The organism is Streptomyces yangpuensis (assembly GCF_001005295.1).
In the GTDB taxonomy this organism is placed as follows: domain Bacteria; phylum Actinomycetota; class Actinomycetes; order Streptomycetales; family Streptomycetaceae; genus Streptomyces; species Streptomyces yangpuensis.
Map to the genome: position 1 here is coordinate 1,217,771 of NZ_LBMK01000003.1, position 55,657 is coordinate 1,273,427.

At 73.3% G+C, this 55,657-nt stretch carries 52 protein-coding genes (2 of these 52 cut by a window edge); 29 read left to right on the plus strand and 23 right to left on the minus strand.

The features are described 5' to 3' along the window. Both AAT21_RS20755 and AAT21_RS20760 read left to right on the plus strand, forming a co-directional pair. Window positions 1–1,054, plus strand: partial view of a L,D-transpeptidase gene (locus AAT21_RS20755; RefSeq protein WP_235438973.1) — the 3' portion only. Its footprint begins 344 nt before the window's first position; the window shows 1,054 of its 1,398 coding nt (coding positions 345–1,398); the start codon falls outside the window, past its left edge; it ends in the stop codon at window positions 1,052–1,054. 99 nt (window positions 1,055–1,153) lie between these two features. Next, a complete protein-coding gene (locus AAT21_RS20760) occupies window positions 1,154–1,846 on the plus strand; it encodes an HAD family hydrolase (protein ID WP_046778266.1) in 693 nt (230 codons plus the stop codon). Here AAT21_RS20760 and AAT21_RS20765 read toward each other — a convergent pair. Then, the gene (locus AAT21_RS20765; RefSeq protein ID WP_046778267.1) at window positions 1,818–2,387 is read right to left on the minus strand and encodes a hypothetical protein; all 570 of its coding nucleotides are present in this window, start codon (window positions 2,385–2,387) and stop codon (window positions 1,818–1,820) included. The genes AAT21_RS20760 and AAT21_RS20765 overlap by 29 nt on opposite strands. A gap of 54 nt (window positions 2,388–2,441) precedes the next feature. On the opposite strand from AAT21_RS20765, the gene AAT21_RS20770 reads away from it, so the two are divergent. The 3 genes from AAT21_RS20770 (at window position 2,442) to AAT21_RS20780 (ending at window position 5,675) form a co-directional block, all read left to right on the plus strand. Next, the gene (locus tag AAT21_RS20770; protein WP_107081326.1) at window positions 2,442–3,284 is read left to right on the plus strand and encodes a class I SAM-dependent methyltransferase; all 843 of its coding nucleotides are present in this window, start codon (window positions 2,442–2,444) and stop codon (window positions 3,282–3,284) included. A gap of 97 nt (window positions 3,285–3,381) precedes the next feature. After that, on the plus strand, window positions 3,382–4,182 hold the full coding sequence (locus tag AAT21_RS20775; RefSeq protein ID WP_046778268.1) for a 3-hydroxybutyrate dehydrogenase: 801 nt from the start codon (window positions 3,382–3,384) through the stop codon (window positions 4,180–4,182). A 146-nt stretch (window positions 4,183–4,328) separates the two neighbouring features. Next, entirely contained in the window at window positions 4,329–5,675 is a 1,347-nt protein-coding gene (locus tag AAT21_RS20780) for a serine hydrolase domain-containing protein (RefSeq protein ID WP_167350604.1), read from the plus strand. A gap of 132 nt (window positions 5,676–5,807) precedes the next feature. Here AAT21_RS20780 and AAT21_RS20785 read toward each other — a convergent pair whose 3' ends face one another. Then, window positions 5,808–6,188: a VOC family protein gene (locus AAT21_RS20785; RefSeq protein WP_046778269.1), complete on the minus strand. Its 381-nt coding sequence runs from the start codon at window positions 6,186–6,188 to the stop codon at window positions 5,808–5,810. Between the two features lie 74 nt (window positions 6,189–6,262). Then, window positions 6,263–6,916 (minus strand): DUF4389 domain-containing protein, encoded by a 654-nt coding sequence (locus tag AAT21_RS20790; protein ID WP_046778561.1) that lies wholly within the window; start codon window positions 6,914–6,916, stop codon window positions 6,263–6,265. Between the two features lie 232 nt (window positions 6,917–7,148). Between AAT21_RS20790 and AAT21_RS34600 the strand changes: the two genes are divergently transcribed. Next, window positions 7,149–8,006 carry a 2OG-Fe(II) oxygenase gene (locus tag AAT21_RS34600; RefSeq protein WP_157879754.1) on the plus strand — a complete coding sequence of 286 codons (858 nt, stop codon included), beginning with the start codon at window positions 7,149–7,151 and terminating at the stop codon, window positions 8,004–8,006. A 170-nt stretch (window positions 8,007–8,176) separates the two neighbouring features. Further along, window positions 8,177–10,609 carry a SpoIIE family protein phosphatase gene (locus tag AAT21_RS20800; RefSeq protein WP_046778270.1) on the plus strand — a complete coding sequence of 811 codons (2,433 nt, stop codon included), beginning with the start codon at window positions 8,177–8,179 and terminating at the stop codon, window positions 10,607–10,609. Window positions 10,610–10,909: 300 nt separating this feature from the next. Here AAT21_RS20800 and AAT21_RS20805 read toward each other — a convergent pair whose 3' ends face one another. After that, entirely contained in the window at window positions 10,910–11,362 is a 453-nt protein-coding gene (locus AAT21_RS20805; RefSeq protein ID WP_046778271.1) for a VOC family protein, read from the minus strand. 133 nt (window positions 11,363–11,495) lie between these two features. Between AAT21_RS20805 and AAT21_RS20810 the strand changes: the two genes are divergently transcribed. Continuing rightward, window positions 11,496–11,834, plus strand: coding sequence for a hypothetical protein (locus tag AAT21_RS20810; protein WP_046778272.1), 339 nt, complete (start codon window positions 11,496–11,498; stop codon window positions 11,832–11,834). Window positions 11,835–12,064: 230 nt separating this feature from the next. On the opposite strand, the gene AAT21_RS20815 is transcribed toward AAT21_RS20810, so the two are convergent. Further along, window positions 12,065–12,967, minus strand: coding sequence for an NAD-dependent protein deacetylase (locus AAT21_RS20815; RefSeq protein ID WP_046778273.1), 903 nt, complete (start codon window positions 12,965–12,967; stop codon window positions 12,065–12,067). 168 nt (window positions 12,968–13,135) lie between these two features. On the opposite strand from AAT21_RS20815, the gene AAT21_RS20820 reads away from it, so the two are divergent. Further along, complete coding sequence (locus AAT21_RS20820) at window positions 13,136–14,743, plus strand: phospholipase D-like domain-containing protein (RefSeq protein ID WP_046778274.1); 1,608 nt, start codon at window positions 13,136–13,138, stop codon at window positions 14,741–14,743. Between the two features lie 114 nt (window positions 14,744–14,857). Here the strand turns inward: AAT21_RS20820 and AAT21_RS20825 are convergent, their stop codons facing one another. Then, a complete protein-coding gene (locus tag AAT21_RS20825; RefSeq protein ID WP_046778275.1) occupies window positions 14,858–15,217 on the minus strand; it encodes an ArsR/SmtB family transcription factor in 360 nt (119 codons plus the stop codon). Between the two features lie 200 nt (window positions 15,218–15,417). After that, window positions 15,418–15,789 carry a hypothetical protein gene (locus AAT21_RS20830; protein WP_046778276.1) on the minus strand — a complete coding sequence of 124 codons (372 nt, stop codon included), beginning with the start codon at window positions 15,787–15,789 and terminating at the stop codon, window positions 15,418–15,420. A gap of 415 nt (window positions 15,790–16,204) precedes the next feature. On the opposite strand from AAT21_RS20830, the gene AAT21_RS20835 reads away from it, so the two are divergent. Both AAT21_RS20835 and AAT21_RS37680 read left to right on the plus strand, forming a co-directional pair. Next, window positions 16,205–18,070, plus strand: a complete 1,866-nt coding sequence (locus tag AAT21_RS20835) for a hypothetical protein (RefSeq protein ID WP_046778277.1) — start codon at window positions 16,205–16,207, stop codon at window positions 18,068–18,070. Window positions 18,071–18,412: 342 nt separating this feature from the next. Beyond that, window positions 18,413–18,622 (plus strand): hypothetical protein, encoded by a 210-nt coding sequence (locus tag AAT21_RS37680; RefSeq protein ID WP_157879755.1) that lies wholly within the window; start codon window positions 18,413–18,415, stop codon window positions 18,620–18,622. A 115-nt stretch (window positions 18,623–18,737) separates the two neighbouring features. Here AAT21_RS37680 and AAT21_RS20845 read toward each other — a convergent pair whose 3' ends face one another. The 3 genes from AAT21_RS20845 to AAT21_RS20855 form a co-directional block, all read right to left on the minus strand. Continuing rightward, window positions 18,738–19,178, minus strand: a complete 441-nt coding sequence (locus AAT21_RS20845; protein WP_046778279.1) for an STAS domain-containing protein — start codon at window positions 19,176–19,178, stop codon at window positions 18,738–18,740. Window positions 19,179–19,359: 181 nt separating this feature from the next. Beyond that, the gene (locus tag AAT21_RS20850) at window positions 19,360–21,165 is read right to left on the minus strand and encodes an RICIN domain-containing protein (protein WP_157879756.1); all 1,806 of its coding nucleotides are present in this window, start codon (window positions 21,163–21,165) and stop codon (window positions 19,360–19,362) included. Window positions 21,166–21,351: 186 nt separating this feature from the next. Further along, entirely contained in the window at window positions 21,352–22,179 is an 828-nt protein-coding gene (locus AAT21_RS20855) for a hypothetical protein (RefSeq protein WP_046778281.1), read from the minus strand. A 300-nt stretch (window positions 22,180–22,479) separates the two neighbouring features. Here AAT21_RS20855 and AAT21_RS20860 point away from each other — a divergent pair, with 300 nt between their 5' ends. The 9 genes from AAT21_RS20860 (at window position 22,480) to AAT21_RS20900 (ending at window position 38,313) form a co-directional block, all read left to right on the plus strand. Beyond that, window positions 22,480–23,358, plus strand: coding sequence for a heavy metal-binding domain-containing protein (locus tag AAT21_RS20860; protein WP_079025831.1), 879 nt, complete (start codon window positions 22,480–22,482; stop codon window positions 23,356–23,358). A gap of 1 nt (window position 23,359) precedes the next feature. Continuing rightward, a complete protein-coding gene (locus AAT21_RS20865; RefSeq protein ID WP_235438975.1) occupies window positions 23,360–24,241 on the plus strand; it encodes a heavy metal-binding domain-containing protein in 882 nt (293 codons plus the stop codon). Further along, window positions 24,234–24,668, plus strand: a complete 435-nt coding sequence (locus tag AAT21_RS20870) for a hypothetical protein (RefSeq protein WP_052757904.1) — start codon at window positions 24,234–24,236, stop codon at window positions 24,666–24,668. Before AAT21_RS20865 ends, AAT21_RS20870 begins: the two co-directional genes overlap by 8 nt. Window positions 24,669–25,059: 391 nt before the next feature. Continuing rightward, window positions 25,060–26,451 (plus strand): MFS transporter, encoded by a 1,392-nt coding sequence (locus tag AAT21_RS20875; RefSeq protein WP_079025832.1) that lies wholly within the window; start codon window positions 25,060–25,062, stop codon window positions 26,449–26,451. Between the two features lie 58 nt (window positions 26,452–26,509). After that, window positions 26,510–27,835 (plus strand): condensation domain-containing protein, encoded by a 1,326-nt coding sequence (locus AAT21_RS20880; RefSeq protein ID WP_046778283.1) that lies wholly within the window; start codon window positions 26,510–26,512, stop codon window positions 27,833–27,835. Between the two features lie 385 nt (window positions 27,836–28,220). After that, window positions 28,221–31,463: a non-ribosomal peptide synthetase gene (locus AAT21_RS20885; RefSeq protein ID WP_046778284.1), complete on the plus strand. Its 3,243-nt coding sequence runs from the start codon at window positions 28,221–28,223 to the stop codon at window positions 31,461–31,463. Continuing rightward, on the plus strand, window positions 31,463–33,385 hold the full coding sequence (locus tag AAT21_RS20890) for a non-ribosomal peptide synthetase (protein ID WP_046778285.1): 1,923 nt from the start codon (window positions 31,463–31,465) through the stop codon (window positions 33,383–33,385). The genes AAT21_RS20885 and AAT21_RS20890 overlap by 1 nt, the downstream gene beginning before the upstream one ends. A 1-nt stretch (window position 33,386) precedes the next feature. Beyond that, the gene (locus tag AAT21_RS20895) at window positions 33,387–35,315 is read left to right on the plus strand and encodes a non-ribosomal peptide synthetase (protein WP_235438977.1); all 1,929 of its coding nucleotides are present in this window, start codon (window positions 33,387–33,389) and stop codon (window positions 35,313–35,315) included. Continuing rightward, a complete protein-coding gene (locus tag AAT21_RS20900; protein WP_046778286.1) occupies window positions 35,305–38,313 on the plus strand; it encodes a condensation domain-containing protein in 3,009 nt (1,002 codons plus the stop codon). The genes AAT21_RS20895 and AAT21_RS20900 overlap by 11 nt, the downstream gene beginning before the upstream one ends. Window positions 38,314–38,370: 57 nt before the next feature. Here the strand turns inward: AAT21_RS20900 and AAT21_RS20905 are convergent, their stop codons facing one another. Then, window positions 38,371–38,613, minus strand: a complete 243-nt coding sequence (locus tag AAT21_RS20905) for a DUF6332 family protein (protein WP_046778287.1) — start codon at window positions 38,611–38,613, stop codon at window positions 38,371–38,373. A 189-nt stretch (window positions 38,614–38,802) separates the two neighbouring features. Here AAT21_RS20905 and AAT21_RS20910 point away from each other — a divergent pair, with 189 nt between their 5' ends. Then, window positions 38,803–40,122, plus strand: a complete 1,320-nt coding sequence (locus AAT21_RS20910) for an NAD(P)/FAD-dependent oxidoreductase (protein WP_046778288.1) — start codon at window positions 38,803–38,805, stop codon at window positions 40,120–40,122. Here the strand turns inward: AAT21_RS20910 and AAT21_RS20915 are convergent. Beyond that, complete coding sequence (locus tag AAT21_RS20915) at window positions 40,106–41,587, minus strand: serine/threonine-protein kinase (RefSeq protein ID WP_079025833.1); 1,482 nt, start codon at window positions 41,585–41,587, stop codon at window positions 40,106–40,108. The two genes, AAT21_RS20910 and AAT21_RS20915, sit on opposite strands and share 17 nt — an antisense overlap. A 584-nt stretch (window positions 41,588–42,171) precedes the next feature. On the opposite strand from AAT21_RS20915, the gene AAT21_RS20920 reads away from it, so the two are divergent. Further along, a complete protein-coding gene (locus AAT21_RS20920; RefSeq protein ID WP_200904427.1) occupies window positions 42,172–43,401 on the plus strand; it encodes a 4-hydroxybenzoate 3-monooxygenase in 1,230 nt (409 codons plus the stop codon). 161 nt (window positions 43,402–43,562) lie between these two features. After that, a complete protein-coding gene (locus AAT21_RS20925) occupies window positions 43,563–45,389 on the plus strand; it encodes a methyltransferase (protein WP_046778290.1) in 1,827 nt (608 codons plus the stop codon). A 78-nt stretch (window positions 45,390–45,467) separates the two neighbouring features. Here the strand turns inward: AAT21_RS20925 and AAT21_RS20930 are convergent, their stop codons facing one another. Beyond that, on the minus strand, window positions 45,468–45,875 hold the full coding sequence (locus tag AAT21_RS20930; RefSeq protein ID WP_046778291.1) for a RidA family protein: 408 nt from the start codon (window positions 45,873–45,875) through the stop codon (window positions 45,468–45,470). Between the two features lie 96 nt (window positions 45,876–45,971). On the opposite strand from AAT21_RS20930, the gene AAT21_RS20935 reads away from it, so the two are divergent. The 3 genes from AAT21_RS20935 to AAT21_RS36955 all read left to right on the plus strand — a co-directional run bounded on the left by AAT21_RS20935 (window position 45,972) and on the right by AAT21_RS36955 (window position 47,165). Continuing rightward, on the plus strand, window positions 45,972–46,382 hold the full coding sequence (locus AAT21_RS20935) for a winged helix-turn-helix transcriptional regulator (protein ID WP_046778292.1): 411 nt from the start codon (window positions 45,972–45,974) through the stop codon (window positions 46,380–46,382). Window positions 46,383–46,523: 141 nt separating this feature from the next. Next, the gene (locus AAT21_RS20940; protein WP_052757905.1) at window positions 46,524–46,721 is read left to right on the plus strand and encodes a three-helix bundle dimerization domain-containing protein; all 198 of its coding nucleotides are present in this window, start codon (window positions 46,524–46,526) and stop codon (window positions 46,719–46,721) included. A gap of 6 nt (window positions 46,722–46,727) precedes the next feature. Next, window positions 46,728–47,165 carry a hypothetical protein gene (locus tag AAT21_RS36955; protein ID WP_046778293.1) on the plus strand — a complete coding sequence of 146 codons (438 nt, stop codon included), beginning with the start codon at window positions 46,728–46,730 and terminating at the stop codon, window positions 47,163–47,165. A 17-nt stretch (window positions 47,166–47,182) separates the two neighbouring features. Here the strand turns inward: AAT21_RS36955 and AAT21_RS20950 are convergent, their stop codons facing one another. Both AAT21_RS20950 and AAT21_RS20955 read right to left on the minus strand, forming a co-directional pair. Next, the gene (locus AAT21_RS20950) at window positions 47,183–47,470 is read right to left on the minus strand and encodes a hypothetical protein (protein WP_046778294.1); all 288 of its coding nucleotides are present in this window, start codon (window positions 47,468–47,470) and stop codon (window positions 47,183–47,185) included. Between the two features lie 215 nt (window positions 47,471–47,685). Continuing rightward, on the minus strand, window positions 47,686–47,895 hold the full coding sequence (locus AAT21_RS20955) for a hypothetical protein (protein ID WP_046778295.1): 210 nt from the start codon (window positions 47,893–47,895) through the stop codon (window positions 47,686–47,688). A gap of 207 nt (window positions 47,896–48,102) precedes the next feature. Between AAT21_RS20955 and cspE the strand changes: the two genes are divergently transcribed. Beyond that, window positions 48,103–48,306: a transcription antiterminator/RNA stability regulator CspE gene (cspE, locus tag AAT21_RS20960; protein ID WP_046778569.1), complete on the plus strand. Its 204-nt coding sequence runs from the start codon at window positions 48,103–48,105 to the stop codon at window positions 48,304–48,306. Window positions 48,307–48,371: 65 nt separating this feature from the next. On the opposite strand, the gene AAT21_RS20965 is transcribed toward cspE, so the two are convergent. The 5 genes from AAT21_RS20965 to AAT21_RS20985 form a co-directional block, all read right to left on the minus strand. Then, the gene (locus tag AAT21_RS20965) at window positions 48,372–49,274 is read right to left on the minus strand and encodes a CorA family divalent cation transporter (RefSeq protein ID WP_235438980.1); all 903 of its coding nucleotides are present in this window, start codon (window positions 49,272–49,274) and stop codon (window positions 48,372–48,374) included. 46 nt (window positions 49,275–49,320) lie between these two features. Continuing rightward, entirely contained in the window at window positions 49,321–49,884 is a 564-nt protein-coding gene (locus AAT21_RS20970) for a hypothetical protein (RefSeq protein WP_046778296.1), read from the minus strand. A gap of 345 nt (window positions 49,885–50,229) precedes the next feature. Continuing rightward, entirely contained in the window at window positions 50,230–50,565 is a 336-nt protein-coding gene (locus AAT21_RS20975; RefSeq protein ID WP_046778297.1) for a hypothetical protein, read from the minus strand. A 117-nt stretch (window positions 50,566–50,682) separates the two neighbouring features. Next, on the minus strand, window positions 50,683–50,919 hold the full coding sequence (locus tag AAT21_RS20980; protein WP_046778298.1) for a helix-turn-helix domain-containing protein: 237 nt from the start codon (window positions 50,917–50,919) through the stop codon (window positions 50,683–50,685). Continuing rightward, window positions 50,919–51,404 (minus strand): DUF2975 domain-containing protein, encoded by a 486-nt coding sequence (locus AAT21_RS20985; protein WP_046778299.1) that lies wholly within the window; start codon window positions 51,402–51,404, stop codon window positions 50,919–50,921. The genes AAT21_RS20980 and AAT21_RS20985 overlap by 1 nt, the downstream gene beginning before the upstream one ends. A gap of 183 nt (window positions 51,405–51,587) precedes the next feature. Between AAT21_RS20985 and AAT21_RS20990 the strand changes: the two genes are divergently transcribed. After that, window positions 51,588–52,673, plus strand: coding sequence for a DUF4185 domain-containing protein (locus AAT21_RS20990; protein WP_079025834.1), 1,086 nt, complete (start codon window positions 51,588–51,590; stop codon window positions 52,671–52,673). A 119-nt stretch (window positions 52,674–52,792) separates the two neighbouring features. Here AAT21_RS20990 and AAT21_RS39230 read toward each other — a convergent pair whose 3' ends face one another. Continuing rightward, a complete protein-coding gene (locus tag AAT21_RS39230; RefSeq protein ID WP_052757907.1) occupies window positions 52,793–53,695 on the minus strand; it encodes an RICIN domain-containing protein in 903 nt (300 codons plus the stop codon). A gap of 276 nt (window positions 53,696–53,971) precedes the next feature. Between AAT21_RS39230 and AAT21_RS21000 the strand changes: the two genes are divergently transcribed. Then, window positions 53,972–54,496, plus strand: a complete 525-nt coding sequence (locus AAT21_RS21000; protein WP_052757908.1) for an RICIN domain-containing protein — start codon at window positions 53,972–53,974, stop codon at window positions 54,494–54,496. 322 nt (window positions 54,497–54,818) lie between these two features. On the opposite strand, the gene AAT21_RS21005 is transcribed toward AAT21_RS21000, so the two are convergent. Both AAT21_RS21005 and AAT21_RS21010 read right to left on the minus strand, forming a co-directional pair. Further along, entirely contained in the window at window positions 54,819–55,445 is a 627-nt protein-coding gene (locus AAT21_RS21005; protein WP_200904428.1) for a ferredoxin, read from the minus strand. 68 nt (window positions 55,446–55,513) lie between these two features. Continuing rightward, on the minus strand, window positions 55,514–55,657 hold the 3' portion of the coding sequence (locus AAT21_RS21010; protein ID WP_046778574.1) for a TetR/AcrR family transcriptional regulator. Its footprint extends 447 nt past the window's final position; only the last 144 of its 591 coding nucleotides appear in the window; its start codon lies beyond the right edge, outside the window; the stop codon is at window positions 55,514–55,516.

Sequence of the window (55,657 nt, forward strand, 5' to 3'; positions counted from 1 at the left end):
CCGTATCACGGACGTGACCGTGCGGGACGGACACGGCCGCCACCTGGCCGGTGAACTGGGCCCGCACAACGACCGCTGGCTCAACACCGAGTCGCTGCGCGCCGGGGAGACGTACACCGTGCAGGTCGGCGCGCAGGACGCGGTCGGCAGCCCGGTCGGCGTGACCATGGCCTTCCGTACCGCGCCGCCCGCGGACGGGGGCAGGCTGACCGTCGAGTTCGGGCCGGGCCCGGGCACCTACGGAGCCGGGGAGATCGTGACGGCCGCCCTCAGTCGGCCGGTCCCCGCCGGCGACCCCGTGGCGCGCGCCCGGCTGGAGCAGGCGCTGGAGGTGACCTCGGAGCCGCCTGTCGAGGGCGCCTGGCACTGGGTCGACGCATCGACCCTGCACTTCCGCCCCCGTACGTACTGGCCCGCGCACACGGTGGTCCGCGTCCGCAGCGGACTCGACGGGGTCGAGGTCGGCGACCAGGCCTACGGCGGCCCCTCCGAGGACCTGCAGTTCACCATCGGGGACCGCATCGAGGCCGTCACCGACTCCGCCACCCACCGGATGACCGTACGCCGCAACGGACGCGTGATCAGGACCATCCCGGTCACCACCGGCAAGGAGGGGTTCAGGACCCGCAGCGGCATCAAGGTGGTCCTGCGCAAGGAGTCCAAGGTCCGTATGCGCGGTGACACCGTCGGCATCAAACGCGGCACCAAGGAGTTCTACGACCTGCCCGTCTCCTACGCGACCCGGGTGACCTGGAGCGGCGAGTACATCCACGCCGCGCCCTGGTCGGTCGAGGCGCAGGGCGAGGAGAACGTCAGCCACGGCTGTACGGGGATGAGCACCGAGAACGCCGCCTGGTTCTTCGACACCGTCCGGGAGGGGGACATCGTGGAGGTCGTCAACAGCGGCGGCGAGAGGATGGCCCCCTTCGACAACGGCTTCGGCGACTGGAACGTGGACTGGCCCAGCTGGCTGGCCGGCAGCGCACTGGCCGACGTCGACGCCGCCTCGCCCGGTTCACCGCTCACCCCGTCCCGCCTGCACCCCACCACCTGACGGACCTGACGGACCTGACGGACCTGACGGACCTGACGGACCCGACGGACCCGACGGACCCGACGGGGCGTCCGGGCGGCCCTGGCATACGATCACCCCATGATCCGAGGAGTGATGTTCGACTTCTCCGGCACGCTGCTGCGCATCGAGTCGACGGAGGAGTGGCTCGGCGCGGGCCTGGCGGCGACCGGCATCCGGCTGTCCGACGAGGAGTTCCGCGAGACGGCGGGGCGGCTGACGGAGTACGGCGCCCTGCCGGGCGGTTCCGCGCCCCGGCGGATGCCCCCACACCTCGAAGCCGTGTGGCAGGAACGGGACGTGAGCACCGATCAGCACCGGGCCGCCTACGGCGGTCTGGCGCTGGCCGCCGGCCTTCCCGCGCCGGAGCTGGCGCAGGCGCTCTACGACCGCCACATGAGCCCGGCCGCCTGGCGGCCGTACCCGGACGCCGTACCCACGCTGCGCGAGCTGCGGCGCCGGGGCGTCCCGGTGGCCGTGGTGAGCAACATCGGCTGGGACCTGAGGCCGGTCTTCCGTGCGCACGGCCTGGACGAGCTGGTCGACGTGTACGTGCTCTCCTATGAGCTGGGCGTCCAGAAGCCCGATCCCCTGATGTTCCGGACCGCCTGCGACCGGCTCGGCCTGCCGCCCGGCGAGGTGCTGATGGTCGGCGACGACCGCACCGCGGACGGCGGCGCCGCGGCGCTCGGCTGCCCGGTGCACTTCGTCGACCACCTGCCGGTCGGCCGGCGGCCGCACGGCCTCACACCCCTCCTGGACCTGCTGGGATAGACGCCGGCGGCGGGTCGCCGTCGATGTTCCACCGGGACGGCAGCGGCCCGTCGCAGAACACGCACACGAAGTCGTCCTCGCGCACGATGCCGACCTCCCGGCACCCGGGGCACCGGCGGAACACCACCTCGTGCGTGTACCCGCCCGGGTGCCCGATCCCCGCCGCCCCCAGCGCTTCCGCGACGGCCGCCCAGGAGACGACGTCGGGGCAGTACCCGGTCGACTGGTTGCTGACCTCGCCGACCGCCCACGCACCGGCCGCCGCCCGGGAGAACCCCATCTCACCGGCGGCCAGGACGGCCGCGCCGCCCGCGCACACGACGTGCTCGCTGCGCCGTGGCGCGAGCCGCAGCACACCGGTGGTGTCGACGACGAACGTGAACGGCTCGGCGAGCTCCCGCGCGGGCAGCGCGGAGAGCCACGCCTCGGCATCCGCTGCCGACCGGATGCCGAGGCCCCCGCTCCCCGGCCGGACCAGTGACAGCGGCCCGGCGGGCCCCACGTACCGGTAGGCCCGGTGGGGGCGCCCTCGTATGCCCATGGGGACACCGTAAATGACGCGCCCTCAGCCGGGCGGTGTGCCATCCTCGGCTTCGTGATCGACACCCCGGCGAACGCCGACGACGCGGCCGCGCTGAACCGCGCCATGTGGGAGACCCGCGCCCGGGTCCACGGCTCGACGGCCACCGACCGGTTCTACGACGTGGAGTCCTTCGTCGCGGGACGCGAGACGCTCCACCTGCTGGAACGCGAGCTGGTCGGCGACGTCGCCGGCAAGGACCTGCTCCACCTCCAGTGCCACTTCGGCATGAACACCCTGAGCTGGGCCCGGCGGGGAGCCCGCGTCACCGGCGTCGACTTCTCGCCGACGGCCGTCGAACGGGCCCGCCGGCTGGCCGAACGGACCGGCCTGCCCGCCACCTTCGTCGAGGCCGACACCCAGCGGCTCCCCGACAGCCTGGCCGGCCGCTTCGATCTCGCTGTCGCCACCTACGGGATCCTGTGCTGGATCGGCGACCTCGACGCCTGGATGCGCGGCGCGGCCATGGCCCTCAGGCCGGGCGGCAGCCTGGTCCTGGTCGATCTGCACCCGGCCTTCCAGACCGTCGCCACGCTCGAACCGCTCGTCGTCGACTGGCCCTACGGCGGCGGCGAGCCCCACCGCGACACCGTCACCGGGACCTACGCCGAACCGGGCCTCAGCCTGCCGGCGCAGGACGTCATCGAATACCCGCACTCCCTCGGGGAGATCGTCACCGCGGCCGCGACCGCCGGCCTGACGGTGAAACACCTCGGCGAGCACGTCGCCGCGGAGTTCGACCCCCGCGGCATCCTGCACCAGGGACCGGACGGCCTGTACCGGCTGCCGTTCGGTGACTCCCACCTCCCCGTCATGTACTCACTGGTCGCCCGCGCCCCGCATCCGCACGCCTCCTGAGGAGGCTCCGGCCGGTTACGGCCGACACACCCCGCCGCGGGACTGTGGTGCCCGCGCACATGGGAACGGGCCACCGGCGTGGCCGATGATTCCCGCCATGACGAGCGCGAGCGCCATCCCTCCCGGCTCCCACGGGACAGCAGCCGCCGCAGGCATCGACCTGGCGGGCCGTACCGCCCTGGTGACCGGAGCCGGGAGCGGGATCGGGCGGGCGTGCGCCCTCGCGCTCGCCGGTGCCGGGGCCCACGTGCACGTGGTGGACATCGACGCCGCGGCGGCCGCGTCCGTCGCCGCGTCGACCGGCGGCCGGGCCCACGTCGTCGACCTGGCCCAGGCCGCACCCGTCGGGGAACTCCCCGCAGAGGTCGACATCCTGGTCAACAACGCCGGGCTCCAGCACGTCGCGCCGCTGACCGACTTCCCGCCGGACCGGTTCGAACTCCTCCAGCGGGTGATGGTCCACGCCCCGTTCCTGCTGCTCCGCCGGGTCCTGCCGTACATGTACGCCCGGGGCTGGGGCCGCGTCGTCAACATCTCCAGCGTGCACGGCCTGCGCGCCAGCGCGTACAAGGCGGGCTACGTGACCGCGAAGCACGCCCTCGAAGGGCTGAGCAAGGTCACGGCCGTCGAGGGCGCCCCGCACGGGGTCACCAGCAACTGCGTCAGCCCCGGCTACGTCCGCACACCGCTGGTGGAGCGGCAGGTCGCCGCCCAGGCGGCCGCCCACGGCCTCGACGCCGACCGCGTCGTCTCCGAGGTGATGCTCGGCCGCTCCGCCGTCAAACGGCTGATCGAACCGGAGGAGGTGGCCGCAGTCGTCCTCTGGCTCTGCGGTCCCCACACCGGCCACCTCACCGGCGCATCCCTCCCCCTGGACGGCGGCTGGACGGCCACGTGACAAATGTAATGGTCCGTCAAGGTGCATCTACGTCCGAAGGTTGATGCCTGTTTCGTCCTGGCGGAGGAAGAGCCGCCGCGGACCCGTCGCGAAGAATCGACGTGTACCGGTCACCGGCCCCACCAGGCCCGCGTCGAGGAGCCGCCATGAGTCACCCCCGTCCCGTCGTCCGTCCTGCCCGGCGCCGCGCGGCCTCGGCCACCGCCGTCGCCGTGGCCCTGCTGGCGGGTCTCGCCCCCGCCGCCAGTGCCGCGGGCCCCGGCGGGCAGGCCGCCGGGGCGGCGGCCGCCGGTCACCGCCTCGACCGGGCAGAGCTCCAGGCCAGGCTCGACGCGGTCCGGGACGCGGGCGTGTACGGCATCTTCTCCGCAGCCCGCGACGGCCGCGAGCGCTTCGACGGCGCCGCCGGAACCGCCGACCTCTCCACCGGGCGCCCCGTCCGTGCCGACCTCCGGCACCGCGTCGGCAGCGTCACCAAGACGTTCACCGCCGTCGCCGTGCTCCAGCAGAACGCCAAGGGCCGCATGGACCTGGACCGGCCGGTCGGCGACTACGTGCCCGACCTCCTGCCCGGCGAGCGCGGCCGCAAGGTGACCGTGCGCATGCTCCTCAACCACACGAGCGGCATCGAGGACTACATCGCGGACGCCTTCCCCTCCCTCCAGAAGGGCGCCACCGGCAGCCTGGACTACCACCGCTACCGGACGATCCGCCCCGCCGAGCTGATCGGTTACGGCGTGGCCCGGCCCCAGCGGTTCGAGCCCGGCACCGACTGGTACTACTCCAACACCAACTACGTGCTGCTGGGCGAGATCCTCCGCAAGGTGACCGGCCAGGACCCCGAGCGGCTCATCGCCAAGGACGTCATCCGGCGCGCAGGCCTGCGCGACACCTATTTCCCCGGCACCGACCCCCACATCCGCGGTGCCCACGCCCGCATGTACGAGAGCTTCTACGGGATCATCGACCCGCCGCGCGACTACAGCGTCTACAACATGACCTGGGGCGGCACCGCGGGAGCGCTCGTCTCCACCCCGCAGGACCTGAACACCTTCTACCGGGCCCTGCTGACCGGTGACCTCCTGCCGCGCCGCCAGCTGGACCAGATGCGCACCACGTACGAGGTCAAGGACGGGAAGGGAGAGGTGGTCCTGCGCTACGGCCTCGGCATCTACTCCCTGGACACCCCGTGCGGCCCGGCCTGGGGCCATGACGGAGGCGTCTGGGGCGCCGGCACCATGGCCCTGTCCAGCCCGGACGGCACCCGGCAGTTCGCACTCGGGTACAACCTGATGAAGTATCAGCGCATCGACGAGGCGGGCACCGCGTTCGACCCGCACCCGGCCGACGCCGCCATGACGGACTACCGCGACCAGGCCCTGTGCGGCAGGACCGTGCCGAAGCCGTCGCAGGCGCCGCAGGTCCCGAAGCACGGTGCCGTCGAAGCCCCGGCGCCCCTGTCACCGGCCCTTCCGGCGCTCCCCGCTCGCTGAGCCGGCGCAGCCGCCGTAGGGGTCACCCGGCCGCCTCCTCCGGGGCGGCCGGAGGCGCAGCCGGGCGGCGAGCACGGCGACGTCGTCCGCGGCGTGCTGCGCGTCGAGGCCCCCGAACCGGCAGGACACCCCCTACGCCCCGTCCGCCTCCAGCACGGAGAGGATGTTCCCGGCCGGGTCCTTGAACCAGGCGATGGGGGGTCCGCCCTCCTCGCGGCAGATGCCCTTCTCGTCCTGACGGAAGCCGTCGTACCGCTCGAAGGCCACACCGCGCGAACCGAGGTCGTCGACGGCCCGCTCGATGTCGGGCACCGGGAAGTTCAGCACGGTGAAGGTCGCCGGGGCATGGTTCTCCTTGGGGTACACCAGGACGTCCGTGCCGCCGCCGAGGTGCAGGGACAGCAGCCCGTTGTCCTCGGAGACCCGCAGGCCGAGGGCCGAGCCGTAGAAGTCCTTCGCGGTGTCGACGCTGTCGACCGAAAAACCGCTGAATGCCTTGCTGTCTCCCAGCATGGTCTCTCCTTCCGCCCGTCCCGTCACGGCTCCATCGTCCCTCCGGACACGGGCTGCCGCATGGCCGCCCCGGCTCAGGGCGCGGCGGTCAGCGGCTCGTCGCCGCCCATGTCGAGCCGGAACGGCGGGTACGAGTCCGTCATCAGGGAGGTGTAGGCGGCGACCCGGAGCACCCACCGGTTGAGCCCGATGATCAGGTCGAACAGGTCGCGGGGGTACTTCTCGGTGAAGGCCAGGGTGACGACGGCGATCAGGGCGAGAAGCCCGATGAGCCCTGCGCCCCACGTACCGCTGTGCAGGGCGCCGGTGAAGATGCCGATCACGAGGTACTGCGGGATGGCGAGGAGCCACCACTTCACCAGGACCAGGCCGCGGGAGAGCCGCTCGGGATAGGCGATGTCCAGCCGGGCCGGGTAGTCGGGCTCGGGGCCGAGGCTGAAGGGCGGGTACCGGTCGGTGCCGAGGGCGCCGTACGCGTAGTACGACACCCGCCAGGACCAGCGGAGCACTCCGAGGTTGAAGTCGAACAGTGCGCGCGGGTAGCGCTCGGTGAAGAGGATCGCGAAGAAGGCGATCACGCTGATGACCAGGAACGCGAGCCACAGGAAGGCCAGTACGACGTAGTGGGGGATCGCGAGGATCCACTTGACCAGCCACAGCCAGCGCGACAGCGGTGCGTCCAGCCGGGCCGACACCGTCACCGGCGGATAGGGGGTCTGCATGGTCATCGCGCCCACCTCATCACGTTGCCTCGCCTCGCACCCTCCATCCTCCTTCCGCCCCGCGTCCCGCGCGATCTGCGGCAGCGGTCCGGGCAGGCGGTGGCGCCGGCGTACGCCGGGTCCGCCGCGCGGCGGACCCGCCCGCGCCCGCAAGCGCATGGCGCCGGTACGCCGTTCCCCCGTGCGCCCCCATGTGCCCCTTCGACGGCTCCCGCCGCCGCGCGTACGGTTCCGGGCCATGAGCGGATACGCGATGGAATCGGCCACCCCGGCGGAAATCGACACCCAGGCCCTGCCTCCCTCCGATCGGTGGTCCACGGCCCCCGTGGTACCGGCACCGGTGTGCCGCTTCGAGAACTTCCTCGGCGCCGGACGCGCCGCCACCCTGCTGTCGTACGCGATCTCCCGGGAGGCCGACTTCCACGCGGGAACGGTCCTCGACCCCCTCTCGGGCCAGGTCTCCCACAAGGGCCGCAGCTCCCTCGTCCTCCCCGTGACCAGCTCCGTCTTCAGCGCCCACCTGGCGGACTGCCTGCCGCTCGTCCAGGAGATCCTCGGTCACCGCGGGGCCCTCACCCAGACCCTGACGGTCCTGACGTCGCACGGCGAAGGGGGCCACTACGGCATTCACACCGACGCCTCACGGGTCCGCGACGTCGGCACGGCCCTCTCCGCCGTGTACTACCTCCACCGCACACCGCGCGGCTTCGGCGGCGGCCGGCTGCGGCTGTACGACACCCTGCTCGCCGACGGCGGGGCCCGGCCGGCGGAGTCGTACCGCACCATCGAGCCCGAGCACGACACCATCGTGTTCTTCCCGGCCGGGGCGTTCCACGAGGTCGTGCCCTCTACTTGCCCCAGCGGCCACTTCGCCGACCACCGCTTCACCCTCACCACGTGGATCAGCGGCACCGGGCCCGCGCCGACGGACTCCGGCGACCCGTTCCGGATCTGGCCATGGCTCGCCCACGCGGCCGAACGCACCCGCCCGCTGGCGGACGTCGAACACGACCATGACGGCGCCAGCCCCATCGCCCTCCCGGCCGCCGGCCCGGCCACCCGTCTCACCCTCCCCACGCCCCGCAGGACGTCATAGAGGGGTGTCCGCACTCGGCGCCGGACCGGCACGGGGGCCTTAAGTACGCGTGCTCAGGCCCCCCGCCTCCCGCCCGCACCCTCCGAGTCGCCCGATCGGTCCCGGTGGCGACAGCATGGAGGGAGAGCGGTCGCTCGGCGGGACGGTTCCGGGAGGAGGCGACACGGACAGTGAGCAGACATCGCTTTGCGTTCTGCGGTGCGCAGCTCGCCGCCGTCTACGTGGCCGCCGACCAGGACCGGGAACTCCATCTGGCCGAACTGACCGGAAACCGCGGCGTGCTGTACGGACTGCCGGCGATCCTCGCCGTGGCCGGCCATTCGCCCGCCGCCAACGCCTTCCGCTCCGGCCGCCCGCTGTGGCTGACCCCCAAGGAACTCGCCACGTTCATCGAGGAGGATCCCCACCACTTCCCCACCCGGGTCCGGGACGGAGACCCGACCTCCCCGGCCCGGATCTCGCTGGGCGCCCTGCCCCTGGGCCACGGCGACCAGGAACTCGGCTGCCTGATCGTCGCCGGCGACGTCGGGGAGGGCTTCAGCGCCGACGACCGCAGCCTGCTGGAACTGTACGCCGACCAGGTGGCCGCCGGACTCGAATCGGTCGCCGCCCGCTTCGCCGGGCGCAGGGCCCCGCAGGCACATCTCGTCCAGTCACTCGTCCCCGACCAGGGCGGCGCCTTCATCCTCGACCTCGGCACCGGCCGCATGGAGGCCCACGCGCACGTGCTCGAACTGCTCGGCCTGTCCCCCGAGCAGTTCGACGGGCAGGTGGAGACCCTGCTCGCCTGCGCCGTCCCGGACGACATGCCCGCGCTGATGGCCGTCGTCGAGCCGGACCGGCTGGCCGCCACCGGGCAGCAGCTGGCGTTCCGTATCCGCCGCCCCGGCGGCGAGCTGCGCTGGCTGGGCCTGCGCTGCCGGGTGGAGGTGGACCCCGACGGCGCCCCCCAGCGCGTCCTGGGTGTGGTCGCCGACGCCTCCTACCTGCGGCCCAGCGCCGACGAGGTCTCCCTCGTACAGCGGCTGTCGGCCACGCTCGCGGGAGCGGCGACCATCCGCGAGGTCAGCCGACTGGCGGTCGCCGCCCTGCGCGAGCCGCTCGGCGCCTCCCGGGTCGCGGTCGGCGAGCTGGAACCCGAACGGCTCATCGTCACCGCACTCGACCCCCCGGAGCCGGACGCCTGGCCCGAGGCCTGGCGCGCCGAATGGCGGTCCGAGTGGCCCGATGTGTCGCTCGGCGACCTGCCCACCCTGCAGAGCGCACTCCGGGCCGGCCACATGAGCCTGTGGCCGCCGGGCGCTCCGCTCGAACCGGGCCTCCTCGGCGTCGGACCCGGCGGTCTCGCCGTGCTGCCGCTGCCCGCCGAGGGCAGGATGGTCGGGGTCTGCCTCGTGGGGTGGGACGAGGAGCACCGGTTCGCGCCGGAGGAGCGGTCGCTGCTGACCGCGACCGCGGGGCTGGTCGGGCAGGCCCTGGTACGCGCCCACGCTCTGGACGCCGGCCACGAACTCGCCACCATGCTCCAGCGCAGCCTGCTGCCCCGTAAGCTCCCGGAGCTGCCCGGCGGCGTCGCCGTCGCCCGCTACCTGCCGGCGACGGCGGGACTGGAGGTCGGCGGCGACTGGTACGACGTCATCCCGCTCGGCGACGCCCACGTGGCGTTCGTCATCGGGGACGTACAGGGCCACAGCGCCGGCGCCGCCACGATCATGGGCCAGATGCGTACGGCGGTCAGGGCCTACGCGGTGGAGGGCCATCCGCCCGACGTGGTGGTCGCGCGGGCCAACCGGCTGCTCGTCGGCATGGAGACCGATCTGTTCGCCACGTGTACGTATGTGGACCTCGACATGGAGGAGGGCATCGCCAGGGTCGTCCGAGCGGGCCACCTGCCGCCGGTCCTGCGCCATCCCGACGGCGTCGCCGAGGAGATGGCGGTCGAGGGCGGGCCGCCGCTGGGGGTGCTCGCGGAAGCCGAATTCCCCATGACCGAACTGGGGTTGCTCCCCGGAACCCTGCTCGTCCTGCTGACGGACGGCCTGGTCGAGTCGGCCCGGCTGCCGCTGGAGGAGGGCATGCGGCGGGTGTGCGAGGACCTCGCCGAGGCCGAGGGGCGGCTACAGCCCCCACAGCGGCTGCTCAACCAGCGGCCCGTGCGTCGTCGCGACGACGACGTGGCACTTCTGCTGCTGCGCTACGACGGCACCGCGGGCCGGCCCAAGCGGGGCCACTGGACGGTGTGGCGCCTGCCCAAGGCCGTTCTGCACGCGCGCCGCTTCACCGCGCGCACGCTGCGGTCCTGGGGTGTGGTGGAGGAGACCGACACGGCTCTGCTGATCGTGTCCGAGCTGGTCACCAACGCGATCGCGCACACGCAGGGCGAGGTGGGGATGGACCTGACGCTGTCGGCGGACCGGCTGCGGATCGCCGTGAACGACGCGTCGCCGCGCAGCCCCGTCAAACCGGTGTCGGTGAGCTGGGAGTCGACCGGCGGCCGCGGTCTGCTCATCGTCGAGGCGACGGCGACGGCCTGGGGCTCCGTGCCGCTCAGCGGCGGCAAGCAGGTCTGGGCCGAGATCCCCTGGCACGCCCCGACCGCGTGACCCCGCCCCGGCCGGGCCGGGCCCGAGTCCACGGGCACGCCCGGCGCACGGCCGGTCACCCTGCCGCAGAACGCGTGACGAGGCGCCGGCTGCCGTGGACCGCAGCCATCCGCCGTCCACGAGCAGACCGCCGCCATGCTGCACGATGGCGTCCGGGTTCGACCGGGCGGAGCCGGGCGGTTGGACCGGACAGGCGCGGGCCGCCGCGGCGTCGGCGGCGGGCAGCACCCCGACCGCTACGTCGGTGCCGGACAGCTCCTGGACGAGGAGCGGCCGGGCCGGCCCCCGACGCCGATCAGCTCATCGATCTCGCGCGTCCGGGGACTCTCGCCGGGGCCGGTCGATGGCGACGAGTTCGACCTCGAAGCCGTCGGTGTTCACCAGGTACGCGGCGTAACTCCCTTCGCCACCGGCATGCGGGTGGCGATCGGGGAACAGCAGACTCCAGCCGTGTTCCCGGCCTTCGGTGACCAGCCGTTCCACCGTCTCGTGGTCCTTTACGTGGAACGCCAGGTGGTTCAGCCCGGGCCGGCAACGGTCGTGCCGGTCGGAGGTGAGGTCCGGGGACCGTTCGAACACCAGGTAGGTCGCTCCGAGCCGCCAGCTGTGTCCGTCGCTCCAGCTCTGGAACGGCGTGTAGCCCAACGCCTGGAGCAGCCAGCCGAACGAGGCGACGGCCCGGCCGAGGTCGGGCACCCAGATCTCGACGTGGTGCAGCATTCCGCCGGCGGCGGCCGGTGTGCTGTCGGACATGGCGCGTACTCCTCCTTCTCCGGGCACCCGGGACGGCGCTGCTCATGATGACGCACACCCCGCGCGAGGCAACCGTCCGGGCACCCCGCGGGTCTTTCCTGCCACGGGGCAGGCGTGGCGACGGGGGAGTTGGATGGGGGTCCGCAAGACGGTGAAGGGGGTCGGTGACTTCCTGGTGGAGACGGTCGGCGAAGTGGTGGCCGAGGTGGTGCTGAGCGTGCTCGCCTGCGTGCTGCTCGGCCTGCTGGCCCTGATCGCCTATCTGGCGTGGTCCTTCAGCCCGCGCGCGACCCTCGCGGGGGCGGGTGTCCTGAGCCTCGCGCTCGCGCATGGCGCCTGGGTGACCTTCCGCGCCCCGGCGAAGGGCCGCGGCCGGCGCGGACTCGCGGCCGTGACCTCGGCCGGCTTCGTCCTGACCGCCGCGACTGCGGCCTTCCTGGTGCTGTACGGCCCGGGCTGTGAATGCCTCTGAGCCACCCCGGCCGGTCCTCGACTTCAGCAGCATCGCGTGCACCGGGCCGAGGGTGTACTTCCTGGCAGGCTTCGTGGACCGCATCCGGGTCGGCAGAGGTGAAGGCTCGCAGCAGCAGCCGGTCGGTCCCGATCGTCACCGGATCCATGGCGGCAGTATGAACACCACCGCCAGCAACGACCAGCGAATATCGCCCGGGGCCGTCGACGCCGCAGGCCCCCGGTGCGGGGTCAGGTGGTGGTGCCGCCGTCGACCGGGATGTCCAGGTGGTCGGCCAGGGCGGTGAGGGCCGTACCCAGGGGGAGCGCGACCCGGGTCACGGCGTGCCGGTCTCCGCGGGTGGGGTCCCGGTTGACGATGAGCACGGGCTTGCCGGCCTGCGCCGCCTGCCGGACGAACCGGAGGCCCGACATCACCGTCAGTGAGGAGCCGAGGACCAGCAGCGAGGTCGCGCCGTCGACCAGCTCGCGGCAGCGCCCGACCCGCGACGCGGGCACCGTCTCGCCGAAGAACACCACGTCCGGTTTGAGGACGCCCCCGCACTGCGCGCAGGGCACCACGCAGAAGCCGCCGACCTGGTCGTCGGTGAGGTCGGCGTCGCCGTCCGGGTTGAGCCGGGCGGCCACGGGCTCGAAGCCCGTATTGGCCGCCTCCAGCCGCCGCGCGAGGTCACGGCGTGAGCCGGAGGCGCCGCAGGAGAGGCACACGACCCGGTCCAGGCTGCCGTGGAGCTCCACCACGTCCTCGCTGCCGGCGGCCTGGTGCAGGCCGTCCACGTTCTGGGTGATCACCCCGGCGAGCAGCCCGTGCCGCCCGAACGCCGTGACGGCCCGGTGCCCGGCGTTCGGCCTGGCGCGGCCGAAGGTGCGCCATCCGAGGTGGCTGCGCGCCCAGTACCGGCGCCGGGCCTGGGCACTCGCGGTGAACTCCTGGTAGGTCATCGGGGTGTGCCGGTGCAGGCTGCCGCCCTCGCCCCGGTAGTCGGGGATGCCCGACTCGGTGGAGATGCCCGCCCCGCTGAGCACCAGTACGCCGCCGGCCCGCAGCGCGTCGGCGACCGGCCCCGGATCCGTGCTGCCGGGCCGCAGGTCCTCGGTGGTGGGTGTCCAGCTCAGGGTGGGGCGCGTACGCATGCGACCAGGGTACGGAACGGGCGGCGGCAGCGGCGTGGCCGGAAGTCGCCCGGCGAAGGTGAACAGAGGGCTACGGGCTGGTAACTTGCGCGAGTTGATCAAGGTCGAGGCGTGGCCGGCCTGCGCGCCCGTCCCGGCCCGAGCCACCCCCCCAGTCAAGGAACCACATTGGCACGCACCGTCCGTACGACGGCCCTCGTCTCCACCTCGGCCCTCGCACTCGGCATCTCCCTCCTCGGCGCCACCGCCCCCGCCCACGCGGCGGAGGCGCCCACCCCGCACCTGGACTCGATCGAGCAGACCCTGCGCCAGGTCTCGCCGGGCCTGGAGGGCTCGGTCTGGGAGCGCACCTCCGGAAACCGCCTCGGCTCCTCCACGCCCGGCGGCGCCGACTGGCTGCTCCAGACCCCCGGCTGCTGGGGCGACGCCACCTGCACCGACCGGCCCGGATCGCGCCGGCTCCTGGACAAGATGCGCCAGGACATCGCCGGCGCCCGGGAGACCGTCGACATATCGACGCTGGCCCCCTTCCCCAACGGCGGCTACCAGGACGCGATCGTCGCGGGTCTGAAGGAGTCCGCCCAGAAGGGCAACCGGCTGAAGGTGCGCATCATGGTGGGCGCCGCGCCCATCTACCACTCCACGGTCATCCCCTCGTCCTACCGGGACGAGCTGCTCGCGAAGCTCGGCCCCGCCGCCGCGGCCAACATCACCCTCAACGTGGCCTCGATGACCACCTCGAAGACCTCCTTCTCCTGGAACCACTCCAAGCTGGTCGTGGTGGACGGCGGTTCGGTGATCACCGGCGGTATCAACAGCTGGAAGGACGACTACCTCGACACGACCCATCCGGTCAGCGACGTCAACCTGGCGCTGTCCGGGCCCGCTGCCGGCTCCGCGGGCCGCTACCTGGACTCCCTGTGGGACTGGACCTGCCGCAACAGGACCAGCTGGAGCTCGGTCTGGTTCGCCGCCTCGCCCGGCGCGGACTGCATGCCCACCCTGCCGCGGCCCGCCTCTCCTGCGGGCGGCGGGGACGTGCCCGCGCTCGCCGTCGGCGGCCTCGGCGTCGGCATCCGCCAGAACGACCCCACCTCGTCCTTCCGCCCCGTCCTGCCCACGGCCGGTGACACCAAGTGCGGCATCGGGGTGCCCGACAAGACCAACAACGACCGGGACTACGACACCGTCAACCCGGAGGAGAGCGCCCTGCGCGCCCTCGTCTCCAGCGCGACCTCGCACATCGAGATCTCCCAGCAGGACGTGCACGCCACCTGCCCGCCCCTGCCCCGCTACGACGTGCGCCTCTACGACGCCCTCGCCGCGAAGCTCGTCTCCGGCGTGAAGGTCCGCATCGTGGTGAGCGATCCGGCGAACCGCGGCACCATCGGCAGCGGCGGCTACTCGCAGATCAGGTCGCTCTCCGAGGTGAGCGACGCCCTGCGCGGCCGGGTGACGGCCCTGACCGGTGACGGCGGCCGGGCCCGCACGGCCATGTGTGAGAACCTCCAGCTGGCCACGTTCCGTGCGTCCGACCGGCCGACCTGGGCGGATGGGAAGCCGTACGCCCAGCACCACAAGCTGGTCTCCGTGGACGGATCGGCCTTCTACATCGGCTCGAAGAACCTCTACCCGTCGTGGCTGCAGGACTTCGGCTACATCGTCGAGAGCCCGGCCGCGGCCGGACAGCTGGGGAGTGATCTGCTGGATCCGCAGTGGCGCTACTCGCAGGCCACCGCGACGTACGACTACGCCCGCGGACTCTGCCAGGGCTGACGGGGCCGGCGTCACCCCGACCCACCGCCCACCACCCCGACCCGTGCGCTCCGCCCGGCCTCCCCGGCCGGGCGGAGCGCCCTTCCTCGGCACGCACCAACGGACGGACGCCGCCTACAGCGGGGGAGATCCCGTGTGGACCGACGTGTCGGCGTGCCGCAGCTCGGCGAGCAACTCGCTCTGCCCGACCAGCAGTTCGGTGAGAATGCGTCGAGCGGCCCGCAGCAGTTCCGCCACATCGCCACCGGCGAGGGCGTAACTGACCGTCGAGCCGTCGCGTATGGAGATCACGATGCCGGATCGGCGCAGTACCGCGAGTTGTTGCGAGAGATTCGACGGTTCGATCTCGATCTCGTTCAGCAGCTCGCGCACGGGTACGGGGCCGTTCTGAAGCAGCTCTAGTACGCGGATGCGGACGGGGTGTCCGAGCATCCGGAAGAACTCCGCCTTGGCCTGGTACAGCGGGACCTGCATGTGGCAACGCTCCTACCCGGGTTCTGACCAATGGACGGGGACGGCGTTCGGTACTGCCGGGCCCGCCCCCGGTGACCATGACCAGCCATTCTCCTGTACCCCGACCCCGACCGAACGACCGGTGACGGCATTCGGATGTGCCGAGTTGAAGATTTCTTCAACTCATGGGCAAAAAAAGGAAACGGGGTACAGGAAGGCGGCTAGAGTTCCAGGTCGGATTCGATGCGCTTGAGCTGGTGCCGGGCCATGGCCAGGTTCGACTTGGCCTTGTCCAGGACGATGTAGAGGAACAGGCCGTTGCCCCCGCGCCCCTTGAGCAGCCGGATCAGGTGGTACTGGTTGCCGAGGGTGATCAGTACGTCCTCGATGTCCTCCTTGAGGCCCAGCATTTCCATGGTGCGGGTCTTCGCCCGGATCACGTCGGTGTTCCCCGCGGCCGCGACCGTCAGGTCGAGATCCTTGCTGCCTCCCAGCGTGCCGAGAGCCATGCCGCTCGTGTAGTCGACCAGTGCCGCTCCCACGCTCCCCTCGATCGAGGTCATGGCCTCTTTCAGGGACGTCTCTACGTTCATCGTTGCAGCCTCTCGTTTCTCACGACCCTGGCCGGCTTCGCGCCTCCGGCCGGGTTGGACTGGAGGGACGCTACGCGCCGGATACCGGGGCCGTGGCGAACATCAGGTATTCGGGGAGGATATGGACCTCCATCCGCTAAAGTTCGGGCCCGCGATCACCCGACTGCCGGAAAACACCGGGGAGTCGGCACCGGACCCGGGCGTTCCGACCGACGGACACGCTGCCCGGAGCGGTGGATCCGTGCAGCTCAGCACCGGTCGGTGCGCCGACGGCTCGCCTTCGCGACGCCAAGTACGCCCGGGGCGCGGCAGGTTGGCGGGTTTGGCCGACAGAAGCCGGTCGCGATCACCGACGGGGCGTTGTCAGTGGTGATCGGTACGGTCGGCGGACCTGATCAGCTGAGGAGCGCCCACCATGAGATCTCCGGCCGAACTGGACCAGGTCCAGTGGCACGACCTGACCCACGCCTACGGACCGGCCGAGGACGTACCCGAGCTGATCAGGGCGCTCTACGAGGACGACGCCGACACCGTCGGCGAGGCGATCCACGAGCTGTACGGCAACATCCACCACCAGGGCACCGTCTACCCGGCCTCCGCACCTGCCGTGCCGTTCCTCGCGCACGCCGTCCTGCACGTCCCCGGCCGGCGCGACGAGCTGCTGATACTGCTCGCCGTCCTCGCCGACCACGACCCGGAGGACACCGGATCCCCGCACTGGCCCGGCCGTCCCGTCGCCGCGATCTGCGCAGAAATCGCCCGGGTGCTACCGCAGTTGCTGCCCTGCCTGGCGGACACCGCGCGCCCGGTGCGCAGGGCGGCACTCCGAGTGGTCGGCGCCGTGGCCGGTCTCCTGCCTGCCGAGGTCCGGGCCGCGGCCGAACGCCGCGTCGACGAGCTGTACACCACCGATCCCGAACCGGCCGTACGGGCGGACGCCCTGGCCGTCCTCGCCCGGCTGGGCCGCGAGACCGAGGCCCTCGACAGCCCGTTCCCCGAAGTCCGGCTGGCCGCGGCCCTGCTCGCCGCCGAACGGTCCGGACCCCCGTACGAGAAGCCGTTGGTGGACGTCTTCACCGAGGACGGGGCCGAGCCGGATCCGGGAGACGACGGCCTGGCCTGGGCGGGCACCACCTCACCGGACGACCGGCTCACCCACCTGCTCACCCGCGACGTCGACGCCGGCCTCACCGTGGCCGCCCGCTGGATCGCCGCCGGAGACCTCGGATCGCGCGGATCCCGGCTCGGCGGGCAGATCGCCGAGACCTGGCGCGACCGGGAGCCCGAGGTCCTCGACCTGATGCTCACCGCCCTCCCGCACCAGAGGGACGCCCACGGCCGGGCCGAATGCCTCACCACGATCGGCCGGTGGATCGAGCGCCTTCCCGAGCCCGGCGCGGACCTCAGGGACATGCTGTACCAGTACGCCCGCTCGGACGACGAGAGCGAAGCCGCACCCGCACTCCTCGCCCTGGCGCGCTCACGCGACCCCCGAGCCCTGGAGCTGGTACTGCGCACTCCCGGCCCCGACACGCTCAGAGCCGCCGCCTCGGCGTGCCCCGGGGCGGCCGACCGGCTGATACCGGAGATCCGCCGCACACTGGCCTCCGGCGCCACCGGCAACGAGGCCATCGACCTGATCGGCGCCCTGACAGGACTCGGCGCCGCCGTGCGCCAGGCGCAGCCGGAACTGCTCGACTGCCTCCGCACCCGCCGCGCGGCCGTCGTCGCCGCCCGGCAGATCGGGCTCAACGGCGTCGTGACCCCCGAGATCACCGCCCTGCTCCACGAGGCCACGCACAGCACCGACCCCTCGCTGAGGGCCGCGGCCGCCCTGGCCCACCACCGGCTGACCGGCGACGCCGCCCCCGCGCTGCGCGTCTTCGAGGGCCTGCTCGCCGCCCGGGGCCCCGTCCACTGGCACCTGAGCAGCCTCCCGCCGCTCGGCAGCGCCGCCGCTCCCCTGCTGCCGCTCATCGAGCCGCTGCTGACCGCACGCTACGAGTGGACCCGGATGGCAGCCGCCGAGGCCCACCACACGGCCACCGGATCGCCGGAACGGGCCGTCCCGATCCTCGCCGGGCTGATCGGCCCCACCCCGGTCGGGCTCTCCGCCCTCAAAGCCCTCGCCGCCATCGGCCGGGTCCCCGAGGAACTCCGCCCCGCGCTGCGTGCCTTCGCCTTCTCCCCGCTGCGCCTGCTCCCCGCGATGCCGTTCTCGGACGTCCACCCCGACGAGGAACTCCGCGCTCTGGCCCGGAGCCTGCTCGAGATCCACTGAACCACCCCGCCGCCGTCGGGGGCGCCCCGGGGGTTGCAGGCTGCGGGGTGCGATGGCCGTGGGGGAGAGGTGCGACGGAAGCCTGCAGAGCCGTGCAGCGCATGGATCCCCCACCGCCGAGGGGGGCGATTCCTGTGAGGACGCGCTCCGCGGCCCGACCACGGCGGAGTTCGACGGGAGGATCACGGCGACGGTGCGGCTGTCTCACTACTTCTCGCAGGTGAACGCCACCGGTCCGTTCCGCTGATTGGGTGTCACTTAACGTGTTTAGAGCGCCTGATAATGGAAACGCTGAGTAGCCACAGGGTGTAAAGGTCAAGGCGAAAGGCGGGACCCATGTCCGTGAGCATTGCAATCATCCTCGTCCTGGTGGCGGCATCCATCGCTGCGATCGCGCTCTTCCCGGCGGTGGCACCCGCACAACCCGACCAGACCGCAGGCCGATCCGATGACGACGACCCGCGCAGGACCGCCCCGGGGCGACCTCCTGCCCGCCGACTGCGCACCATCCCACCGCAGCAGAGCAGGGAACACCGGCGCAGCTTCGGCTGATTCGCCGGCCCCGGCCTGCCCGCCCCCTGCCGGCCGGGCAGGACCCGAAACCACGGGCCGGCCGTGGGGCGGGGGCAGGCCCGTGGGGTGACCGGGCCCACCACCCCTGCGTCGTCTACCCCGTGGGGCCCAGGTACGAGGGCGGCTGGGGGCGGTGGGCCAGGGAGCCGTCGGGAGGCCGGGTCACCGCGGCGGCCGCGCGCAGGAGGCGTTCCACGGCCCGGGAGCGATGGGTGAGCCTGAGACGGCGTCCCCGCCGGGGCCACCAGTCCAGCGCGGCCAGGAAGCCCGAGTCACAGAAGGTGACCCGCGAGCAGTCCAGCACCACGCCGGTATGGCCGTTGTCGGCGGCCGAGGCCAGGAACACCCTCAGCGGTGCGGCGCTGAAGTGGTCGATCTCGCCCGCGAGGTGGACGACCAGGGTGGTACCGAGGGTGGTGCAGGAGTGGATGAGTATGACGCCGGGCGCGGTGTCCGCGCCCGAGTCGTGCCCGGTGGGTGGCGCCTCGGCCGTGCGAGGGACGGGCAGTATCGGGGCGGTGCTTGAGGTATTCACGTCCCCGTCAACGCCTCCCGCCCAGGGCCGGGAAACGACTGGCGCGCGCCTTTCACCCCATACGACCAGCGGAGAGCCCCGGTCGGGGGAAAGATCCACCCGGACGAGGCAGCAGGGCGCCCGGGCGGGTGCCCGAGCGATCCCCGCCCGGGCAGCACGGCACGGTCTGCCGCCACTGCGGTCAGACCCGCCAGGCCAGCCAGGGGTCCTCACGGCAGTCCTGCTGGAAGGCCGGATCGTTCGCCCCGCCGCCGACCCGTGCCGCCACGCACTTGCCGCTGTTGACGTTGACCAGCTGCCATGCGGCGGAGGCGGCGTGGAAACGCAGGGTCCACAACTGGTCGGGGAACAGCCCCTGACGGTCCCCGCACAGGTACTGGGTGACCGCGGCGTCGTTGGTGACCCGGGCCGCGTCCACGGACAGGCACAGGCCGCTGAACCGGTTGCGGATCGAGTACACGGTCCCGGCCGCGCCGCCGGACTCCTTCGTGAGGTGCCACAGCTGCTCGTGATCCTCACCGCAGTCGGCCAGGGCCAGAGGGTCGGCCGGGGTGGTGCTGTCCTGGGGCACGCTCAGGCACCGGTTGCTGCCGGCGTTGGCCAGCCGGAGCAGACCGGCGGCCGGCAGGGACGGTTCCGCCCCGTCCGGGGGCGTCCGCGGGGCGGTGGGGGAGGGCGGCATGGGCCCGCCGGCGCCCGGTGCGGGAGCGGGCGGGGTCGCCGGCCCGGGCATCGGCGGTGGCGCGCCGGGCTGACTCCCGGCCGGTGCCGTTACCGGTGCGGGCGCGGATGCCGACGCGGGGGCGGAGCCGGACGGCCCGGCGGACGTGGGCGCGGTGCCGGCCGCAGAGCCGGTCTGCGGACCGCCCCGGGGGTGCGCGTACGGCTGTACCGGACCTGCTCCGACCGGTACGACCAGTGGCTGGCTGCCCCCGAGGACGACCAGCACCGCCGCGGTGATCGTGACAACGCCGAGCACGGCCGCGGCGGCGAAACCGGCACGGCCCGGCGTGGCCCGGGTGACGGCCGGGGGTATCACGGCGAGCGTGCCGCCGGGGCCGGGGCCGGGGCCGGGGCCGGGGCCGGGGCCGGGGGGCCGGGACGGCGAGGCCGGGGTGCCGGGCACGGCGGTCACGGGCGCCGCCGCCGGGCGGTCGGTGCGTTCCAGGACCACGCCCTCGATCGGCCCCCGGTGGGCGAGGCACTCCTCGTACGCGTCCTGTTCCAGGCAGCCCGCCTCCCACCGGACGTACTCCAACACGTTCGCCGTCCGCGCCAGTTCGAGGGCGAGCCCGCCGCTCCCCGGGAGCAGTGCCCCCGGCCCGGTCGGGGCCGCGTCCCCGAGCGCGGTGATCCGCCGGGCCGTTGCGCGAACGGCCCACACCGCGGCGAGCTGCTCCATCGCACGGTCCAGCAACCCGGCCCCGGCGCCGCCCTCTTGTGCGCAGACCGGCTCGGAGACCGGCTCGGAGGCCGACGCGGAGTCGGGCTCGGAGGCGGGCTCGGAGGCCGGCCGGGGATGCGGCGTCGCCTTCGGCCGCGTCGACCCGGGATCCGTCGCCGTCGCCGCCGCGGCCTCCTGCTCAGCCAGCAACGTGGCGATGACCGACGCCAGTTGCCGCACGATCCGTTCCGACTCCGCGAGATCCGCCTCGGCGCGCCGCAGTGCCTCGTCGAGCCGGGCCGGGGGCTCGGCCTCCACCCCGGCGACCAGGGCCGCGTCGTGCAGCCGTCCGGCCCGGCGCAGCATGTCCTCGCGGCCACGCCCGTCGCGCACCCGGTCCCGTACCACCGCGTTCAGCCGGCCCAGCGGGATGATCCGGATTCCGGAACGGTACTCGCCCCAGCTGGTCTTGCCCCCGCCGTACCGCTGGGCCATCTCGCGCACGGTGAGCCCCGCGGTGAGCTCGACCAGGAACCGGGCGAGCTCGTCCGCCGCCCGCGTCGCACCCTTCATGGCCCCCTGCGGGCGCCCCGCTCGCGCCATGCTTCCCCCCTGATCGTCCGCGGACAACCAGGGTTGTCCGACCTCCCGCGACCGGCGAAGTCCGGCACCACGGAACACCGGCCGGTCGGTAGCGTCCAGCGGAAGGCATGCGGTTGTCTCGAATCCACCGCGCAAACGTCCGCACGCCGGGCATCGGCCCGGCCCGGCGGCCTGGGCCGCCCCGGGTCAGCCGGTGCCCGTACGCCTCCAGGTCAGGGACAGGGCGAGGCCGTGGCCCGGGTGCAGGGGTTCGAGCACCAGGCGGTCCGGGTCGACGAGGGTGGCGCGGCGGCGCAGTTCCTGGCCCGGCCTGAACGGCCAGGTGCCGATGCCGACCCGGTGCACGGCCTCGTCGCCCTCGGTCCGGAAGAGCCCCGTGTAGGCGAACGTCCTGCCCAGGCGCAGGGGGCGTTCCACGTGCAGCTCCATCACCGTCGTCACGGTGCCGGCGGCGGTGTAGACGAGGGTGCCGGTGGCGGCGGCGGGAACACGCCGGGAGCGCCAGCGCACGCTCGAACCGGTGAGCTCCCAGAACCCCACCAGCCCGCCCTGCGGCAATCCGCTCATCTTGCCCCCGATCCCGTCTGCGTCGTGGTGCCGTCGCCGGTGCCCGGACCGCGGAGCGGTCCATGTACTGCCGATCATGACGTGGGCCGCCGCGTCGCGCGCGCGGGGCGCGCCCGTCGGCTTCGGGACCGGCTGTGCGGCGCCCTCAGCCGCTGTGCCGGGCACCTTCCGGTGTGGGTCCCGGAACGCTTCGCCGAGGCGGGTCAGGTCGTCGGGGGAGGTCCCCGCGGCCGAGGGTGGGGACGCTGCCGCTGCCGGACCACGAGCGGTTGAGGAGCAGGTCGGCGGCAACGGCCGCGAGGTCCGCGCACGCGACGCGGGGTGCCTCGGGGCGGCGTCGACGGCGTCGGCGAAGACGCCGGTCGCGCGCAGGGCGTCCGCGTCCTCCAGGAGGTTCACGAAGAAGGACGGGCGGGCCAGTTTGGTGCCGGTGACCAGGTTGTCCATGGCGAGGGAAGCGGTGGGGTAGGGGCCGGGTGGCGTCGTCGGCGTTGACGGGGCCGGCGCACAAGGCGAGGACGGCGGCGGCGCAGGTGGCGAAGGCGGCGGCCGGTATCAGCCTGCGGTTCGCGGGTTCCTTCGGTCGGGCGGTCGGGCCTGGATCCGCCCCGGGTGGACGGGACATACGGCTCATCCTGACATTCGAAGATCCACACAACACCGCCTCGGCTGTCCGTCCGATGACGTAATCTGCCGAAACGGGGGCGCGATCCGCGCGGTCAGCAGACAGATCGATGGCGGGAGTGGATGACATACCGGGGGAACGACGGAGTGCCGGGTGACGCCGGCTCAGGCAGCGGAGCGCCGCAGCCGGACCGCACCTGGAACTCGGGGCTTTCGGGCGGGGAGTTGGCCGCGATCAGCGGGGTCGGGTTCGAGCCGGTCGGGCAGGTGCTCGGCACAGCTGTCTACAACATCGGGTACACGGGTGTCTGGGGCTGCCCCGGCAACTGGTCGGTCACCGACGACAACAAGGCGGTGCCGTCGTCGAGATGGACGTCCTCCCTGTCGCAGCTGGTGCGGACGATGTACGCGGCGCGCAGGTTGGCCGTGGCGCGCGCGGTGGCCGAATGCGGGGCGCTCGGCGGCGACGGGATCGTCGGTGTGGAGCTGCGTGTCGGTGAATTCCCGGCAGGAGGAATGGAGTTCACCGTGCGGGGCACTGCCGTGCGGGCGCGGTCGCGGATTCGGCCGCGTGCGCCGTTCACCTCCCACCTGGGCGGCCGGGACTTCGCCGCGCTCATCGGGTCGGAGTGGGTGCCCGTCGGACTCGCCTTCGGCATCGCCTTCGCGATCCGCCACGACGACTGGCGCACCTCCCTGCGGATCCCCTCCGGCGCCAGGAACCAGGAAGTCGACGGCTACACCCAGCTGATCGGCCACGTCCGCCGGGAGGCGCGCAGGCAACTGGCCGTCGACACGGCGCAACACGGCGCTGACGGGGTGGTGGTGGACGACGTGGAGTTGCGTGTGGGCGAGAGCGAGTGCCCCTCCTACGGGTCGACGCGCGACGTCACCGCGGAGGCGGTCTTCGTCGGCACCTCGATCGCCCGGTTCGGGCGCTCCGGACGGCCCGCGGGCGCCAGACCGCCACTGACCATCATGAGACTGGAGCGAGAGCGCTGAGATGACCGAACGAACGGGGCGGGACATGAGCGGGGAAGCCGTGCAGCCGGCGGACGAGGGTGCGGCCGAGGATGCCATGCGCCGGCTCGCACGGCTCCAGCCGGGGGAGAAGGGTTCGCCGGGGGAGAAGCGCGGGATGTTCACCTCGGACCTGACGGTGAACGAGTTCCTGCTGGTGCGTGAGGCCGGCTTCCGCCCGCTCGGTCTCGTCCTCGGTTCCTCCGTCCACCATGTCGGCCTCCAGCTCGGCCGGTGGTCGAAGAACCAGGAGCTGACCAAGCTGTCGCAGGCCATGTACCAGGCGCGCGAGTTCGCGATGAGCCGGATGGAGGCCGAGGCGAGCGCTCTGGGGGCGGACGGGATCGTGGGCGTGCGGCTGGACATCGAGTTCAAGGAGTTCGGGTCGGACATCGCCGAGTTCATCGCGGTCGGCACGGCGGTGAAGGCGGACGGTGCGGACCCGGGACCGGCCGGGACGTGGCTCAACAACAAGGGCAAGCCGTTCACGTCGGACCTGTCCGGCCAGGAATTCTGGACGCTGATCCGGGCCGGGTACGCGCCCCTGGACCTGGTCATGGGGTCGTGCGTCTACCACGTCGCGCACCAGCGCTTCACCCAGGTGCTCAGCAACGCCGGCCGCAATGTCGAGATCGAGCCGTTCACCCAGGCCCTGTACGAGGCGCGCGAACTGGCCATGAGCCGGATGCGGGCGGAGGGCGAGGTCCTGGACGCCGAGGGCATCGTGGCGGTGCAGCTGAAACAGCACTCGCACACCTGGGGAAGCCACACCACCGAGTTCTTCGCCATCGGGACGGCGGTGCGCCCGCTGTACGACGACCACGTCATCGACCGGCCGGCCATGGTGGTGAGCCTCGATGCCTGAGTCGGAGTCGGAGCCGGAGCTGGAGCCCGGGACGGAGCCCGGGACGGACGTACAACTGCTGGCCGCGGCGTTGCGCCGGGACAGCGCCGACCTGAGCCTCTACGCACAGGTGCTGTCGGCGGAGCTGGCGGATTCGCTGCCGCCCGGCGCCGTGCGGGTCCGGCGCAGGCGCTCCCTCGCGGAACGGGTGGCCGGGCGCGAGGGTGCTGTCGTGGAACTGGACGTCGCCCTCGGAGAGCAGAGGCTCGCGCTGCGGATGGAGCGCGGACGGGTGGCCGGGGAGGTCCTGCACGAGGTGCGGGGCATCGTGCTGTCGCGGCGCCAGGTGGAGCTGGACGAGTGGATCGATGCCCTGGCCCGGTCCCTGGCGAAGGCCGCGGCCTCGAATGCCCGGGCCCGCGCGGCCGTGGAACGCTTCCTGGCCTGAGCGCCGCCGAGCCGGCCGAGTGCCGCCGAGCGCCGCCCGAACCCCACCGAGCGCCGCAGGCCACGTCCTACGGCAACTGCGCCTGCCGCGGGCGGCGTTCATAACCGACGGAATGAGCGCCTCCGCAGGGGCGTGATCACAGATGAACCTTTTCGGTCAGGGTGGAACTGGTTACTCAGGGTAAGGGGTAACGTCCGCCCTTCCCGCGTGTCCCCTGTTCCCCCTTGCCCTGTCCACCTCCTGGTGCACACGCAACCGACAGGAATTCACGCGGCCTTACCCCGGGTATCGCGAAGAATTTCCCGACCGACGTCCATAGGGCAGCGAAACGAGTCCGAAAGTGACAGGTTTATTTTGACTCCTGATCGATGGATCCGTGAATGTCGTTCACATGTCCGACACATCCGGAGCCTCCACCGGGGGCCCCATGCGCTTGCGCGACTTCCGACTCCTGCTCGCCGGAGCCGCCACGGGACAGTTCGGCGCTCAGGTGACGCTGGTGGCGCTGCCCCTCGTGGCCGTTCTCGAACTCGAGGCCCCCGCCTTCCAGGTGGGCCTCCTGACGGCCGCCGAAACCGCCGCCTTCCTGCTCGTCGGGCTGCCCGCCGGTGCGCTCACCGACCGCATGCGCAAACGGCCCCTGATGATCCGCGCGGACCTGGTGCGCGCCGTGGCCATGCTGAGTATTCCCGCCGCCGCGCTCGCCGACGTCCTGACCATGGTCCAGCTGTACGCCGTCGCGCTCGTGACCGGCGTGGCGACCGTGTTCTTCGACGTCGCCCATCAGAGCTACCTGCCGCAGATCCTGCCCCGTGACCAACTGGTGGCCGGGAACGGCGCGCTGGAGACGGTCCGGTCCACCGCCCACGTCACCGGCCCCGGCATCGGCGGCGGACTGGTCCAGCTCGTCGGAGCGCAGTTCGCGGTCCTCGTCGACGCCGTCGGTTACGTGCTCTCCGCCCTGTTCCTGCTCCGCGTGAAGCAGACCGAGGAGACACCCGAGCGCGCCCCTGGTGGGTCCCTGCGCAAGGAGATCGGCGAGGGCGTCCGCTTCATCTTCGGGCACCCCCTGCTCCGCGTCATCGCCTTCACCACCGGCCTCGCCAACTTCTGCACGGCCGTCCTCATGGCGACACAGACCGTGCACCTCGTCCGCGTCGTCGGCCTGGAGGCCGGCGGCCTCGGTCTGGTGCTCTCCGCGTCCGCCGTGGGAGGTCTCCTCGGCGCCCTGTGCGCCGGACGTCTCGCCGCCCGGCTGGGACAGGCCCGGGTCATCCTCCTGTCCCTCCTCGTGACCGGCCCGTTCGCGCTGCTGTGGCCCCTGTCCGGTCACGGTGTCACCGGCGCGGTCCTGTTCGCCGGCGGTTCCGCGGTCGTCTCCTTCGGCGCCGTCGTCTACAACGTCGCCCAGGTCAGTTTCCGCCAGGGGATGTGCCCGCCACGGCTCCTCGGCCGGATGAACGCCACCCTGCGCTTCCTCATGTGGGGCACCCTGCCCCTCGGCGCGCTCCTCGGGGGAGCCCTCGCCCAGTCCTACGGGTCGCGCACGGCCCTCGCCTGGTGCGCCGTCGGCATCCTCGCCGTCCCCCTGCCGCTGCTGCTCTCCCCCCTGCGCCGGATGCGGGACCTGCCCGCCGCGCAGGACGACGGCCACGACGGCCAAGGCGGCCACGACGGCCACGACGACCAAGGCGGCGCCGTCGGCGCCGCCCCCGGAACCCCACGGGGCACCGCCGCCGCCACCGACGGCGACGAACGCCCGGCCCCCGCACCCACGGGCTGATGCCGGCAGCCACCGCCACACCATTCCCCCCGACCGCGGACACGACGAAGAGGACGACGTGCTCAGCATCACCAGTCAGTACCTGGCCCGCTACCGACGCCTCGTCGGCGACCGGTCCGACACCCTGCTGCCGGTCACGGGAGCACAGCGCCGCTTCGTGCTGGTGCGGTCCCTCGACCCGTCGGGACGCCCCGACCTCGTACCGATGTTCTTCGCGTTCCCGTACGGAACCATCGACCCCGAAAGGCTGCGGGCCGCCGCCCGAGGACTCGCGGCCCGGCACACCGCCCTGCGCTCGCGCGTCGGCGTGGTACGCGGCACACCCGTCCTCAGCGTCCCCGCCGACCCGGACGCCGTCGTGACCCGGCCGGACCTCCTGCCGGGGGAGTCACCCGCCGACGCGATCCGCCGCGCACTGGCCTCCTGGGACGCGCAGGGCCCCGCCATGCGGCTTCTCCTCGTGAGCGACGAGGAACGCGAGGAGGACATCCTCGCCGTCGTCCTCGACCACGCCGCCTGCGACGGCCGTTCGCTCGCGCGGATCGTCGACGAACTCGGCGCCGCCTACGACGAGGACGACCCCGCAGCCCCGACCGCACCGGAGGAGACGCACGCCGAACTCGCCGCCTACCGGGACGCCGTCCTCGGCCAACTCGCCGCCGAGGAGAGGGCGGAGACGCCCGAGGCAGCCGCGTACTGGGCGGACCGGCTGCGCGCGATCGACACCCACGCCCCGGCACCCCGCCCGGCCCGCGTACCCGAAGGCGCACGGCCCAGCGGCGCCGCGCAGGCCCGGCTGCCCGCACACGAGGGCGGCGGCGTGTCCTTCCCCGGACTGCTCGACGCCTGCCGCGCCGCGACCGGCGAGCTGTACGGCACCGACCGCACGGTCCCGCTCGGCTACCCGTGGGGCGGCCGCCCCGCAGGAGCGGAACCGGTCATCGGCTGCTTCCTCAACACCCTCGTCTTCCCGGTCGACACGGGCCGCGGCTCAGGCCCCCGACCCGGCCCCGGCCCCGGCACCGGCTCGGAGGGGACGGCCGACGCCTGGTGGGACGACCTCGACCGGGCCGACGTACCGTTCGACGCGGTCGTCACCGCCGTACGCTCCGCCGGCTCGCCCTGGACCGGAGGCCTCGACGGCCTGCTCACCGTGGACGACGACACGCGCCGCCCGCCGCTGAAGCTGGCCGGAGTCGAGGGACGCGAGATCCACGTCGACGGCAGGCCGGTCCGCGCTCCCTTCGCCCTGTCCGTCACGCAGGGAGCGGAGACCCGTCTGCGGATGGTCTGGGACCGGGCGGTCCTCGACGACGAGACCGCACACCGGGCCTTCGACGCGCTCACCCACGCGCTGCGCCCCTCGGACCCCACCGTGCGGTGAAACCCCCGCTGCCCGGACATCCGGTCGCCGCCGACGGCCCCCGCGACGCAGCGGCACCACCACCCCGCCCCGGAACGGCGCCCGCCCGCCGCCGCTCCCGTCACCCGATCGGCCCACGCCTCGCCGGCGCCCCGGCCGCCCCGGGGCCCGTACCGGCCCGCGGCCCTCGCGCCCGGCACTCACGCGCAGCCGCGCGACACTCACCGGCGCGGCCCGACGCGCCCCGGCGCCCGGCGCATCCCCCGCCGCCGCGCCCCCAGCCTCCCCCCACGGCAATCCCCCCACGCAGAAAACGGCACCGCGCGACCCGCGGCGCCGCCCGCACCTCCGCCGGACACGACCGTGACCGGCCCGGAGACCGACCCGACAACCTCAGGGATCGCCCATGTTCGCCCTCTCCTCCTCGCAGGAGATCGTCTGGCTGCACGAGCAGATGCAGCCCGGCAGTCGCGCCTACAACTTCACCGCATCACTCGACCTGTGGGGCACGCTCGACACCGAGGCACTGCACCGGGGGCTCGCCGCCACCCTGGCACGCCACCCCGGCCTGCGCCTCGAACTCGTCGCCTCCAGCCGATCCGTACCGGCGCAGCAGGTCGCACCGCGGTGCGCCCCGAGGCTGCACACCGTCGACCTCAGCACGGAGGAGGACCCGGAGGCCGCCTTCGCGCGTCTGCTGCGCACCGAGGCCGAGACCCCGCTCGACACCTTCGAGGCACCGCTCATCCGCTGGACGCTCGTACGACTGGCCGAGCGCCACCACCGGCTCGTCCACGTCGAGCACCACCTGATCCACGACGGACACTCCTTCGCGATCCTGCTCGACGACGTCTTCCGCGTCTACCGCGCCCACGTCCTCGGCGAGACCCTGGAGCTCCCGCCCGCCTCGTCCTACGCCGACCACGTCCGGGAGCGGGCCGAAGCCGCGTACGCCCCCGAGTCGCTCGACTTCTGGCGGGCCGAACTCCGCGACCAGCAGCACGACCTGCCGCTCCCGGGCCTGACCCGCCCCGGTGCCCGTCGCCGGCACCACGGCGGCCAGCTGCGCCAGACGATCGGTGCCGATCTCGCCCAACGCCTGCGCGCCCACGCCCGTACGCGCGGCCTCACCCCCTTCGCCACGCTCCTCGGGCTGTTCGCCGAGCTCCTGCGCCGGCACAGCGGCCGCTCCCGCATGGTCATCGGCACCGCCGTCGGCAACCGCCCCCTCGGCTACGAGGACGCCGTGGGCATGTTCGTCAACACCATCCCGCTGCCGCTCGCACTGGACGCCGCTGCCCCCGCCCAGGACACCATGGACGAGGTCACCGACACCCTCATCCGGGCCCTGCCGCACCAGGACGTGCCCGTCCAGGAGCTGACCCGGGCCCTGGGCATGCACACCTCCGGCGCCGACAACCCGCTCTTCTCGGTCATGTTCAGCGCCCACGACGCACCGCTGCCCGAGATCGACGTTCCCGGCCTCGACATCACCCTCTTCGAAGGCTTCAACACCGGCACCACCCGTTTCGACCTCGATGTGGTCCTGCTCCCGGACGACCGGCGCGGCGTCACCACGCGTCACGGCGCGCCCGGCATGACGCTGGTCTGGGACTACGACATGGACCTCTTCGGCGAGGACGTGGCCCGCCTCGTCTCCGGCCGCTTCCTCGACCTGCTGCGCGCCTATCTCGACAGCCCCGTCACGCCGCTGGCCGACCTCGCCCCGACCGCCGTCGAACCGCCCGCCGAGGCCCCGCCCGTCCCGGCCGACCGCGATCCGCTGGATCCGGTGGCCGCGCACCACCCGTCGCTGCCCGCCCTGCTGTGCGGCGCCCGCCGCCTCACCTACGGCGAACTCGACGAGCGCGTCGGCGCGCTCGCGGAGCGGTTGAAGGCCGCGGGCGTGACCGCCGGCCGGCCGGTGGCCACGGTGCTGCCCCGGGGGACCGACTCGGTCGTCGCCCTGCTCGCGTGCCTGCGGACCGGCGCCGTCCACTGCCCGCTGTCCCCGTCCGACCCGCCGGCCCGGCTCGGCCTGCTCCTGGAGCGGCTCGCCCCCGCGCTGGTCCTGACCGGTGACAGCACCCCGGACCTGCCGGAAGGACTGCCGACCGCCCGGATCGACGCCCCGGTGCTGCCGCCCGCGCGCGACGGCGCCGTACTGCCCGCCGCCGCGTACGTCATCCACACCTCCGGCTCCACCGGGACGCCCAAGCCGGTCGCCGTCGGCCCCGCCGCCCTGGTGCACCACATGACGGCGACCGCCGACCGGTTCGGCCTCACCACCTCCGACCGGGTGCTGATGTTCGCGCAGCCGTCCTTCGACGTGGCGCTGGAGGAGGTACTGCCGACCCTGCACGCCGGTGCGTGCCTGGTCCTGCCCGAGTACGAGGTGCCCACGGGCGCGGAACTCGCCGAACTGCTCGCAGCGGCCCGGGTGACCGTCGCCAACCTGCCCACCAGCTACTTCCTCGCCACCCGCGAGGACCTGCGCGCCGCACTGCGCGACGAGAGCTGGGCGCCCAGGCTGCTGGTCCTCGGCGGCGAACGCCTTCCCGCGGAGGCGCTGAGCGGCGTCCTCGCCGACACCGACGCCACCGTGCTCAACGTGTACGGGGTCACGGAGGCGGCCATCAGCTCGACCGTCCACGAGATCTCCCGCGACGCCCTCGTCGCAGGCACCGAGATCCCCCTGGGCACCGAGCTCCCGGGCGAGCGGGTCCACGTACTGGACGCACACCACCGCCCGCTGCCGACCGGGGCGGTCGGTGAACTCGCCGTCGCCGGGCCCGGCCTCGCCGAGGGCTACCCCGGCAACGCGGACGCGACCGCCGCCCGGTTCGTCACCGTCGACGCGCTCGACGGAGAGCGCGTCTACCTCACCGGCGACCTCGGCTACCGCGGCCTCGACGGGCTGCTGTACTTCCTCGGGCGGCGCGACAACCAGATCAAGCTGCGCGGTCACCGCATCGAGCTGGAGGAGATCGAGGCGGCGGCGTCCGCGGCGCTGGGCGGCCGCTCCTGCGCGGTCGTCCTGGACCGGGAGAGCGCGGGCGGGCCCCGGCTCGTCGGCTTCCTCGAAGGCGCCGAGAACGGAGCCGACGGCCCGGCCTTCGACGAGAAGGCTCTCCACGCCGAGCTGAGCCGCCGTCTGCCCGGCCCCCTCGTGCCCGCCCGGTGGGCACCCCTGGACAGCATGCCGACCCTCGCAGGCGGCAAGCCCGACCGTGTGGCGCTGTCCCGCCGGGCGGCGGAGCTGGACCCCGAGGACACCGCCACGCCCGGGCACGAGGCCGGGCACGAATCCGAGGCCGTGCCCCGCACAGCCGCAGCCGCAGCCGCAGGCACCGGCACCGAGCACGAGCCGACCACCGCCGCCGCGCCCGTCGATCCGATGACGGCCTTGCTCACCGAAGGCTGGCGCAAGGTCCTCGGCCACAGCCGGTTCGACGCCCGTTCCCACTTCTTCCACAGCGGGGGCCACTCCCTGCTGGCCGCCGAGCTGGCCGCCTGGCTGGAGCCCCGGCTGGGCACGCGCCCGCCGCTGAAGGTGCTCTTCCGCAACCCGGTGCTCGCCGACCAGGCCACCGCCCTCGCCGCCACCGCCCCCGCTCTCGCCGCCGCCTCGTCCTCAACGGAGTCGTGATGATCCAGTCCCCGACCGCAGTGGTCCTTCCCGCCGTGTCCCTCGACAGCGCCGCCGCGCCGAGCATCGCGTACGGCCCCTCCGCCGAACCGACCCGTGTGCTCGCCCGCTTCGAGGACTGGGCCCGGCGCGCCCCGCAGGCCCCGGCGGTGATCGACGCCACCCGGACCTGGACGTACCAGGACCTCGACGCGGCGGCCGCGCGCGTCGCGGCCGCCCTCGGCGACCGCGTCCGGCCCGGCGACCTCGTCGGCGTCTGTCTCGACCGTTCCGCCGCCCTGGTGGTGACCGCCGTCGCCCTCGCCCGGATCGGCGCCGTCTACCTGCCGCTCGGCCCCCGCCCCGGCGAACGCCGTACCCAGGCCGTCACCGAGGACCTCGACGTGGCCTGCCTCATCGGCGACCCCGGCGTCCTGCCCGAGGCACACCGCGGCGGGGAGCACACCCCGCTGCCGCTGCCCACCGACGGCGTCAACGCCCCCGCCACCGCGGTCGCGGCCTTCAGCGACGCCGTCCGCGGCGCGCGGCGCGCGCCCGAGGGCTCCCTGTACGCCGTCCTCACCTCCGGCTCCACCGGCCGCCCCAAGGCGGTGGCCGTGGCCGAGCCCTCGCTGTCCGTCGCCCTGGACTGGTACCGGGCCGAGACCGGCCTCGCCCCCGGCGACCGCCAGTCGCTGCTCATCGGCGTCGCGTTCGACCCGCACCTGCTGGAACTGTGGGCCGCCCTGACCTCGGGAGCCGCCCTCGTCCCCGCGCCGGACGACACCCGCTGGGACAGCCGCGTCCTCACCGACTGGTGGCGTGACACCGCCCTCACGCACGCCGTGGCGGCCACCCCCACCGTCGAGCCGCTCCTGGACCGGCCGTGGCCGCAGGGCCTGAAGCTGCGTCACCTCGTCGTCGGCGGCGACCGCATGCGCCGCCGGCCCGGCGCCGACGTCACCGCCACCGTCCACAACGCCTACGGCCCCGCCGAAGCCACCGTCCTCACCACCGCACACACCATGCGCGGCACCGACCCGGAGGCCGGCGACCAGGCCCCGCCCCCCATAGGCACCGCGCTGCCGGGCGTCACCCTCGTCGTCACGGACGAGGAGGGCCGCCCCGTCGCCCGCGGCCAGGAAGGCGAACTGCGCGTCGGCGGTCACTGCCTGGCCCTCGGCTACCTCGACCCGGAACTCACCGCCCGCCGCTTCACCGCGCCCCCGCGGGAAGCGGAGCTGCCCGCGGTCGACCGCCTGTACCGCACCGGTGACCGGGTACGGATGAACGCCGACGACAGCCTCGACTTCCTCGGCCGCCTCGACGACCAGGTGAAGATCAGCGGAGTACGGATCGAACCGGTCGAGGTGGAAGCCGCCTTCGAGCAGGACCCCCGCGTGCGCACCGCCGTGGTCACCGTGCTGCGCGACAGCTCCGGCCACGGCCGCCTGGTCGCCCACGTACGGGCCGCCGACGGCGCCGACCCGGCGCCCGGGGAACTCCTCGACGCGGTCCGCGCCTGGCTCCCCGAGCAGGCCGTCCCCACCGCAGTACGGATCGTCGACGGCTTCCCGCTCGACGCCAACGGCAAGGTGGACCGGCCGGCCCTGGCGGCCCTGGCCCGGTCCGAGGCCCCGGAGACGCACCGGACCGCCGCCGCGGGCGCCCCGGCCGACGCCGACACCGATGCCCGCGCCACGCCCACCGAGCGGCTCGTGCTGACGACCGTGCGCGACCTCCTCGGCCGGCCCGCCACCGCACTGGCCGACAACTTCACCGACGCCGGCGGCACTTCCATCATCGCCGCACGCCTGCTGGCCGCCGTCGAAGCGGAGACCGGCGTACGCCTGCGCGCCCCCGAGCTGCTGCGCAGCCCCGACCTGCGCACCTTCGCCGCCCTCGTCGAACAACGCCGGACCCCGCGCCCGGAAGGAGCCTGACATGACCGCGCCCCACCTGACCGTGCCCGCCACGACCGCACCCGCCACGACCGCGCCGGACCTGGCCGTGCCCGACGCGATGACGACCGCGACCGGCACGACCCCCGGCAGCCCGCTGCCCGCCGCCCCGGCCCCCGGCAGGGCGACCACCCTGCCCGCCCTCGTCGCCCGGCAGGCCGAGCTCACCCCCGACGCCCTCGCCGTCGTCGACGGCGACACGACCCTCACCTACGGCCGGCTCATCCAGGCCGGCCACGCCCTCGCCGCCCGCCTGCGCGAACACGAGGTGGTCCGCGGAGACCGGGTGGCACTGCTGACGGCACGCTCGTACCGGACCGTCGTGGCTCAGCTCGGGCTGTGGCTGGCCGGAGCCGTGTGCGTGCCCCTCGATCCGGCCCAGCCCAGGCCGCGCACCGAGGCGATGATTGCCGATGCGGAGGTGACGCTCACCCTCGGCGATGCGAAGCTGCTGGACGCCGCCACCCTCCCCGGCCCCGTACTCACCCTGCCCGAGGAGCCGCTCACGAGCGGCCGTCCGGTCGACGAGTCCGACCCGGACAGCCCGGCGTTCATCATGTTCACCTCCGGCTCGACGGGCCGCCCCAAGGGCGTCCTCGTGCCGCACGGCGCCATCGCCGAGCTGGTCACCGCGCCCGACTACGTCACCCTCAACGGCCGCGACCGGGTCCTGTTCCACTCGCCCATGACCTTCGACGCCTCGACGTTCGAGGTCTGGGTCGCACTCGCGGGCGGTGCCGCGGTCGTCGTCTGCACCGAACAGCGGCCTTCCCTGGAGGACCTCGCCCGGCACGTCGAACGGCACGGCGTGACGGTGGCGTTCTTCACCACCGCCCTCTTCCACCAGCTCGCCGCGCGCCGCTCCCGGGTCTTCGCCCAGCTCCGCTCGGTCGTCGTGGGCGGCGAGGCGATGGCCGCCGCCCAGGCCCGCGAGGTGCTCACCGCCTTCCCCTGGCTGGAGCTCGTCAACGGCTACGGACCGACCGAGACGACCACCTTCGCGACCGCCCACCGGGTCACGGTGCGGGACTGCGAAGGGCCGGTACCGATCGGCAGGCCCATCGCCGGGGCCACGGCGTACGTTCTCGACGCCGCCGGGCGCCCGGTCGCCGAGGGCGAGCGCGGCGAGCTGTGGATCGGCGGCAGCAGGCTCGCCCACGGGTACACGGGCCTGCCCGGACTCACCGCCGAACGGTTCGTCGAGCATCCCGCAGCCGACGGCGGGCGGCTCTACCGCACGGGTGACATCGTCTCCCTCCGCCCCGACGGCATCCTGCAGTTCCACGGACGCAACGACGACCAGGTGAAGGTGCGGGGCTTCCGCATCGAACCCGCCGAGGTCGAACACGCTCTCCGGGAGCAGCCGGACGTGGACGACGCCGCCGTGACCGTCGACGGCGCGGGCACCCCCGAGGCACGCCTCGTCGCGTTCGTCGTGGCCGCGCCCGGCCCGGTGCCCACCGGAGCGGCGCTGCGCGAGCGGCTGACCGCAGCCCTGCCCGCCCACCTGGTGCCCGACACGGTCACCGTGCTGGAACGGCTGCCCCTCACCCCGGCCGGCAAGGTCGACCGGCGTGCCCTCACCGGACAGGTACGCACCGCCGAGAGCGGCCCCTCCGGCGAGCCGGCCGCGATGACCCCGCTGGAACAGGCCGTGGCCGACGTGTGGAGCCAGGCACTGGGCACCGAGGTGACCCGCGCCGACTCCGAGTTCCTCCTCCTCGGCGGCCATTCGCTGCTCGCCCTCGTCGTCACCGAGGACCTGCGCGAGGAACTCGGCGTGGAGATCGCCCTCGCCGACTTCTTCGCCGCCCCGACCGTCGCCGCCCAGGCCGCGCTGGTCGAACGCGCCCTCCTGGACGCACACCGAGACCTCCACCCCGAGACACCGGAGCACAGCGATGCCCACTGACGCCGACTCCGCGGCCCACGACGACCGCCGGCAACTCCAGCGGGAACTGCTGCGCCGGGCCCGCGCCGGAACGGCCCGGCGCCCGACGGCCGGACCCGCCACCACCCCGGCGCCCGCCACCGCCCCGGAGGCCGCCACCGCCGGTGAGGCCGGCGGCGTCCCCGAGGCAAGAAGCGGGCCGGAGGCCGGAAGGGTCCCGCTGTCCCGCGCCCAGCGCCGCATGTGGCTGATGGAACGGCTCGGCGGCGCGGGCGACTCCTACCACGTACCGTTCGCCACCCGGCTGCGCGGCCCGTTCGACGTGGCCGCTCTCGCCACCGCCCTCACGTCCCTGGTGGCCCGGCACTCCATTCTCCGCACCCGCTACGCGGAGCACGAGGGCGAACCCTACCAGGAGGTGCTCCCCACACCGCGGACGGTCCCCGTGCACGTCGTCGACACCGACCCGGCGCAGGCGCCCGCACTGCTGCGGCGCGAGAGCGCCCGGCCGTTCGACCTCGCGGCCGCGGACGCCGTACGTGCCCTCGTCCTGCGGCACGGACCGCAGGACCACACCCTGCTGCTGACGTTCCATCACATCGCCATGGACGGCGCGTCGCTGGAGACCGTGGCAGCCGAACTGGCCGTGCTCTACGCGTCCGCCACCGGCGCGGCGACCCCGTCGGCCCTCGCCGAGGCCCCGCAGTACGCCGACCACGCGCGCCGCGAGCACGACGGCCTGCCGGGCTTCGGGACGGAACTGAAGCACTGGAGCGACCTGCTGGCCGACGCCGCCCCGCCGCGCCTGCCCCGGCGGGCGGGGGACGCGCCGCAGACAGCCGTGCGTCCCGCGGGCGTGCACACCGTGCCGCTGGCGCCGGCCGTCCCCGACGCCCTGCGGGCGCTCGGCGCGCAGCGGCACGCCACGCTCTTCGCCGTGACCCTCACCGCGGCCTTCGCCGCACTGCACCGTCTCACCGGCGACGAGGACCTCGTCATCGGCGTGGCCGGCACCCACCGCAGCGGAACCGCCATGCGCGGTCTGGTCGGCCTGTGCGTCAACACCCTGCCGGTACGCGTGGACGTCTGCGGCGCCCCGACCTTCGCGGAGCTGCTGCGACGCGTGAACGAGGCACTCCTGGAGGCCCAGCGCCACCGGCACGTCCCCTTCGACCTGGTCCTCGAACGCCTCGGCGCCGGGGCGCGCGGAGCCGACGGCACCGCGCTGGTCCGCGTCACCTCCGACGTCCTCGGCGAGCCGACCGTGCTCCGGCTCCCCGGCACGTCGGCCGAGTACGTCGACGTCCCCTCCGACGGCGCGAAGTTCACCCTGTCGTACGGCCTGGCACTCGGCGACGCCGAGCAGCCCCGGGCACTCGTCCAGTACGACGCGAACACCCTGGACGGCACCGTCGCCGAGGCGGCCGTACGGGACTACGCGGCGCTGCTCCACGCGGTGGCGGCCGACCCCGAACTGGCCCTGAACGAGCTGCCTGTCCCCGGCCCGGAGCACGCCGCCGCCACCCGGGACGGCTCCGCTCCGGACGACGGTGGCCACCCAGCCGCGCAGGCCCTGCGCGCCCATCCGGACGTCGCCGACGCCGAGGTGGTCCGGCCCGGGCAGGGGCCGGCCGTCGCCTACGCCGTCCTGCGCGACAGCGTCGGCCCGTCCGGCCACGAACTGCTGGGCCTGCTGCGCCGGTCACTCCCGCCCGAGCACGTACCCGCCGCCGTCACGCTGCTCGACGCACTGCCGCGTACGGCCGCCGGGCCGCTCGATCCCGCACGGCTGCCCGGGTCGTGCGGGCCCTCCGCGCCGTCCGGCCCGAGCGCTCCCGCCGATCCCCGGGCCACAGCGGTCACGGAGGCTTTCACCGCCGTGCTCGGTCTCGCCCCGACGCCGGACGACGACTTCTTCGCCCTCGGCGGCCACTCCCTCAAAGCCGTCCAGCTCGCCGAACGGCTGCGTACGGACCTCGGACTGCCGCTCACCGGACTCGACGTGCTCCAGGCCCGCACACCGCGGGCACTGACCGCCCTCCTCGGCGAACGGGCGGTACGGCAGAGTGCCGCGAAGGCCGCGAGCAGGCCGGCCCCCCGCTCCCGGGACGTCCGCCCGGGCACGGTACTGGTCACCGGGGCGACGGGCGGCGTCGGCGCCTTCGTCGTACGTGAACTCGCCGCACAGGGGCGTCCCGTACTGGCACTGGCCCGGCCCGAGTCCGCGCATCTGATCGCCGTCGAGGGCGTCGACGTCATCGAGGGCGACCTCGGCGACCCGGACGGGCTCCGGGACGCCGTCGCGCAGGCGGACGCGGTCGTCCACGCCGCCTGCACCTTCACCCGGCACGACGTGGACCTGGCGGCGACGCGGGCCATGGTCGACGCTTGGCGGCGCGGACCGTTCGTCTTCGTCAGCAGCGTCGACGCCTACGGCCACCCCGGTACGGAGCGGGTCGCCGAGGAGTCGGCGCCCCACGAGCCGGTCAGCCCCTACGGGAAGGCCAAGCTCGACTGCGAGGCCATGGTGCTGGGCGCTGCGGGCACCGGGGGACGCGGCGGCGCGAGCGCCGTGCGGTCACCGATCGTCTGGGGTGCGCACGACCGGCTGCGCGAGCAGCTGCGCTGGGGCGCCATCGGCACGCTCTACCAGGCCGCCCGCGAGGGCCGGCCGATCGAACTGCCGCGTCCCGGAACCGGCGGACACGCCTGGTACGGAGCCGCCTGGGTGCACGCGGCCGCCCTGGCCCGCGCGGTGGCCGAGTGCCTGGACCGGCCCGTTCACGGAGTCGCCAACGCGTGCAGCGGTCACGTGTCCTGGCGCGACCTCGCCCAGGACCTCACGGAACTCCTGGGCACCGAAGCGGAGTTCCGCGAGACGGGAACGGTTCCCCGGGACCTGGACCACCGCTGGCACTACGACAGCAGTCGGCTGGCCCGCCCCCTGCGGCCCCGCCCCGGCGAGGACCGGCGGACCGTACTGGCGGAGATGATCGCCGCCATGGCCGCCACGAGCTGACCTGCTGCCCGCCGACGGGCCGCCCACCGTACGACATGGGAAAGGTTCGGGCACCCCCTAGCGGGGGTGCCCGAACCGCCACAGGACGTGGATCACACGCAGCACCGCGAGGAGACCGGCGACCGCGGCCCCCGCCGTCCGCAGGACCTCCTCGACCACGGCGGGGAGGGACCAGACCAGAGTCGGCCCGGCGATCGCACCGAACATGACGGCGCCGAGGAAACATGCGCTGACCAGCGCATAGCCGATCTCGACCGTGATCGCGTCCCGTTCGGCCCGGCTCTGTCGTGTTGTCGTCATGGTGGTAAGGATCGCACCCGGCCGGGCCGTGGACCAGGGGGTTCTGCGGGTGCCGGCCGGCGCTTCGGCGCGGGTCCGGACGGGCGGCGGTCGGGCCGTCGAGGTGGTGTCGCATCCGTATCGGGGGGATCCGCGGAACACAGTGGACGGGCGGCACGTGCCGCACGGACAGGTGAGAGAGGTGGTCGTATGTCCGCATCCTCGGGCGGGACGGGTGTGACGGACGGGACCGACGTGCTGGTCGTCGGGGCGGGTGTCGCCGGGCTGGCGTGTGCCCGTGATCTGGCCGCGGCCGGTGTGAGCGTACGGGTGGTGGAGGCGGGCGACGCGGTCGGCGGCCGGATGCGTTCGGACCGGATCGGGGGCTTCGTCGTGGACCGCGGGTTCCAGGTGTTCAACACCGCCTACCCCCAGGTCCGGCGCAGGTTCGACCTGAAGGAACTTCGGCTGAGGCCCTTCACGCCGGGCTTCCTCGTCCACACTCCCACCGGCAGACTCGGCTTCAGCGATCCCACCCGCCGACCGCGTGCGCTGCCCGAACTGCTGTCGGGCCGCCTCGCCGGCCCGCGTGACGTGGCCGCCCTCGGCCTGATGTCCGCCCGCGACATGCTGCTGCCCCCCGGCCGGCTCAAACGGCGCCCGGACACCACCGCCCGCACCGCCTTCGCCGACGCGGGGATCTCCGACGAGTTCGTCGAGAAGTTCTTCCGGCCCTTCGTGTCAGGGGTCTTCCTGGAGGACGAACTGGAGACTTCCGCCCGGGTGTTCCACCTGGTCTGGCGGAGCATGCTGCGCGGAACCATCTGCCTGCCGACCGAGGGCATCGGGGCGGTTCCGCGGGCCCTCGCGGCCGGTCTGCCCGAGGGTGCCGTACGGCTGGAGACTCCGGTGACCGGGCTCACGGACGACGGCGTGCTGACGGCAGCGGGAGTGGAGATCCCCGCGCGCGCCGTCGTGGTCGCCACCGGTCCGCAGCCCGTGTCGATGCTGCTGCCCGAGGTCGCCGTGCCCGCCTACCGGATCGTGACGACGTACTACCACGTCGCTCCGCGATCGCCCCTCGGCGAGCCGACCCTGCTCGTGGACACCCGCCGCCGCTTCCTCAACACCTGTGTCCTCAGCGACGTCGTGCCGGAGTACGCCCCGCCCGGCCACACCCTCGTCGCCACCTCGGTCCTCGGGCGGGACGGGCAGGGGCGTGAGCGCGAGCTCCGGGCCGCGCTCGGCGAGGCGTACGGGACCGGCACGGACGGCTGGGACCTCCTCACCGTGCGCACCATCGAGGACGCGCTGCCCGCCATGGCGCCGCCGCAGCCGCTGACCCGCACATCGCGGGTGTCGCCGGGCCGGTACGTGTGCGGCGATCACCGTGCCACCGCTTCCGTCCAGGGCGCGCTGGCCTCCGGCGCCCGGGCGGCCCGTGAGGTCCTGCGCGATCTGCGCGAGCTGCGGGTCCCGGGGGGAGCCGGGGGAGCGGGAGCGGGAGCAGGCGTCAGCCGGTACAGGTGATCGAGAAGGGGACGGGGTGGGAGAGGGCGCGGGTCGGACTCTGGAGTTCCACGGCCATCCCGGTGCTCAGGGTGCCCGTCTTCGCGTAGGCCGTCAGCCGGACGGTGTCGCGGGCGGTGGGGTTGGCCTTGTCCCCGATCGACAGAGTGCGCCACCGGGGGTCCACCACCGAGCCGTCGCCGGACACCCACCGGTAGGAGATCCGCGTCGGCCGGGTGGCGGTGAACGTCGCCGTGAATGCCGGGGCCCGGCCCTCGGGGATCGGGCAGCCGCCGGTGTAGGCCGTGTTCGTCCCCGCCACCGACACCCGTACGCCCGAACCACCTGTACCGCCCGAGCCGCCCGCGTTGTCGTCCCCGTTGCCGGCGAAGGCGTAGGCGAGCCCGCCGGCGATCAACAGGCAGGCGGCCGCGCCGGCCGCGACGAACGCCGCCGCCCGCTGCCTTCGCGGTGGGGCGGAGGCCGCACGGCGCCCTGGAGGCCGCCCGGCCGAGGCTTCCGCCGTGGCCGTGGCCGTGGCCGCGGCCGGGCCGGTCTCCTCGGGGGCCGACAGGGTGCGGGAGCCCATGGTGGTAACGCCCGCGCCGCCCGCGATGTCGCCCAGGGCTGCTGCGACTTCGGCGGCGGGGGTCCGCTCGGCCGGCTCCTTGCGGAGCAGCCCGGCGATGACCGGGGTGAGCGGGCCGGCCCGGGTCGGCGTCGGCGGCTCCTGTTCCACCACGGCCCGCAGGGTGCTCAGCGCGGTGTCGTGCCGGAACGGGGAGATCCCCTCCACGGCCGCGTACAGCATCACACCGAGGGACCACAGGTCGGACTCGGGCCCCGAGGAGCGGCCCAGCGCCCGTTCCGGCGGCAGGTACTCGGGCGAGCCGACCACCTCACCGGTCATGGTCAGGGCGGTGCTGCCCTCCACCATCGCGATCCCGAAGTCACTCAGCACCACCCGTCCGTCGTCGGAGAGCAGCACGTTCGCCGGTTTCACGTCCCGGTGTTCCACCCCGGCGGCGTGCGCGGCACGCAGCGCGCCCAGCACCTCCGCGCCGATGCGCGCGGCCTGCCGCGGGGGGAGGGGGCCCGCGGCCCGCAGCAGGTCGGCCAGCGACCGACCGCGGATCAGTTCCATCACGATCCAGGGCCGGTCGTTCGCCACGACCACGTCGTGGACCGTGATCACGCCACGGTCGTGTATCCGGGCCGCCGCCCACGCCTCCCGCTCCAGCCTGCCGTACATCCGCGTGACGTCGTCGGAGCCCAGACCGGCCGGGGCCCGTACCTCCTTGACGGCGACCTCCCGGTGCAGGGTTTCGTCATGAGCCCGCCACACGGTGCCCATGCCGCCCTCGCCGAGCCGCGACAGCAGCCGGTAGCGGCCCGCGATCAGCCCGTCCGAGCCGGCCGTACCCGCCGCCGTCCCCGCGGGTGCCGCGGCGGTCTCAGCCAGGGTCTCGGATTCATCGTTGTGCATGGGGGCGGTCTCCCTCGTATCACCGGCCGACGCGAACATCACGTACGGCGCCCGGAGCGGGTTCAGGGGGACTCAAAGATCCTCGAAAATGCTTCTGGGAGACCGAACCTGGCACCTTCGTGCGAATCCAGGTGGTGGTGCGGCCATGGTGGCCGGACCGGCCCGGACCAGCGCTGGCTCAACCCCATCCCACGCAGCCGCGCCGCGTCCAGCGGGCGCGATGAACCGCCGGAGTCAGAGCCGACGCGCCGGCGGCCCGGAGCTGCGACACCTCTACCGCGTCCTCGGCCGGCACGAAGTCCCGGCCCCGCACGCGGCGTCCCGCGCCGCGGTACCCGGCGGCTCGTGGGCCGTGCCGCGATCCGCCTGTCCCCGTAGGCCGAACGGGCGGGCACGAGGTGGGGCGTGCGGGGAGAGCGCGCGTGCCCCCGTACGCCCGGAGCGCACCACCGCAGGGGTGTCGGCGCCAGATCCCGGCCCCGTCGTCAACGGCCAGCGAGAGCGGCGCAGATTGTCACTCTATTCCCGCCTTCGGATGGCTCGGGTAGGTCCGTGGATCTTCGCGTGCTTATGCTTCACCCGCTATGACGGAAAGTCACGACTCTCACACGTTACGTGAATCGGCCGATGTGGTCGTCCTCGGCGCAGGCCCCGCCGGACTCGTCCTCGGAGTCCTGTTGCACACCGCCGGAATCGACTGCGTCGTCCTGGAACGCGCCTCCCGCACCCACGTGCAGACCCGGGCCCGCGCCGGATTCCTCGCCCCGAACACCGTGCGGATCCTGGAGCGTCACGGCCTCGCCGACGGCCTGCACAGCAGGGGCCGACGCCACGGCACCTGCGAATTCCGCACGGAGGACGGCCGGTTCCGCATCGACTACGGGGCCCTCGGCGACGGCGGGCACCACCACGTCTACCCGCAGCAGAACCTGGTCACGGACCTCCTGACCCACTACCTCGCCATCGGCGGACGCATCCGCTTCCACACCGAGGCGGTCGTCGTGCGGGACGCGGACGGCGCCCAGCCGTACGTCACGACGCGCGAGCCCGACGGCCGGCCCGCCCGGTGGACCGCTCGCTACGTCGCCGGCTGTGACGGCCGGCACGGGGCGGCCCGCCGCTCACTGCCACCGGGCGCCGTCCGCCACCACCAGCACGACCACGGCGTGACCTGGCTCGGCCTGCTCGCAGAAGCCCCGCCGAGCCTCGACGCCGTCGGCTACGCCATCCACGCCCGCGGCTTCGCCGGACACATGGCCCGCAGCCAGGACGTCACCCGCTACTACCTGCAGTGGCACCGCGGCACACCCGCCGACTCCTGGTCCGAGCAACGGATCTGGGACGAACTCGACGCCCGCATGCGCGCCGAGGACCACGGCCCGCTGCGCCGGGGCGCACTCCTGGAACGCGCGGCCTTCGACCTGACCTGCGACGTCGTCGAACCTCTGCGTCACGGCTCGCTCTTCCTGGCGGGAGACGCGGCGAGCCTGCTCGCCCCTGCCGCCGCCAAGGGCGCCAACCTCGCCGTGCTGGAGGCCGAGATCCTGGCGGAAGCCCTGACCGGCGCCCTGGCCCGGGGGGACAGCGCGGGACTCGACGCGTACTCGGACCGGTGCCTGGCGCACATCTGGCGTGCCCAGGAGTTCACCGGGTGGATGACCCGCCTGCTGCACGCGACATCCGACACATCCGACCGTGACGACCACGGTGCCGGATCGTTCTTCCTCGCCGCGCTGCAGCGTTCACGGCTCAACTCACTGCGCACCTCCCGCATCCACCGGGACTGGTTCGCCGAGAACTACGTCGGCGTGTGACCGACCCACCCGCAGTACCCCTACTCCTCTTCTCGCCTCTCCCTCCGCCCTGCCATGCCTGCGCCCCGCCGAGCAATGCCACGCCTGCCCTGCCCTGCCCAGCCCGGCCCAGCCCTGCCCAGCCCTGCCCAGCCCCGTACCGGCTTGAGGACACCCTTACGATGACGACGACCTTCCCCGACAAAACGTTGCTTCCGGACGACACCGCCAGCCTGCGTGCGGCGGCCCGGTTCGTCCGAGAGCACGACAGCGCCGCCCTGCTCCCTCTCCTCCTGCCCGGCCTCGGTGGCCCGGACCTGCAGGCGCTGGCCGGGCACTGCCGGTTCGCACACGCGGGGCTGCTGCTCTTCCCGCCGGACGCGGACAGCCTGCGGGCCCAACTCGCCTTCTGCGGACTGGCCGTCGACACCCCCTCGCATCCCAGCGTGGTGGTCCGGGAACGCCTCGCCCGGCGCCACGGGCGCGACCCCGCCGAGCTCGATGTCCGGATCCTGCGCCCGCAGGTGCACGGCCGTCACGGGGAGCGGCGCGCGGTCGAGGTGTTCGCCCTGACCGCGCCACCGCACTCGGGCCTGGAACCGATCGCCGCCCACGAACGCACCCACCAGCACGAGGCACACCTCGCCTTCGAGGTCGAGGACCCGGAGCCGCTGGCCCTGCGTGGCCTGTGCGCGATCCTCGTCCGGCACGGTGCGAGGCCCGACGGCGGCGGCTACAACCCCCACGAGGACGGCACAGTCCTCTACTTCGCCCTTCCCGCCGAGGCGGCCTGTGACTACGGGCGGCTGGAGCTGTACGCCCGCGGCGACCACCGGGACACCCTCGCCGCCCATCTCGACCACCCGGGCTACCCCGGTCACGCCGAGGACCCGTACGACCGCACCCGCCGCGACGGACGGCAGCCGGCCGAAACGCTCCTCCACCTCCTCACCGGCGCCTGGACGACACAGGCACTCGCCGCCTCCGCCCGGCTGGGCCTGCCCGACGTCATGGACACCCGTACCGCGTACCGGACCGAGGACCTCGCCCGGCTGACCGGTACCGACCGCCGGAGCCTGGCCACGCTCCTGCGCTACCTCGCCATGCTCGGCGCAGTGACCCAGGAGCTGGAGCCGGAGCCCGCCCAGGAGCCGGACCAGGAGTCGCATCGCAAGCAGGAACGATTCCGCCTGACGGAGCTCGGTGCTCTGCTGCGCGCGGACGTACCCGGTTCGATGCGGTCGCTGGCCCTGATGTACGGCGGCCCCTTCTACCGCTCCTTCGGCGGCCTCGACCATGCCGTGCGCACCGGACAGCCGGCCTTCGACCACCTCTTCGGCGAGAGCCACTTCGACCACTTCGCCCGCGACCCCGAACTCGGCCCGCTCTTCGACCAGTCCATGGCCGCGAGTTCACGGATGTTCCATCCGCTCCCCGGCCATCCGGTCATCACCGCCGCCGCCCGGGCGCACGCCCCGGCGACCGTCGTCGACGTCGCCGGGGGGAACGGAGAACTCCTCGGCAGGATCCTCACCGCACACCCGCACCTGCGCGGCGTCCTCCTTGAACGCCCGCACGCCGTCGCGGCCGCCCGTCGCCGGCTCGACGCAGCGGGCTGCGGCGCGCGCTGCGACTACCGGGCCGGCGACTTCGCCGACGTACCGCCCGGCGGCGACGTATACGTCCTCTCGCGCGTGCTGCACGACTGGGACGACGACCGCTGCCGTGAGATCCTCCGCCACTGCGCCCGTGCGATGCCCGCCCACGCGGACCTGCTCGTCGTGGAACGCCTCCTGCCCGCCGACGCCTCCCCCTCGCTGGCCACCGCCTGGGACCTGCACATGCTGTGCAACGTCGGGGGCCGCGAACGCCGCGCCGACCACTACGCGCGCCTGCTCGCCGACGCCGGCCTCGAACTCGTCGGCCGCAGCCCCCTGCCGCTGGACGCGCATGTGCTGCACGCCCGCAAGGCGGCCGCCGTACCGGATCCGGTCACCCGGCGGAGCTGAGGCGGTACGGCCCTCCGGCGGAACACCCCTCGGGTGAACCCGCCGGAGGCCGGCCGGTCGCGCCGTCCGGGCGTTCCGTCAGTCGATGACCGCGATGGCTTCGATCTCCACCAGGTGTTCGGGTACGTCCAGGGCCGCCACACCCAGCAGCGTGGCCGGCGGGGCCGCGGTGACCCCCAGCTTCGCGGCCGCCCGGTCGATCCCTTCCAGGAGCCGGGGCATCTGGTCGGGGGTCCAGTCGACGACGTGGACGTTGAGCTTCGCCACGTCGTCGAAGGTTGCGCCGGCTCCGGCCAGGGCGGTGCCGACGTTCAGGTAGCACTGTTCGACCTGCGCGGCGAGGTCGCCCTCGCCGACCGTGACCCCCTCGGCGTCCCAGGAGACCTGTCCGGCGATGAAGACGAGCTTCGATCCGGTCGCCACCGACACCTGCCGGTAGACGTCGATCTCGGGCAGTCCGGTGGGATTGATCAGGGTGACGGCCATGGCTGTGACTCCTTGGGTCTCTTGTGGTTACTCAGAAACCGTAGGAGAGTGAGCGCTGACGTGGAAGAACGCACTTTTAAGTGACTGGGGAACCCAATGGTTACCAAGCAGTTCACCGGCTCGCCGGACGACGCGGATCTGCGCCGCGCGGACTCCCTGGCGCGGGAGATCTTCTCGGACGTCGCCAACAAGTGGGCGCTCCTGATCATCGAGGCACTGGGGGGACGGGTCCTGCGCTTCAGCGAGCTGCGTGACGAAGTCGAGGGCATCAGCCACAAGATGCTCACGCAGAACCTGCGCATGCTGGAGCACAACGGTCTGATCGAGCGGACGGTGTACCCGGTGGTGCCGCCACGGGTGGAGTACGCCCTCACCGAGCCGGGCCAGGCCCTGCGGGTGACGATCGACGCGCTGTGCGACTGGACCCACCGCCACCTCGGCCAGATCGAGGCCGCCCGCCGCCGCACGGATGCGGCGGCTGCGGACTCGCCGGACACGGAGCGGTGAGCTGTTCCGGAAGGGCCTGCCGGAGAGCTTCGGCAGAGGGCTCCGGTGGAGGGCTCCGGTGGGGGGAAGATCGACTTCCCGGTTGAGGGACTCGCCGCGAAAATGGGGAGAGGGTGAGCGACCGGGAGGCTGAGGCGCGTGATGGCGGATTCAGAGGACGCGCTGACCATACGCGCTGTCGCCGAGCGGCTGATGAAGTCGCACCCGCGGGTGGACGCCGGCCTGGTGCAGAGCTCGGTGCAGACCGCGTACGAGGAGCTCAGGTACGCCCGCGTGCGCGCCTACCTGCCCGTACTGATGGAACGCAGGGCGCAGGACCTCCTGCCCGCGGACGAGTGACAGAGAATGGGTGCCGTGACCACACCGCATGCGACGTCGAAGCCGTGGTGCCGGGGCGACGGCAGGTCCTGCCTCTCGCTCTGCTCCAAGGACTCGATCCTGTCCATCGGGTCCGTCGGATCGGTCCTGTCGATCGGATCGGTCGGCTCGGTGCTGTCCGTCGGATCGGCCGGCTCCGCCCTCTCCGCCGCGTCCATCGGCTCCAGTCTCTCGCTGCTCTCCGCAGGGTCCTGGCTCAGCACCGGCTCGCTGTTGTCCGCACGGTCCTGCTGGTCGGTACTGTCCTGGCGCTCACGCGACGGCTTCATGGCGGCGGGATTCGTCGCCGTGGCCACCGTCGCCGCTACCGCTACCGCTGCCGCTACCGCCATCGCCGCAGTCGCCCTGCGCGCCACGCACCGGCGGACCCGCGGGGACGGCGGCGCCGGCAGGACGGCCGGCTGAGGCAGTGGCGGCCCCGCTCACTTCGCCCTGAGCAGCTGGTCGACCCGCGGCACGGAGAGCCCGGTCAGTTCCGCAACCTCCTTGAGGGTGCGGCCCTGCCTCAACTCGCCCATGGCGGCGCTGCGTATGAGCTTGGCCTCCTTGGCGCCGGTGAGCATGTCATCGGTGACCAGCCGGGCGCCGCGTTCACGGGTGAGCGGGGAGTCGATCTCCGCGAGGCGCGCACGGACCGCCTGCATGTACTGGTCCGTCAGGGTACGCAGGTCGGCGTACACCTGTTCGTCGTTCGTGCTGGTATCGGTCATGCGGGTCAGCGTACTTCGGAGCGGGGCGGCTTCTGGTTCCTCTGTCACGCAGCGCGCATCAAGGACCGATTCCCCTTGTTGTGGCGCAAATTGACGGTACGTCGGCAAACGGTGGCGGCTCGCCGGGGAGTCGTGTGCGGCGGCCTTTGCGCCGTATCCGCGGTCGCCGCCGTATCCGGCGGGCGACCGCGGTCGCATCGAGGCGGTGGCCCCCGTCACGTGATCTTCTGGCTGGTTCCGTCGGGCAGGGTGCAGGTGTCTCCGCCGTAGGGGATCGACTTGATCTGCCCACCGGCGTCCGTGCATTCCTGCCGGGTGATGGTGGGGGACGCGGCCGCCTGGGCGCCGGCGGTACCGACGGCTGCTCCCGCGCCGGCCAGGGTCGCTGCGGCCAGGACGAGGCCCAGCGTTCTGCGGATGCGCATGGCTTCCTCCTCTCGGGCGCCTCGCTCGGCCCGGTGGGAGGACAGCCCTCAGGCCGAAGGTGCCCTGCTTCCCAGCATGGGCGCTGCCCGCAGGGACCGCGAGGCGAGCCGGACACCGCCGCGGGACTATTTCGCACCCGGCGGGGCAGTCATCGGTCGCGGGTCCCGGTCGCGGGGCCGGAGAGAGACGGCGTGGAGGGTTCGGCCATGGCTCAGGGGACTGTGAAGTGGTTCAACGGTGAGAAGGGGTTCGGGTTCATCTCGCCGGACGAGGGCGGGGCGGACGTCTTTGTCCACTTCAGCGCGATCGTCGGCAACGGGTACCGGAACCTGGACGAGAACCAGCGGGTGGAGTTCGAGATCCAGCAGGGCCAGCGCGGCCCCCAGGCGGCCAACGTGAAGGCTCTCTGACACACCGCCGCAGGCGAGCGGGCGGCCCGGTCCGGGCCGCCCCCATGACCTGGCCGCCCCGTGACCTACCGGAACAGGCGGTCACCGGACGTGGCCATGCGGTGGGTACCGCTGCTGCGGTTCAGCCAGTCGCGGATGAGGCTGATGGAGTTGGCGCACTGCCAGCTGTCGTCGTACTCGCGCACCCCGGTGAAGGACCCGTAGCCCGCGATGATGCCGTCCACCCGGCCGTCATCCAGCAGCTTGTCGACGTACCACGGGTCGTTGTACGTGGTCGTCCCCTCCTGGAGCGACTCGATGTCCGCGAGCACCAGCCCCGCGGTCCGCTGGTACTCCCGGACGAGCCCTTGACGTTCCTCCGGGAAGTTGCCGCTCAGCATCCGGCGGGTGACGGTCTCCTCCATCATGCGGAGGTACGGAAGGAGGGTGTGGTGCAGGAGGCCGGCGGTGCGCCGCAGACGCGCGAGGCGGTAGGCCTGTTCGGGCTGCCGCTGACGGAACATCTCGTCCTCCAGGTCCTCCACGTCGAGCAGGGCCTGGACGGCCGATCCACGGTAGGTCTCCAGGGCCTCGTCCAGCAGCAGGAACAGCATGGCCACGGCGTCCGGTGGACGTTCGTTCGGGAAGCGGGCGGCAAGGCTCTCGACCAGCCGGCCCGTCCCCCGGTGCAGCATGACGAGGTACCTCTCGGTCACCACGGCATGGACATGGATGACCTGGCCCGCCTCGATCGCGGGTACGACGAACGAGGCGCTGTCCCCGAGGAACTCGGCCCGTGCGGACTCGCCCTCCTGACCCGGCCACGCCAGTTCCGCGGCCTCCAGGCTCAGAAGGTGCGCGAGCGGCTGCCCGGGGGACGGGGCCACCTCGGCCAGCTCCACGTCCACCAGCAGGAACGGGGACGTCGCGAGCTGCTCGCGCGCCTCGGACACGTCGGCACGCGTCATGGCGCCGCCGGGCATGGGCATCAGCGAGACGATCATTGCCACTTGTCGCCGGTGCGCAGCGGCGTGGTCACCGGGGCGGCTCGCACCGCCGAGGCAGCGTCACGGTCCCGGGCCGGTGCTCGAAGGTGTCCATGACCAGCCACTCGTCCAGCTCCGGGTCGTAGAGGTTCTGGACACCGAACTGCAGAACCTGCCAGAAAGTGCCCCGGTTGTTCTCGTCGACGTAGATGTCGCCGAGGGCGAGCGGCACGCGCGGATGGTTTCCGGGAGGCAGCTGCGGGAAGACCACGCCCACCCTCCAGTGGTTCACATGCCGCTGCGGGGTGCGCCGCAGGGTCTCCCGCCCGACGAACCGGGCGTTCTCGAAGCCCTGGTTCAGGTCCTCCAGGGTGAAGCCCGGGACGCGGGAGCAGGGGTGTTCGTCCAGGCCGGGCCATTTGTACGTCAGGGTGTAGAGCGTGCCGCGGTGGATCAGGTTGGTGAACCAGATCGGGTACTGCGGGCCCCCGGCGGTCATCTGGCTGTCGCCGTCCCTGCCCTCCCAGGTGAACGGCACCGTGATGTCCAGGTCGCGGACGATCCACCTGCCCTTGCCGCGGAAGTCGCGGGGGAGGCGGGGCGGGGGAGGCATCGAGGTGGGCTCCTGCTGCGCGGCAATGGTCCTCGTCGCCACCGGGTTCCCGGTCCGGGGCGCGGCGCCGGCCGGAGGTGGCGCCGCCAGGACAAGTGCGATCACTCCGGCGAGAGCGGCCGGCGCGGCCGTCCGGCGTGCGCCTTTCCAACCCATGGTCTCCCTCGGCTGTCGCGTCGGGCGCCGTCGTGGCGCGGGGGACAAACGCGGCGATGCGGGGAGACCGTCCCCGGAATCAAATATTCCGAAACCGCCGGCCACCCCGTCGGGCGACCACCCGATGCCGCCCCGCGGAGCCGTGGCGCTGTGGAGCCGTGGATCCGGCGGTCGCCGTGGACCCCGTGGTCACTCGGGATGCGCCACCGCGTCCTTCTGCAGTTCCACCGCCGCCAGCAGGCTCAGCTTCCGTTCCGCCCGGCGCAGCGCCTTCACCGCGGCGACCGAGCCGACGTCCCCGGTGAAGCCGGCGGCGGCCAGCCGGGCGCGGACCCAGCGGGCGCGCAGCCGGGGCTCGTCGGCGCCGACGGCGGCTTCGGCGACCGCGACGGCGCGTTCCAGGCCCGGGCGCTCTTCGGGGGTGGCCTCGGCGAGCGCCCGGCGCAGGGACGCCAGCACCGTGTCCGAGTCACGGATGGCCAGGACGAAGGTGTGCTTGGTGTCCGTTCCGAGGAATCCAGTCATGCGAGCATCGTGCTGGCCGTTCTCCCTGCACAGCAAGGGACTTGAGGAGGAGGAGAGGTACGACCCCAGGCTGACCGGCGGTCCCGGCGCCGGCCCCGCCCCCCTGCGCCGCTGTGCTCAGAGCTCCGCGAGGTCAACGGCCTCGGCGTCCTCGGCCTCCCAGCGCAGCAGGTCGCCCGGCTGGCATTCGAGGACCTCGCAGAGCGCCGCGAGCGTCGCGAAGCGCACCGCCTTGGCGCGGCCGTTCTTCAGCACCGCCAGGTTGGCGGGTGTGATCCCCACCCGGTCCGCGAGCTCGCCCACGGACATCTTCCGCCTGGCCAGCATCACGTCGATGTCGACGGCGATGGGCATCAGATCACCTCGTCCAGCTCGGCCCTCATCTGCGCCGCCTCACCGTCGCGTGCGACGGCCTGGGCGAGCAGCATCCGCAGCACGAGCACGATGAGCGCGACCCCCAGGATGGCGACGCCGATCCCTCCCATGATCACAGTAACGCCCGGGTCCTCCCGCTGGCCCGGCGCGTTGACGGCCGTGACCGCGAACCACAGCAGGGCGGCCGCCACGATCGAGCCGATCACGCCGTCCACGTACCCGAAGGCGGCGTGGGAGAACACGGTTCCGCGCCGCACCATCGCCGTCAGCCGCCACACGCACACCAACGCCACCTGAGCTGACACCATGCCCAGGATCACGATCACGCGCATCGGGGTCAGCGGGAGCGACCCCTCCACCTCGCGTGTGACCAGCGCCCACACCATGGCCGCCTGCACGAACACGGTGCCGACGAACACCACCGCGAGCACAACGCGCAGCGCGCGCACTGCCAGCTTTCCCATGACCTCTCCTCCCATCGAGTTGCGATGGAAATCTATCGAAATTCGATAGGTCGGGCAAGGTCTGAGGCCGCTCGCCCGGCCCGGCCCCACCATGTGAGACCCTCGGGCCCGTCGTGCGCGGAGGCGTGACGTCCGGGCCGCTCGGCGGGTTGTCCAGGCGTGACAGGTGTGCGAGGGCCGGGGGTGCGCCGGTCGACATTCCTGCGGGCGACCGCTGCGGCGGCCTTGGGCGCGGCCGGCCTCGCCGGAGCCGGCAGGGCCGACGGCCTCCAGGACGATGCCGCTGAGGTCGGCGCACTCCACGTCGTGAAGGTCCGGGATCTCACCGGTCCCGGCATCACGACGCGTTTCCGGATGGAGGCGACCGACCTCGGCATTCCGGTGCGGCTCCCGGACGGCCGCACCCTCTACGTCTTCGGCGACACCTTCGAAGAGGCCCGGGTGGGGCGCGGCTGGTGGCGTTCGCCGGTCGGCCTGTACTCGACCACCTCGCGCCTCGACGAGGGGATCACCTGGAGCGGGGCCGTCGGGGGCGAGCACGCCCGGCAACTGTGGGCGTACGAACACGACAACCCGCTGTTCAGCACCGTACTGCCGTCCGACGTGATCCTCATCGGCGGCACCCTGTTCCTGCACTGCAGCGTGCACCGGGGGTGGGGCAACGTGCTGTGGAGCGAGATCTGGCGGTCGGAGGACGCGGGCCGGACCTGGCGGCCCACCGGGGCCCGGTTCCCTGGCGACGCCCACGGCGGACTGTTCCAGCTGCTCACCTGGGCACTCGGCGAAGACGGCTACGTATACCTCTACTCGACCGGCTACGGGCGGAGCGGCCCGCTCCTGCTGCACCGCGTACCGGCGGACGCCCTCGCCGACCCCGCCGCGTACACCTCCTGGGGCCACCGCGCGGGCTCCTGGGGCTGGGGCAACCCGCCGACACCGGTCCTGGACGGCGGTTTCGGGGAACTGTGCCTGCGCCGGCTCGGGGGACGCTGGCTGCTCGTCTGCTTCGACGCCGCGGCGGCGCGCATCGACGCCCTCGTGGTGGACCGGCCCACCGCGGACCTCACCACGGCCTACCGCCGCACCCTCATCCACGGTGCGGCCTGGGGTGAGGAGGGCGGGGCCCATGTCGCCCAGCCCTACGGCGGCTACGTGATCCCCGGTTCGCGCCTGGACGACCTGCACCTGACGGTGAGCCAGTGGCGGACGGCGACCGGCTGGCCGTACCGGGTGATGCAGTTCCGCATCCGCGGGCTGGTACCGGCCTGACCGCCCGACCGCCTGACCGCCTGACCGCCCGACCGCCCGACCGCCTGATCGCCCGACCGCCTGATCGCCCGACTGCCCGACGGCCGATCGACGGAGTTGGACCGGCGCGTTCCGCCCGGTCAGGTCCAGCGCTGCGGGTCGCTCCCGTCGCACGTCCGGGCCGTCAGGGCCGCAGCCCCCGCCTCCAGACAGGCGCCGGTGGCCAGGTTGCGGAGCTGCAGCGTGCCGTCCTCCCGGCCCGTGACGGTCCAGTCCTGGTGCGTCGAGCCGTCGCACGAACGCGCCCGCGGAGCCGTGCCGCTGCCGTCCAGGCAGGCTCCGGTCGCCCGGTTCCGAAGGTCTCCGGGCCCGGAACGGTGGGGGCGGAACTCCCATTCCTGGTAGTGCAGCCCGTTGCAGGGCCAGCTCCGCAGCCCCTCGACACTGTCGTCCAGACAGGTCTCGGCAGCCTTGTTCCGGAAGACGCGGGCCGTGTCGGGGGCCGGCGACTCCTCCAGCAGCACCGTGCCACCGACACCCAGGACGAGACCGGCCACGAACCCGGCGGCTGTCCACCCCCAGCGCGCGACGCCGCCCCGGCCGAGTCGACCGCCGGGAGCGGCAGCCTGCCGCGCGACCAGCGGCGCCTCCGGCGACGACACGGTCACGGCCGTACCACTCGGCGCCTCCCGGGCCGGCGAAGGGATGACGGTGGGTGGCGCCGCGGCCGCCTCACCATCCGTATCCGCAACCACGTCTGCTGCCGGGGCGGACGGCGGGCGGCTCTGCGCCCGGTCCGCGGCCTCCCAGAGCGCGCGGTAGCCGTCCGGATCGGTGTCCATGGCCCGGCAGATGTCCCGTACGACCGTCCAGGGCGGCACCGTCGACCCGCGGAAGTAGCGCGACAGTGAGGAATCACTGACAAGTGCCCGCTGCTCCAGATCCCGCAGCGTCATTCCGGACCGCTGCTGCCGCGCCCGCAGCGCATCCCCCAGCTGTCGGGCGGCCGTGACGTGCCGGCCGGTGCCATCGAGGTGGTTCACGGCTGCCCTCTCTCCCAGTGGCTGCCCCACAGGGGGCTCACCCGATCCCGGGACGGACCCATCCCGGCAGGTCAGGAGGGTAGGGATCCCGATATACGTGAAGCAACAGGGACAAGGTTGCGAGACCCTGACGGACCGCCACAAACTCGGAGCATCCAGTCGGCGGTTTCACCCCTCCGAGGTGCAGCCCGCGGTCCCGGCCCCCGCCTCCGAGCGGCTCCGGCCCGGCCGCCCGCCCCGCCGCCGGCCCGTTCCCTGACGAAAGGTCCATCAGTCATGCGCTTCGACACCCGTACCGCCCGCAACCTGTCGGCCGCCCTGGCCCTCCTGCTCCTGCCCCTGGCCGCGGCCGAAGGAGCCGCGGGCGCCGCGGAGAACGGAGACCGGACCCCGGCGGCACGCGCCGCCGCCGCGGTCTCCTACCGGGTCCAGCTCAGCAACCGATGCCTGGACGCGGACACCAACACCATCAACAACAACCCGGGGAAGGTGCAGGTGTGGGACTGCAACTTCGCCGCCAACCAGCGCTGGATCCTCGAACCGTCCGGGGCGCTGAAGGTCGACTTCAACAACAACAAGTGCCTGGACGCCGACACGAACACCATCAACAACAACGGCGGCCGGGTCCAGCTGTGGACCTGCAACGGCCAGCCGCAGCAGACCTGGACCCACGGCGCGGACGGCACGATCCGCCTGAAGTACAACGGCAAGTGCCTGGACCACGACATCAACCAGAACTACAACAGCGGCAAGGTCCAGCTCTGGACCTGCAACGGGAGCCCCCAGCAGACCTGGCGCTGACGACTCCCGCCCTTGAGGGCCGTCCCACGGACGGCCCTCAGGGGTCGGCGAGGAAGCCCAGCCTGCCCTGGCCGGCAGGTCCGCCGAAGCACCGTGGGGCGAGCCTTGCCCGAGCGGGCCACCGCCCGGGCCTCGCCCCTCTGCTGGGCCCTGTCGTCGAAGTCCCGCCTGGCCCGCAACACCCGGTGCCGCACCTCGCGGCGTTGTCGGGGCACCCGAGTACGTCCAGTACACGGGTGCCCCTCCGCCTTGCGAGGCTTCCCCTCGGCCCTGCGGGCCTGGGGAGGCCCCATGGCACCGGACACCGCGGGCCTGACCGGCGCTACTTCGACGACAGAACCCAGGACTGGCGCGGGGTGAGGGCCGGGATGGGTTCGCCAGGGTCGGCCGGGCGGCCTTCGGACAGCCAGAAGAGGTAGTGGCGGAGGTCCTGCGCGAGGCCGCCGTCGATGTACGCCACGTACTCCCGGGCTCCGCCCGCCGCCTCGCGTTCCTCCTCCCGGACCGAGAACGACCACGCACGGTCCAGGGCTGCGGCCCACTCCCGTACCCGGCCGCGGTCCCTCCACCAGTCGCGGACGAGCTCCGGGGTCCAGTGCTCGTCACCGTCGCAGGCGTACCCGACCATCGGGTCCTGCGCGACCGCGCCCAGCAGTGCCAGTGCCTGCGCCGGGTCACGGGGCTGCCGGTAGACGAACTCGGCGCCCCACTCGTCGTCGTAGAGGACGTGCGCGGGGGCGATCAGCCGGCCCATCCAGCAGTTGTCCGTCCCGGCCCCGTAGAACGGCCCCGGCACGTTGCGCCAGTCGCGTTCCGCCCAGCGTTCGGGCCGGGGGTTCCACCACGTGCCGCGGGACTGCGGGGAGGGCAGCCACGTGCCGCCGTCCGGCGCGGGCAGCGGCCCGCGCTCCGCTGCTCGGACGGCCGGCAGTGGGTCCCAGTAGCTCATGGTCCGCATCCTGTCAGACGGCCCGGGCGGGTTGCGTGCCTGCCCGGGCGGTGTCAGACCACGGCGAGTCAGCCCACCAGCAGTTCCACCCTCCGCTCGGCGTCCTGCGGAGGCAGCCGTCCCGCCCGCGTCAGGGTGGCCAGTCCCTGGAGGGCCGCCCAGAACACCTCGGTGAACAGTGCCGGGTGGATGCCGCCCCCCGCGCCCTCGCC

What these genes read in the sequence shown, in the direction of transcription:
- AAT21_RS34600 (WP_157879754.1), top strand. Translation starts at nt 7,149, where the DNA reads ATGAGCGGATACGCGATGGAATCGGCCACCCCGGCGGAAATCGACACC.
- AAT21_RS20850 (WP_157879756.1), bottom strand. Translation starts at nt 21,165, where the DNA reads ATGGCGCGAGCGGGGCGCCCGCAGGGGGCCATGAAGGGTGCGACGCGG.
- AAT21_RS20825 (WP_046778275.1), bottom strand. Translation starts at nt 15,217, where the DNA reads ATGCAGGTCCCGCTGTACCAGGCCAAGGCGGAGTTCTTCCGGATGCTC.
- AAT21_RS20905 (WP_046778287.1), bottom strand. Translation starts at nt 38,613, where the DNA reads ATGACGACAACACGACAGAGCCGGGCCGAACGGGACGCGATCACGGTC.
- AAT21_RS20890 (WP_046778285.1), top strand. Translation starts at nt 31,463, where the DNA reads ATGATCCAGTCCCCGACCGCAGTGGTCCTTCCCGCCGTGTCCCTCGAC.
- AAT21_RS20910 (WP_046778288.1), top strand. Translation starts at nt 38,803, where the DNA reads ATGTCCGCATCCTCGGGCGGGACGGGTGTGACGGACGGGACCGACGTG.
- AAT21_RS20980 (WP_046778298.1), bottom strand. Translation starts at nt 50,919, where the DNA reads ATGCCCATCGCCGTCGACATCGACGTGATGCTGGCCAGGCGGAAGATG.
- AAT21_RS20865 (WP_235438975.1), top strand. Translation starts at nt 23,360, where the DNA reads ATGACCGAACGAACGGGGCGGGACATGAGCGGGGAAGCCGTGCAGCCG.
- AAT21_RS20810 (WP_046778272.1), top strand. Translation starts at nt 11,496, where the DNA reads ATGGGGGTCCGCAAGACGGTGAAGGGGGTCGGTGACTTCCTGGTGGAG.
- AAT21_RS20780 (WP_167350604.1), top strand. Translation starts at nt 4,329, where the DNA reads ATGAGTCACCCCCGTCCCGTCGTCCGTCCTGCCCGGCGCCGCGCGGCC.
- AAT21_RS20805 (WP_046778271.1), bottom strand. Translation starts at nt 11,362, where the DNA reads ATGTCCGACAGCACACCGGCCGCCGCCGGCGGAATGCTGCACCACGTC.
- AAT21_RS20830 (WP_046778276.1), bottom strand. Translation starts at nt 15,789, where the DNA reads ATGAACGTAGAGACGTCCCTGAAAGAGGCCATGACCTCGATCGAGGGG.
- AAT21_RS20885 (WP_046778284.1), top strand. Translation starts at nt 28,221, where the DNA reads ATGTTCGCCCTCTCCTCCTCGCAGGAGATCGTCTGGCTGCACGAGCAG.
- AAT21_RS20775 (WP_046778268.1), top strand. Translation starts at nt 3,382, where the DNA reads ATGACGAGCGCGAGCGCCATCCCTCCCGGCTCCCACGGGACAGCAGCC.
- AAT21_RS20935 (WP_046778292.1), top strand. Translation starts at nt 45,972, where the DNA reads ATGGTTACCAAGCAGTTCACCGGCTCGCCGGACGACGCGGATCTGCGC.
- AAT21_RS20875 (WP_079025832.1), top strand. Translation starts at nt 25,060, where the DNA reads ATGTCCGACACATCCGGAGCCTCCACCGGGGGCCCCATGCGCTTGCGC.
- AAT21_RS20765 (WP_046778267.1), bottom strand. Translation starts at nt 2,387, where the DNA reads ATGGGCATACGAGGGCGCCCCCACCGGGCCTACCGGTACGTGGGGCCC.
- AAT21_RS20965 (WP_235438980.1), bottom strand. Translation starts at nt 49,274, where the DNA reads ATGCCCATGCCCGGCGGCGCCATGACGCGTGCCGACGTGTCCGAGGCG.
- AAT21_RS20985 (WP_046778299.1), bottom strand. Translation starts at nt 51,404, where the DNA reads ATGGGAAAGCTGGCAGTGCGCGCGCTGCGCGTTGTGCTCGCGGTGGTG.
- AAT21_RS20915 (WP_079025833.1), bottom strand. Translation starts at nt 41,587, where the DNA reads ATGCACAACGATGAATCCGAGACCCTGGCTGAGACCGCCGCGGCACCC.
- AAT21_RS20855 (WP_046778281.1), bottom strand. Translation starts at nt 22,179, where the DNA reads ATGGACAACCTGGTCACCGGCACCAAACTGGCCCGCCCGTCCTTCTTC.
- AAT21_RS20970 (WP_046778296.1), bottom strand. Translation starts at nt 49,884, where the DNA reads ATGCCTCCCCCGCCCCGCCTCCCCCGCGACTTCCGCGGCAAGGGCAGG.
- AAT21_RS20895 (WP_235438977.1), top strand. Translation starts at nt 33,387, where the DNA reads ATGACCGCGCCCCACCTGACCGTGCCCGCCACGACCGCACCCGCCACG.
- AAT21_RS20760 (WP_046778266.1), top strand. Translation starts at nt 1,154, where the DNA reads ATGATCCGAGGAGTGATGTTCGACTTCTCCGGCACGCTGCTGCGCATC.
- AAT21_RS20920 (WP_200904427.1), top strand. Translation starts at nt 42,172, where the DNA reads ATGACGGAAAGTCACGACTCTCACACGTTACGTGAATCGGCCGATGTG.
- AAT21_RS20790 (WP_046778561.1), bottom strand. Translation starts at nt 6,916, where the DNA reads ATGACCATGCAGACCCCCTATCCGCCGGTGACGGTGTCGGCCCGGCTG.
- AAT21_RS20940 (WP_052757905.1), top strand. Translation starts at nt 46,524, where the DNA reads ATGGCGGATTCAGAGGACGCGCTGACCATACGCGCTGTCGCCGAGCGG.
- AAT21_RS20860 (WP_079025831.1), top strand. Translation starts at nt 22,480, where the DNA reads ATGACATACCGGGGGAACGACGGAGTGCCGGGTGACGCCGGCTCAGGC.
- AAT21_RS20930 (WP_046778291.1), bottom strand. Translation starts at nt 45,875, where the DNA reads ATGGCCGTCACCCTGATCAATCCCACCGGACTGCCCGAGATCGACGTC.
- AAT21_RS20835 (WP_046778277.1), top strand. Translation starts at nt 16,205, where the DNA reads ATGAGATCTCCGGCCGAACTGGACCAGGTCCAGTGGCACGACCTGACC.
- AAT21_RS36955 (WP_046778293.1), top strand. Translation starts at nt 46,728, where the DNA reads ATGGGTGCCGTGACCACACCGCATGCGACGTCGAAGCCGTGGTGCCGG.
- AAT21_RS20815 (WP_046778273.1), bottom strand. Translation starts at nt 12,967, where the DNA reads ATGCGTACGCGCCCCACCCTGAGCTGGACACCCACCACCGAGGACCTG.
- AAT21_RS20955 (WP_046778295.1), bottom strand. Translation starts at nt 47,895, where the DNA reads ATGCGCATCCGCAGAACGCTGGGCCTCGTCCTGGCCGCAGCGACCCTG.
- AAT21_RS20870 (WP_052757904.1), top strand. Translation starts at nt 24,234, where the DNA reads ATGCCTGAGTCGGAGTCGGAGCCGGAGCTGGAGCCCGGGACGGAGCCC.
- AAT21_RS20785 (WP_046778269.1), bottom strand. Translation starts at nt 6,188, where the DNA reads ATGCTGGGAGACAGCAAGGCATTCAGCGGTTTTTCGGTCGACAGCGTC.
- AAT21_RS20975 (WP_046778297.1), bottom strand. Translation starts at nt 50,565, where the DNA reads ATGACTGGATTCCTCGGAACGGACACCAAGCACACCTTCGTCCTGGCC.
- AAT21_RS20950 (WP_046778294.1), bottom strand. Translation starts at nt 47,470, where the DNA reads ATGACCGATACCAGCACGAACGACGAACAGGTGTACGCCGACCTGCGT.
- AAT21_RS21005 (WP_200904428.1), bottom strand. Translation starts at nt 55,445, where the DNA reads ATGAGCTACTGGGACCCACTGCCGGCCGTCCGAGCAGCGGAGCGCGGG.
- AAT21_RS20925 (WP_046778290.1), top strand. Translation starts at nt 43,563, where the DNA reads ATGACGACGACCTTCCCCGACAAAACGTTGCTTCCGGACGACACCGCC.
- AAT21_RS21000 (WP_052757908.1), top strand. Translation starts at nt 53,972, where the DNA reads ATGCGCTTCGACACCCGTACCGCCCGCAACCTGTCGGCCGCCCTGGCC.
- cspE (WP_046778569.1), top strand. Translation starts at nt 48,103, where the DNA reads ATGGCTCAGGGGACTGTGAAGTGGTTCAACGGTGAGAAGGGGTTCGGG.
- AAT21_RS20900 (WP_046778286.1), top strand. Translation starts at nt 35,305, where the DNA reads ATGCCCACTGACGCCGACTCCGCGGCCCACGACGACCGCCGGCAACTC.